The organism is Streptomyces sp. NPDC014894 (genome assembly GCF_043080985.1).
Lineage (GTDB): Bacteria > Actinomycetota > Actinomycetes > Streptomycetales > Streptomycetaceae > Streptomyces.
In genome coordinates, this window is sequence record NZ_JBIBWD010000004.1 from 1 (window position 1) to 50962 (window position 50962).

General features: G+C 71.4%; 38 protein-coding genes, 3 tRNA genes and 1 pseudogene. 29 read left to right on the plus strand and 13 right to left on the minus strand.

From position 1 onward, the window contains the following. Positions 1-129 precede the first annotated feature (129 nt). Both ACF089_RS10950 and ACF089_RS10955 read left to right on the plus strand, forming a co-directional pair. Positions 130-4953: a polymorphic toxin-type HINT domain-containing protein gene (locus ACF089_RS10950; RefSeq protein WP_392024810.1), complete on the plus strand. Its 4824-nt coding sequence runs from the start codon at positions 130-132 to the stop codon at positions 4951-4953. Beyond that, the gene (locus ACF089_RS10955) at positions 4950-5402 is read left to right on the plus strand and encodes an SUKH-3 domain-containing protein (protein WP_392024813.1); all 453 of its coding nucleotides are present in this window, start codon (positions 4950-4952) and stop codon (positions 5400-5402) included. Before ACF089_RS10950 ends, ACF089_RS10955 begins: the two co-directional genes overlap by 4 nt. Positions 5403-5482: 80 nt before the next feature. On the opposite strand, the gene ACF089_RS10960 is transcribed toward ACF089_RS10955, so the two are convergent. Together ACF089_RS10960 and ACF089_RS10965 are read right to left on the minus strand one after the other, a co-directional pair. Continuing rightward, positions 5483-6139 (minus strand): SDR family oxidoreductase, encoded by a 657-nt coding sequence (locus ACF089_RS10960; RefSeq protein WP_392024816.1) that lies wholly within the window; start codon positions 6137-6139, stop codon positions 5483-5485. Positions 6140-6460: 321 nt separating this feature from the next. Continuing rightward, positions 6461-7681, minus strand: a complete 1221-nt coding sequence (locus ACF089_RS10965) for an amidohydrolase family protein (RefSeq protein ID WP_392024818.1) — start codon at positions 7679-7681, stop codon at positions 6461-6463. Between the two features lie 360 nt (positions 7682-8041). Between ACF089_RS10965 and ACF089_RS10970 the strand changes: the two genes are divergently transcribed. The 8 genes from ACF089_RS10970 to ACF089_RS11005 all read left to right on the plus strand — a co-directional run bounded on the left by ACF089_RS10970 (position 8042) and on the right by ACF089_RS11005 (position 12876). Then, positions 8042-8114, plus strand: a tRNA-Thr gene (locus ACF089_RS10970). Between the two features lie 46 nt (positions 8115-8160). Beyond that, positions 8161-8233 (plus strand) — tRNA-Met (locus tag ACF089_RS10975). A 94-nt stretch (positions 8234-8327) separates the two neighbouring features. Next, the gene (gene rpmG, locus ACF089_RS10980; protein WP_003956487.1) at positions 8328-8492 is read left to right on the plus strand and encodes a 50S ribosomal protein L33; all 165 of its coding nucleotides are present in this window, start codon (positions 8328-8330) and stop codon (positions 8490-8492) included. A gap of 139 nt (positions 8493-8631) precedes the next feature. Continuing rightward, positions 8632-9084, plus strand: a complete 453-nt coding sequence (locus ACF089_RS10985; protein WP_392024822.1) for a MaoC family dehydratase N-terminal domain-containing protein — start codon at positions 8632-8634, stop codon at positions 9082-9084. Next, positions 9084-9512, plus strand: a complete 429-nt coding sequence (locus tag ACF089_RS10990; protein WP_392024825.1) for a MaoC family dehydratase — start codon at positions 9084-9086, stop codon at positions 9510-9512. Before ACF089_RS10985 ends, ACF089_RS10990 begins: the two co-directional genes overlap by 1 nt. Positions 9513-9623: 111 nt before the next feature. Continuing rightward, on the plus strand, positions 9624-10181 hold the full coding sequence (locus ACF089_RS10995; RefSeq protein WP_392024827.1) for a TetR/AcrR family transcriptional regulator: 558 nt from the start codon (positions 9624-9626) through the stop codon (positions 10179-10181). 202 nt (positions 10182-10383) lie between these two features. Next, positions 10384-11766 (plus strand): DHA2 family efflux MFS transporter permease subunit, encoded by a 1383-nt coding sequence (locus ACF089_RS11000; protein ID WP_392025692.1) that lies wholly within the window; start codon positions 10384-10386, stop codon positions 11764-11766. A 54-nt stretch (positions 11767-11820) separates the two neighbouring features. Beyond that, the gene (locus ACF089_RS11005) at positions 11821-12876 is read left to right on the plus strand and encodes a UDP-N-acetylmuramate dehydrogenase (RefSeq protein ID WP_392024830.1); all 1056 of its coding nucleotides are present in this window, start codon (positions 11821-11823) and stop codon (positions 12874-12876) included. Between the two features lie 40 nt (positions 12877-12916). Here the strand turns inward: ACF089_RS11005 and ACF089_RS11010 are convergent, their stop codons facing one another. Beyond that, positions 12917-13567 carry an NAD(P)-dependent oxidoreductase gene (locus ACF089_RS11010; RefSeq protein WP_392024833.1) on the minus strand — a complete coding sequence of 217 codons (651 nt, stop codon included), beginning with the start codon at positions 13565-13567 and terminating at the stop codon, positions 12917-12919. A gap of 98 nt (positions 13568-13665) precedes the next feature. On the opposite strand from ACF089_RS11010, the gene ACF089_RS11015 reads away from it, so the two are divergent. Continuing rightward, entirely contained in the window at positions 13666-14271 is a 606-nt protein-coding gene (locus ACF089_RS11015) for a TetR/AcrR family transcriptional regulator (RefSeq protein WP_392025694.1), read from the plus strand. Between the two features lie 134 nt (positions 14272-14405). Here the strand turns inward: ACF089_RS11015 and ACF089_RS11020 are convergent, their stop codons facing one another. Together ACF089_RS11020 and ACF089_RS11025 are read right to left on the minus strand one after the other, a co-directional pair. Beyond that, the gene (locus ACF089_RS11020; RefSeq protein WP_392024835.1) at positions 14406-15431 is read right to left on the minus strand and encodes an adenosine deaminase; all 1026 of its coding nucleotides are present in this window, start codon (positions 15429-15431) and stop codon (positions 14406-14408) included. Positions 15432-15561: 130 nt separating this feature from the next. Then, complete coding sequence (locus ACF089_RS11025; RefSeq protein ID WP_392024838.1) at positions 15562-16788, minus strand: pyridoxal phosphate-dependent aminotransferase; 1227 nt, start codon at positions 16786-16788, stop codon at positions 15562-15564. 296 nt (positions 16789-17084) lie between these two features. Here ACF089_RS11025 and ACF089_RS11030 point away from each other — a divergent pair. From ACF089_RS11030 to ACF089_RS11090, 13 genes are all read left to right on the plus strand, one after another. After that, positions 17085-17157: transfer RNA gene (locus ACF089_RS11030), tRNA-Trp, on the plus strand. Between the two features lie 108 nt (positions 17158-17265). After that, positions 17266-17544, plus strand: a complete 279-nt coding sequence (secE, locus tag ACF089_RS11035) for a preprotein translocase subunit SecE (RefSeq protein ID WP_392024840.1) — start codon at positions 17266-17268, stop codon at positions 17542-17544. 90 nt (positions 17545-17634) lie between these two features. Continuing rightward, entirely contained in the window at positions 17635-18585 is a 951-nt protein-coding gene (gene nusG, locus ACF089_RS11040; protein ID WP_392024843.1) for a transcription termination/antitermination protein NusG, read from the plus strand. A gap of 178 nt (positions 18586-18763) precedes the next feature. Then, positions 18764-19198: a 50S ribosomal protein L11 gene (gene rplK / locus ACF089_RS11045; protein WP_190121723.1), complete on the plus strand. Its 435-nt coding sequence runs from the start codon at positions 18764-18766 to the stop codon at positions 19196-19198. Between the two features lie 79 nt (positions 19199-19277). Further along, entirely contained in the window at positions 19278-20000 is a 723-nt protein-coding gene (gene rplA / locus ACF089_RS11050; protein WP_392024846.1) for a 50S ribosomal protein L1, read from the plus strand. 174 nt (positions 20001-20174) lie between these two features. Beyond that, on the plus strand, positions 20175-21332 hold the full coding sequence (locus ACF089_RS11055) for a hypothetical protein (RefSeq protein ID WP_392024849.1): 1158 nt from the start codon (positions 20175-20177) through the stop codon (positions 21330-21332). Between the two features lie 326 nt (positions 21333-21658). Then, positions 21659-22189, plus strand: coding sequence for a 50S ribosomal protein L10 (gene rplJ, locus ACF089_RS11060; protein WP_392024851.1), 531 nt, complete (start codon positions 21659-21661; stop codon positions 22187-22189). 112 nt (positions 22190-22301) lie between these two features. Beyond that, positions 22302-22685, plus strand: coding sequence for a 50S ribosomal protein L7/L12 (rplL, locus tag ACF089_RS11065; RefSeq protein WP_190121720.1), 384 nt, complete (start codon positions 22302-22304; stop codon positions 22683-22685). A 622-nt stretch (positions 22686-23307) separates the two neighbouring features. Further along, complete coding sequence (rpoB, locus tag ACF089_RS11070; RefSeq protein WP_392024855.1) at positions 23308-26790, plus strand: DNA-directed RNA polymerase subunit beta; 3483 nt, start codon at positions 23308-23310, stop codon at positions 26788-26790. A 97-nt stretch (positions 26791-26887) separates the two neighbouring features. Beyond that, complete coding sequence (locus ACF089_RS11075; protein WP_392024858.1) at positions 26888-30787, plus strand: DNA-directed RNA polymerase subunit beta'; 3900 nt, start codon at positions 26888-26890, stop codon at positions 30785-30787. Positions 30788-30957: 170 nt separating this feature from the next. Next, a complete protein-coding gene (locus ACF089_RS11080; protein WP_392024860.1) occupies positions 30958-31209 on the plus strand; it encodes a hypothetical protein in 252 nt (83 codons plus the stop codon). Between the two features lie 613 nt (positions 31210-31822). Then, positions 31823-32266 (plus strand): helix-turn-helix domain-containing protein, encoded by a 444-nt coding sequence (locus ACF089_RS11085; RefSeq protein WP_392024863.1) that lies wholly within the window; start codon positions 31823-31825, stop codon positions 32264-32266. A gap of 174 nt (positions 32267-32440) precedes the next feature. Beyond that, positions 32441-33049, plus strand: coding sequence for a hypothetical protein (locus ACF089_RS11090; protein ID WP_392024866.1), 609 nt, complete (start codon positions 32441-32443; stop codon positions 33047-33049). A gap of 27 nt (positions 33050-33076) precedes the next feature. Here ACF089_RS11090 and ACF089_RS11095 read toward each other — a convergent pair whose 3' ends face one another. From ACF089_RS11095 to ACF089_RS11120, 6 genes are all read right to left on the minus strand, one after another. Next, positions 33077-33874, minus strand: coding sequence for a M48 family metalloprotease (locus tag ACF089_RS11095; RefSeq protein WP_392024869.1), 798 nt, complete (start codon positions 33872-33874; stop codon positions 33077-33079). Between the two features lie 907 nt (positions 33875-34781). Continuing rightward, complete coding sequence (locus tag ACF089_RS11100; RefSeq protein ID WP_392024872.1) at positions 34782-35318, minus strand: Pycsar system effector family protein; 537 nt, start codon at positions 35316-35318, stop codon at positions 34782-34784. After that, positions 35315-37096 (minus strand): hypothetical protein, encoded by a 1782-nt coding sequence (locus tag ACF089_RS11105; protein WP_392024875.1) that lies wholly within the window; start codon positions 37094-37096, stop codon positions 35315-35317. Before ACF089_RS11105 ends, ACF089_RS11100 begins: the two co-directional genes overlap by 4 nt. Before the next feature lie 80 nt (positions 37097-37176). Continuing rightward, positions 37177-39450: a hypothetical protein gene (locus ACF089_RS11110; RefSeq protein WP_392025695.1), complete on the minus strand. Its 2274-nt coding sequence runs from the start codon at positions 39448-39450 to the stop codon at positions 37177-37179. Between the two features lie 29 nt (positions 39451-39479). Beyond that, positions 39480-40328, minus strand: coding sequence for a hypothetical protein (locus tag ACF089_RS11115; protein WP_392024878.1), 849 nt, complete (start codon positions 40326-40328; stop codon positions 39480-39482). 247 nt (positions 40329-40575) lie between these two features. Continuing rightward, positions 40576-41319: a Crp/Fnr family transcriptional regulator gene (locus ACF089_RS11120; protein ID WP_392024881.1), complete on the minus strand. Its 744-nt coding sequence runs from the start codon at positions 41317-41319 to the stop codon at positions 40576-40578. A gap of 415 nt (positions 41320-41734) precedes the next feature. Between ACF089_RS11120 and rpsL the strand changes: the two genes are divergently transcribed. The 4 genes from rpsL (at position 41735) to tuf (ending at position 46101) form a co-directional block, all read left to right on the plus strand. Then, positions 41735-42106 carry a 30S ribosomal protein S12 gene (gene rpsL, locus ACF089_RS11125; RefSeq protein WP_003948652.1) on the plus strand — a complete coding sequence of 124 codons (372 nt, stop codon included), beginning with the start codon at positions 41735-41737 and terminating at the stop codon, positions 42104-42106. A 2-nt stretch (positions 42107-42108) separates the two neighbouring features. Continuing rightward, positions 42109-42579, plus strand: a complete 471-nt coding sequence (gene rpsG, locus ACF089_RS11130; protein WP_190121713.1) for a 30S ribosomal protein S7 — start codon at positions 42109-42111, stop codon at positions 42577-42579. A 38-nt stretch (positions 42580-42617) separates the two neighbouring features. Continuing rightward, on the plus strand, positions 42618-44744 hold the full coding sequence (fusA, locus tag ACF089_RS11135; protein WP_392024884.1) for an elongation factor G: 2127 nt from the start codon (positions 42618-42620) through the stop codon (positions 44742-44744). A 163-nt stretch (positions 44745-44907) separates the two neighbouring features. Continuing rightward, complete coding sequence (gene tuf / locus ACF089_RS11140; RefSeq protein WP_392024887.1) at positions 44908-46101, plus strand: elongation factor Tu; 1194 nt, start codon at positions 44908-44910, stop codon at positions 46099-46101. Positions 46102-46267: 166 nt separating this feature from the next. On the opposite strand, the gene ACF089_RS11145 is transcribed toward tuf, so the two are convergent. Then, a complete protein-coding gene (locus tag ACF089_RS11145; protein WP_392025697.1) occupies positions 46268-48370 on the minus strand; it encodes a PIG-L family deacetylase in 2103 nt (700 codons plus the stop codon). A 420-nt stretch (positions 48371-48790) separates the two neighbouring features. On the opposite strand from ACF089_RS11145, the gene ACF089_RS11150 reads away from it, so the two are divergent. Then, a complete protein-coding gene (locus tag ACF089_RS11150) occupies positions 48791-49528 on the plus strand; it encodes a hypothetical protein (RefSeq protein WP_392024890.1) in 738 nt (245 codons plus the stop codon). A 240-nt stretch (positions 49529-49768) separates the two neighbouring features. Here ACF089_RS11150 and ACF089_RS11155 read toward each other — a convergent pair. Beyond that, positions 49769-50962: pseudogene (locus ACF089_RS11155) on the minus strand (hypothetical protein); the annotation flags it as partial.

Genomic DNA, 50962 nt, shown 5'->3' on the forward strand with positions numbered 1-50962 from the left:
GCGATCGACACGGAGACCGGTGGCCGGATCGGGGTGACGTATTCGCCTCGTGAGTGTTCGGTTCTGCCGCCGAGGAAGATGCCGGCGTCTCCCGAGTCGAACGCGATGCGGTGTTTCCCGCAGTTCTGGATGCCCAAGGGCGCTCTGAAGATGCAGGAGGACTGGTTCCACAAGTATCTCGTGACCGAGGTCAAGGAGATGGACCTGGTCTCGGACAGTCCGACGAAGGTCACGGGGTATGAGTTCATCGGTTCTCCCGCGTGGGCGTTCGATGATTCGGAGTTCGCGGAGAAGAAGTACCGGACGTGGTCGCAGTATCGGGGTTATGAGCGGGTGCGTACCCGTCTCGGCGCCGGTGACGATGTCAAACAGCTCTCCGAGCACCGTTATTTCCGTGGAATGCACGGTGACAAGCTGCCCACCGGCACCCGTACGTCCGTCATCGAGGATTCGCGTGGCGGAAAGTACGACGACCTGCCGCACTATCAGGGGCAGATGCGTGAGCAGATCACGTACGAGTCCGACGGCGGTGCGGTCGATTCGTCGACGCTGACGACGCCGTGGTCGGTGAAGACCGCCACCCGTACGCGTCCGGGGACCACGCCTCTTGAGGCGTGGATGACCCGTCCGGAGACGGTCTCGACCCGTGAGCGGGTCAAGGGCGACACCTGGCGGACCTCGACCGAGAAGACCACGTACGACCAGTACGGTCTGCCGACCGAGGTCGACGAGACCACCGTCAGCGGCAAGCGCATGTGCTCGACCACCGAGTACGCGCGCAACACCGCGGCGTATCTCTTGGAGTCCGAGTCCCGCCAGCTGACCGCCCTGGGCGCCTGCGGCACCAAGGGCGGCAAGGTCATCGAGGACACCCGGACCTACTTCGACAAGCTCGCTCTCGGCGCGGCGCCGACGAAGGGCCTGCCGACGAAGGTGGAGGAGCTGAACGCCAAGGGCGACGGCTACATCACCATCGACCGGACCGAGTACGACATCCACGGCCGCGACACCGCGACCTGGGACACCGCCGGCAAGAAGACGTCGGTCGACTATCTCCCGGCCACGATCGCGCGTCCGACGAAGCAGGTCTCCACGGACCCCCTGGGTCACACGGAGACGACGGAGTTCGACGACGCCCGGGGCATGCCGCGGGTCGAGACCGACGCCAACGGCAAGCGCGCCACGATGGAGTACGACCCGCTCGGCCGGCTCCTGAAGGTCTGGGAGATCGACCGGGATCCGGCGACGCAGACGCCGACGGCGACGTACGACTACACGGTCCGCCGTGACAACGAGACGATCGTCACCAGCCGCACGCTGAAGGACAACGGCGAGTACGCCGTCTCCTACGAGATCCTCGACGGCCTGCTGCGCGAGCGGCAGACCCAGGACGAGGCCATCGGCGCCGGCCGCATCGTCAGCGACACGTTCTACGACACGGCGGGCCGTGCGTGGAAGACGAACGACGGCTTCTACAACGATCTGGAGCCCAAGCCCGAACTGCTCCAGGTCGGCGACAACGAGGTGCCGTCGCAGAGCCGGACCATGTTCGACGGCATGGGCCAGCCCACCGCCGACGTCACCTACCACCGGGGCGTGGAGAAGCTCCGCACCACCACGGAGCGCGACGGCGACGTCTCGACCACGATCCCGCCCAAGGGCGACACGGTCACGGCGACCTTCGAGAACGCCGACGGCCAGATCGCGAAGCTCCGCGAGTACAGCAATGAGGCCCGCACCGAGTGGCGGGACACCCTCTACGAGTACGACGACCTGGAGAATCTGGTCAAGGTGACCGCTCCGGGCGGCGCGGTGACCACGTTCGAGTACGACGGCCGGGGCCGCCAGACGGCCACCGTCGACCCGGACAGCGGCAGGACCTCGTACACGTACGACGACACCGACAATGTCGTCTCCACGACCGACCAGCACGGAAACTCGCTGGTCACGACCTATGACGACGGCGGACGCCCGACCTCCCTCCGCGAGGGCAGCGCGACCGGCCCGAAGCGGATCGAGTGGACGTACGACAAGCTCGGCAAGGGCCTCCCGGTGGCGGCGATCCGCCATCACGAGGGGCGCGAGTACCGCGACGAGGTCACGGCCTACGACAACGCCTACCGCGTCAAGAGCACGAAGGTGGTCGTCCCGGCCGAGGAGAAGGGCCTGGGCGGCACCTACGAGAACGAGTACTCCTACACCCCCACGGGCAATCTGGCGTGGGCGAAGGTGCCCGGAGTGGGCGGTCTGACCACGGAGCGCGTGGTCTTCCGGTACAACTCCGACGAACTGCCGATCTCGATCTCCGGCGCGTCGACGTATCTGAACGACGTCAGCTACTCCGCCTTCGGCGAGATCATGCGCACCGAGGCGGGGCCCGCGACCAAGCGGGTCTACGGCACGTACATCTACGACGAGTTCACCCGCAGGCTCCAGCAGTCGACGTACGATCGCTCGCTGGCTCCGGGCCGGATCGCCGACACCCGCTACACGTACGACGAAGCGGGCAATGTCACCAAGATCTCGGACACCGCGGGCGCCGCGGTGGCGGGCGGCGGGCAGACCGACACGCAGTGCTTCGTCCACAACAAGCTGCGAGAGATGACGTCGGCCTGGACGGCGACGAAGGACGACTGCGCGGCCGGTCCCTCCAAGGACACGGTCGGCGGTCCGGACGCGTACTGGCAGAGCTACGAGTTCGACAAGGCCGGCAACCGCAGCAAGCTGGTCGAGCACGACATCACGGGCGACACCACGAAGAACGTCACCCGCGAGTACACGTACGGCAAGCCCGGTGTGGGCGGTCCGAACGCGCTGGCGCAGGTCAAGTCGACCGGCCCGGGCGGCGAGCGGCTGAACGCCTTCACCTACGACAAGACGGGCAACACCAAGACCCGTCAGCACCAGGGCACCACCCAGACGCTCGACTGGGACGTCGAGGGCCAGCTGCGATCGGTCTCGGAGCCCGTCGAGGGCGGCGGGACCAAGACCACCTCGTATCTGTACGGAGCCTCGGGCGACCGGCTGATCCGCACGGCCCCGGACGGCGCGAAGACGCTGTATCTGGGCGACGCGGAGCTGACCGTCAGCGCTGATCTGCTGACCCAGAAGGCCGAGCGCTTCTACACCCACCCCGACGGCTCGACCACGGTCCGGTCGACGGGCGGCGGCCGTCAGCTTCTGCTGGCGGACCACCACGGGACCTCGAACACCGTGGTCGACATGGTCGCCGCGGACATGGGCGTCACCCGGCGCAAGTCGATGCCGTTCGGCGAGGAGCGCGGCGCGGTGCCGACCACCTGGCCGGGCTCGCGCGGCTTCGTCGGCGGCACGGTCGACAAGGACACCGGCCTCACCAGGGTCGGAGCCCGGGACTACGACCCGGCCACGGGAAGGTTCATCTCGGTCGACCCGATGGTCGACTACGGCCAGCCGGCCACGATGAATCCGTACGCCTACAGCAACAACGCTCCGGCGACGTTCTCCGATCCGTCCGGGCTGTTCTTCCCCGTGCTGATCGGGTTCGCGGCGCGGATGGCGATCCAGGCGGCGATTCGTGCGGCGGCTCGTCGTGCGGCGCAGATCGCGGCCCGCAAGGCGGCGGAGGCGGCTGCCCGTCGCGCTGCGGCGCTGGCCAAGAAGCGTGCCATCGAGGCGGCGAAGCGCGCGGCGGCCAAGGCCAAGCGTGAAGCGGCCAAGAAGGCGGCGGCGGCCAAGCGCGCCGCCGCGAAGAAGGCCGCTCAGCGTGCGGCCGCCAAGCGGGCTGCCGCGAAGCGCGCGGCGGCGGCAGCGCGGGCGAAGGCCCAGCGGGCCGCGGCCCGGAAGGCGGCTGCCAAGAGAGCTGCCGCTCGCAAGGCTGCCGCGAGGCCGAAGCCCAAGCCGAAGCCCCGCGCCCAGCCCAAGCCCAAGCCGAAGCCCTCACAGGCCAAGCGACCCGCTCAGCGGGTGGTCAAGCAGGCGAAGAGCGAGGCCCGGGAGGCTGTTCAGCAGGAGGCCCAGGGCGCGACCTGCGAGATCAACAGCTTTGTGCCGGGGACCCTGGTCCTGATGGCCGACGGGTCGAAGAAGCCGATCGACAAGATCAAGATCGGCGACAAGGTCATCGCGACCGACCCGAAGACCGGCGAGACCACGAGCAGAACGGTCTCCGCCACGATCGTCGGCGGCGGCTACAAGGAACTCGTCAAGATCACTGTCCGTGACGGCGAGAGCGGCCCGGCCACCACGGCGCCGGCCGTCTCCGGCGGAGGCGACGGCGGCCACGGCTCCGGCCAGGCGCACGCCTCGGCCTCCGGCGAGCACCACGGCCCCGGATCCGGATCCGGCGGTTCGGTGACCGCCACCGAGGGACACCCCTTCTGGATCGAGGCCCTCGGCGAATGGGTCGACGCCGGCGAACTGGAACCCGGGCAGATGCTCCGGACCAGCTCCGGCACCTGGGTGCAGATCGAGACCGTCGAATCCTGGACCGCCCAGCAGGAGGTCCACAACCTCACCGTCGACGACGTCCACACCTACTTCGTCGAGACGGGTTCGGCAGCGGTCCTCGCCCACAACTGCGGTGAGGACGAGACCAAGGCGGAGCTGACTCAGCTCGGCAGGGCCCAGATCGAGAAGGTCAAGTCCGGCCTCGGCGAAGGGGACGAACTCCCCGGCGCCTTCAGCGTCGGACGCGACCGGACCACGGGCAAGGTGTATTACGGGGAGAGCGGACCGGCGACGGGCCACCACTCCGATGTGGAAGGGCTGCTCCCGGGCGAGTCCCAGCTCCCCAACGGCCGGCCGCCGGGCGTCTGCGCCGAGGCCCGTATGTGCACCAACGCACGTAAGGGCGGCGCACTGCTCGCTAATCTGGACATCATCACCCTGAACCCCAAGGGGAAGAAGTTCAAGATGTGCGGAAACTGCCAGACCTGGGTGCCCGGAGCGGTGAGGAATGTGCTGACAGGATGAGCGATTCAGCCGCCGACAAGCGCCTCGCCGAACTGCGGGAGACCTTTCCCGAAGCGCTCCGACTGGAGCTGGGCACGGCCTCGCTGGACGAGGTGTGCGAACGGTACGAGGCCTCCGGGCATCCCGTGGGGGAATCCCTGCGAGGATTTCTGGAGAAGTACCGGGAACTGACGGTCACCTGGCTGTTCCGGGGGACCGAGGTCAGTTTCCGGATCGATGTCGAGGAAGCGCTCGACGTCTATCCCGGGAATATCAAGATCTACTCGAAAAGGGTGGGCAGGCCGTTGATTCCGGTCGGCCTGGCCTTCGACACGGAGGAAGCGGTTCTGCTCGCGGAGGACGGCGACGTCTTCTTCGCGGGCGACGCCGGGATTCAGCGCGTGGGACAGGGATTCGCGCGTTCCGTGCGGTCCCTCATCGCCGATGACTGGGACAAGACCTTCTTCTGACGGATCGAGTGAGTGAAAGCGTGAGGGGCCGCCGGTCACGGCGGCCCCTCACGTCGTTCCACGGGCCGTCCGGCCCGCTCTCAGTTCCCCGCCACGTCCTTCACCGCGACCGCCACCGGCACCGATCCGCCGATCAGCTCCAGCGTGAGTCCGGCGGTGGCCGGGGTCTCCAGCAGCTCCGCCAGGACGGCGGCCACGTCGTCGCGCGGCACCGGGCCCCGGCCGGTGGAGGCCTTCAGCCGGACCAGGCCGGTGCCGGCGTCGTTCGTCAGTCCGCCCGGGCGCAGGACGGTCCAGTCGAGGCCGGAGCGGGAGCGGACGTCGTCGTCCGCCGCGCCCTTGGCCCGCAGATAGGCGTCGAAGACCTCGTCGCCCTCGTGCCGGGCGTCCGCGCCCATCGAGGAGACGACGAGATACCGCCGTACGCCCGCCCGCTCCGCCGCGTCGGCGAAGAGGACGGCGGCTCCCCGGTCCACCGTGTCCTTCCGGGCGACGCCGCTGCCGGGGCCCGCGCCCGCCGCGAAGACCGCGGCGTCCGCGCCCCGCAGGGCCTCGGCGACCTCGTCCACCGAGGCCGACTCCAGGTCCAGGACCACCGGTTCGGCTCCCGCGTCGCGCAGATCCTGACTCTGCCCGGGGTCGCGGACGACGCCCACGACGTGGTGTCCGCCCGCCGAGAGCAGCCGCTCCAGACGGAGTGCGATCTGACCGTGTCCTCCAGCGATGACAATGCGCATGCCCCCGACCGTACGTCCGATGGTCCGGCGACGCTTGGCGACGGCGCGCGACACGGCCGGATCCGGACGGGCGCGCTCCGGGGCGACGGGCCGCGCGCCAGGGCCCCGGGTCGGGCCCCACTCGCGCCCGCCGCGCGTCGCACGGTCCGCTCCGGGTCGTGCCCGCCCCGGCTCACACGGTCCGGTCGGGCTCGTGCCCTACGGCTCACGCTCCACGGCTCACGCTCCACGGCTCGCGCCCCGGCGGACCGGGCTTCGGCGACCGGGCTTCGGTCCGGCTCGTGCCCCCGGACTCCCGAGAGGCCGGGCCTAGCGATCGCCTCAGGGCCGCCCCTGCCTCGGCAGTTCGAGCGCCACCGCCACCGCCGAGTCGCAGTACTCCCGCACCGCGCTGGTCCGCGCGACCACCCGGCCCCGGTGGATGACGACCCTGCTGTACGCCAGCGACAGCACCCCCGCGATCCGCTCGCCGCGCACCGCCAGCAGCTCCGCCGGGAACCCGGCCTCCACCCGGACCTCCGGCAGCCCCATCGCCTCCCGGGCCGTCTCCGCCACCGCCCCGTACGCCTCCCTGGCCTCCAGACCGCTCTGGGACGCCAGCAGATACGCCGCCTCCAGCGGATCGCCGCGCCCCACCGGATTCGACACGTCCCGCAGCGCGCCGCCGCCCGCCGCGACCCGCACCCCGGCCGCGCGCAGCAGCCGGACGGGGGCGCCGCCCCGGTGCTCGGTCGCGCCGCAGCCGCCCTGGGGCAGACAGATCACGCTCACCCCGGCGGCCGCCAGCCGGTCCGCCGTCCGGGAGGCCACCTCGCGCGGCAGCCGGGCCAGCCCCGCGCAGGGGCCGACGGCCACCCCCGCCCGCAGCCCGCCCGCCATCGCCGCCAGCCGGGCCAGCCGGGCGGGATCATCACCGTGCGTGTGCAGATCGACGGGGCAGCCGTGCTCGGCCGCCACCTCCAGCACCGCCTGTACGTAGCCGGTGGGGTCGGGGTCGGCGTCCGGGCAGCCGCCCACCACCGCCGCGCCCATCTTCACCGCGTCCCGCAGCATCGCGAGGCCGTCCGCGCCGGCCACGCCGGTCAGCAGCCGGGGCACGGCCACCGCCGTCAGATCGGCGAGTCCGCGCAGCGAGCGCCGGGCCTGGAGGACGGCCTCCAGCGGGCCGAGGCCCTGGACGTCCCCGATCCGCACATGCGAGCGGAGCGCCGTCGCGCCGTGGCCGAGCTGGAGCAGCGCGGCCTCGGTGGCGCGCCGCTGGACGTCCTCGGGGGCGTACGAGACGGGGCCGGGGGAGTCCGCGGTGAGCGCGGTGTCGGCGTGGCCGTGCGGTTCCGCGGGCGCGGGCAGCAGCAGATGGCCGCTCAGATCGACCCGGGCGGAGTGCGCCGGGAGGCTGCCGGCCGTGCCGACGGCCTCGATGCGCCCGCCGCCGAGCCGTACGTCGACCGTGCGGCCGTCGGTGAGCCGGGCGCCGCACAGCAGCAGGGCGGTGGAGTCGGCGGTCGCGCCGTCGGGGGGCCGCGGCTGGCTGTCGGGCATCGCGCTCCTGCGGGGAGGTCCGGCTCGGGCCGCGTGGGACGGAGAGGAATATCACGCAGCGTGAGTCGAGCCTAGGGGCGCTGCGGGCGGGCTTCGAGGAGGAGCGGAATAGTCGTACCGGTGGGGTTGCGCGGGGCGCGAGGGGCGGGCGAGGCGTCCCGGGCGGCGGTCGCCGGGGGGCCTCTGCGGACGCGCGGGCGGGACCCCGGCGGACGCGCGGGCGGGGCCCCGGCGGACGCGCGGGCGGGGCCCCGGGCGGTGTCGCGCGGGCCCCGGGGGAGGGAGCGGCCGATGCCGGACAGGGGGCCACGAAACGGATTTGGGCGAACGGCGGGCGACCGTGTAATGTCTTCATCGCTCGCCCCAATAGCTCAGTCGGTAGAGCGTCTCCATGGTAAGGAGAAGGTCTACGGTTCGATTCCGTATTGGGGCTCTGATATCGGTGATCCTCGCCCTCGGGCGAGGGGATCCGGTATCGCAGCGGTGTAGCTCAGTCGGTAGAGCAAGCGGCTCATAATCGCTGTGTCACCGGTTCAAGTCCGGTCACCGCTACACATAGTAGCCGATTGCGGGGTCGGTCCTCGGATCGGCTACTCTTGTTGCGTTTGCGTCAATCCGTCCATCCGTCCGTCCAAGGAGCACTCACGTGGCTGCCACCGACGTCCGCCCGAAGATCACGCTGGCCTGCGTGGAGTGCAAGGAGCGGAACTACATCACCAAGAAGAACCGGCGTAACAACCCGGACCGACTGGAGATGAAGAAGCACTGCCCGCGCTGCAACTCTCACACGGCGCACCGCGAAACGCGCTGATCAGGCTCGTACACGAGGCCGTCCCCGACTTTTGGGGACGGCCTCGTGTCGTTTGTCCGGCGTCCCGGCGGCCGTCCGGGACGTCTGCCCGCCGGACCGTCGGCGGGCGAGGTCCATCTGTTCAGGAGGAAGCCACGCCATGGCGCTCGACCAGTCCTTCGTGGGGCGGACCTATCCGCCCACCGAGCCCTATGAGGTCGGCCGGGAGAAGATCCGTGAGTTCGCCGAGGCGGTGGGGGACGCCAACCCCGCGTACACCGACCCGGACGCGGCGAAGGAACTCGGCCACCCCGATGTGATCGCTCCGCCCACCTTCGCCTTCGCGATCACCTTCCGGGCCGCCGGCGAGGTCATCCGGGATCCGCGGCTGGGTCTGGACTACAGCCGGGTGGTGCACGGCGACCAGAAGTTCGCCTACACCCGTCCGGTCCGGGCCGGGGACCGGCTGAGCGTGGTCTCCACGATCGAGAGCATCAAGTCCCTGGCGGGCAATGACGTCGTGACCGTCCGCGGTGAGGTGCACGACGAGACCGGCGGGCATGTGGTGACCGCGTGGACCAAGCTGGTGGCGCGTGCCGCCGAGGGGGCGTGATGACGGCGAGGATCGCGTACGGGGACGTCGAGGTCGGCACCGAGCTGCCGGCCAGGACCTTCCCCGTGACCCGGGAGACCCTGGTGCGGTACGCCGGGGCGTCGGGCGACTTCAACCCCATCCACTGGAACGAGAAGTTCGCCGTCGAGGTCGGACTCCCGGATGTGATCGCGCACGGCATGTTCACCATGGCCGAGGCGATCCGCGTGGTGACGGACTGGGTCGGGGACCCGGGCGCGGTGGTCGAGTACGGCGTCCGCTTCACCCGGCCCGTGGTGGTGCCCAATGACGACAAGGGCGCGGTCATCGAGGTCAGCGGCAAGGTCGCGGCCCTGCTGGACGACGGTCTGGTGCGGGTCGATCTGCTCGCGACGAGCGACGGCGCCAAGGTGCTGGGCATGTCCCGGGCCGTGGTCCGGCTCGCCTGACCGGACCGCTGGACACACCGTCAGGGGCGCTCTCCCGCAGGGGGAGCGCCCCTGCGGCGTTCCCGCCCGCCGCCCTTGACTCGTTAGTGATCAGTCAATAACTTTCTCTCCATGGTCAGGATGAGTGCGGCGGAGCGCCGTGAGAGCGTCATCCGCGCGGCGATCGGCGAGTTCTCGCGCGGCGGCTACGAGGGGACCTCCACCGAGGCGATCGCCCGGCGGGTCGGCGTCTCGCAGCCGTATCTCTTCCGGCTGTTCAAGAACAAGAGGGAGCTGTTCCTCGCGGCGGCGGTGCGCTGTCTGGAGGAGACGCCCAGGGCGTTCGCGGACGCCCTGGACCGAAGGCCCGGCAGCTCGCCCCTGGAGGCCATGGCGGCGGCGTACGTCCGGCTGATCGAGGACCGCGAGCTGCTGCTGATGCAGATGCAGGTGTACGTCGCGGTCGCCTCGGCCGAGGCCGCGGGCGACCGCGAGTTCGGCGACGAGATCCGGGCCGCCTGGCTCGACATCTGGGACCGGGTGCACCTCGTGCTCGGCGCGGACGCCGAGGCCGTGACCCGGTTCATGGGGGCGGGCGCGCTGATCAACACGCTGGTGGCGCTCGGATTCCCGCAGGGGCACCGGGTGTGGTCGGGGCTCGAACTGGACGGCGGGGAGCCGGCCTCCTAGGAGGTGCGCGCCCGGGGGCCGAGCTTCCGGCTGCCCCGAGAAGTTAGTGATTGATAACTAATCCTAAGTAAGTGGGGGAGCCGTGGGGGAGACAGTGGACAGACCCGACGACGCGGGCCACGGCCACCGGTCCGACACCGCCCGCCGCTCCGACAGCGGCCACCGGTCCGACAGCGCCCGCCGCTCCGGCGCCGCCTGGACCCTGGCGATCACCGCCGCCGCGGGATTCATGGCGGCTCTCGACAATCTCGTCGTCACCAGCGCGCTGACCGCCATCCGGGAGGACCTCGGCGGCTCGCTCCCGGAGCTGGAGTGGACGGTGAGCGCGTACAGCCTCGCCTTCGCCGTCCTCCTGATGCCCGGCGCGGCCCTCGGCGACCGCTTCGGCCGCCGCAGGCTCTTCACCCTGGGCCTGGCGGTCTTCACCGCGGCCTCGGCCGCCGCCGCGCTCGCCCCCGGCGTCGAGGCGCTCATCGCCGCCCGGGCCGTCCAGGGCGCAGGCGCGGCGGTCATGACGCCGCTCGCCCTCCTCCTGCTCACGGCCGCGGTCCCCGCGGCCCGGCGCGGCGCGGTGCTCGGCGTCTACAGCGCCGTGACCGGCGTCGCCGTCGCCGGGGGACCGCTCATCGGCGGCGTTCTCACCGAACACATCTCCTGGCAGTGGATCTTCTGGCTGAATGTGCCGATCGGCGCGTCGCTGATCCCCCTGGCCCGGATCCGGCTGACGGAGTCGTACGCCCCCCGGGCCCCGTTCGACGTCCTCGGCGCGCTGCTCATCGGCGGCGGACTCCTCGGACTGGTGTACGCCCTGGTCAACGGGCACGCCGACGGCTGGACCAGCGTCCCGGTCCTGACCGCCGCCGCCGCCGGGGCGGCCCTTCTCGCGGCCTTCGTCCGCCACGGCCGCACCCACCCGCACCCGGTGCTCCCCATGCGGCTCTTCCGCGGGCGGGCCTTCGCCGGGATCAACGCGGCGAGCCTGCTGATGCACCTCGGGATGTTCGGCTCGATCTTCCTGCTCAGCCAGTACCTCCAGGGCGGCCTCGGCCTCTCGCCCACCGAGGCCGGGGTGCGGATGCTCCCCTGGACCGCCGCGCCCCTGCTCGTCGCGCCCTTCGCCGGACGGCTCGCCGACCGCGTCGGCGGCGGGCCGGTCGTGGCCGCCGGGCTCGGGCTCCAGGCGGCCGGACTCGCCCTCTTCGCGCTGGTCCTGGAGCCCGGCGTGCCGTACGCGGCGCTGCTGCCCGCGCTGATCGCCGGCGGCGTGGGCATGGGGCTGTTCTACGCCCCGGCGGCCAGTGTCCTGATGTCCTCCGTCGTGCCCGCCGAGCGGGGCGCCGCCTCCGGCGCGAACAACGCCCTGCGCGAGGTCGGCGGCGTCCTCGGCATCGCGGTCCTCGGCGCGGTCTTCGCCTCCCGGGGCGGTTTCGCCTCGCCGGAGGACTTCCGGGGCGGGGTCGCCGCCGCTCTGTGGACCGGCGCGGCCGCCGTCGCCCTCGGCTGCCTCGCCGCCCTGCTCGTCCCGGCCCGCCCGGCCCCGAAGCCCGTCCCGGCCGCGGCCGGGCGCGCCTCCGCCGCCGGCTGACCGCCCCGGCCCCGCCCCGGGCCGCCGCCGGGCGCGGACCGTACCCTGGTGCGCGTGCTGGAAATTCACGACGCTCCCCTCGCGCCCCTGACCACCTTCCGTCTCGGCGGTCCCGCGACCCGGCTGATCACCGCCGTGACCGACGACGAGGTCGTCGCCGCCGTGCGCGAGGCGGACGCCGCCGGCACCCCGCTGCTGATCATCGGGGGCGGCAGCAATCTGGTCATCGGCGACAAGGGCTTCGAGGGGACCGCCCTGCGCATCGCCACCCGGGGCTTCGCGCTCGACGGCGCCCGGCTGGAGCTGGCCGCGGGCGAGGTGTGGACGGACGCCGTCGCCCGCACCGTGGCCGCCGGGCTCGCGGGCGTCGAATGCCTGGCCGGGATCCCCGGCTCGGCCGGAGCCACCCCCATCCAGAACGTCGGCGCGTACGGCCAGGACGTCTCCGCCACGATCCGCGAGGTCGTCGCCTACGACCGCCGCGACGGCGTCACGGTCGCCCTCGACAACGAGGCGTGCGCCTTCTCCTATCGCCACAGCCGCTTCAAGCAGGACCCCGACCGCTATGTCGTCCTGCGCGTCCGCTTCGAACTGGAGGACGCGGCGGGCCTCTCCGCCCCGGTCCGGTACGCCGAGACCGCCCGGCTCCTCGGCGTCGGGCCGGGGGACCGCGCCGAGCTGTCCGCCGTGCACCGCGCCGTACTCGAACTGCGCGCCGGCAAGGGCATGGTCCTGGACCCCGCCGACCACGACACCTGGTCGGCCGGCTCGTTCTTCACCAATCCGGTCCTGGACGCGGGGGAGTACGAGACCTTCCTCGGCCGCGTCCGCGACCGGCTCGGCGACGAGGCCGCGCCCCCCGCCTACCCGGCCGGGGACGGCCGCACCAAGACCTCGGCCGCCTGGCTGATCGACCGGGCGGGCTTCGCCAAGGGATACGGCAGCGGCCCCGCGCGGATCTCCACCAAGCACACCCTCGCCCTCACCAACCGGGGCGAGGCGACCACCGAGGACCTGCTCGCCCTCGCCCGCGAGGTCGTGGCCGGGGTCCGGGACGCCTTCGGGGTCACCCTCGTCAATGAGCCGGTGACCGTCGGCGTCAGCCTCTGACGGACCGCCGCACGGCCGTCGGCGCCTCGCCGGCGCTCCGTCAGTACGCCACTCCCACGGCCTTCCGCACCGAGGCGGGATCGTCCACCAGCGCGAGCATCGCGTGGGCCACGTCGGCCCGGGCGATGGTCCGGGCGCTGCGCGGATTCCCGCCGATCTCCGTCCGGTAGACCCCGGTCGCGGGATCGTTCGTCAGCCGGGGCGGGCGCACCGACGTCCAGTCGGCCGAGGAGCGCTCCAGCTCCGCCTCCATGGTCCGCAGATCCGCGTACACCTTGCGGAAGACGACGCCGACCAGGACGGCCGCGGCGCGGTCGCCGAGCGGCTCGTCCGCCGGGGCGCGGCCCAGCGGCGCGGCGGAGACCACCAGCAGCCGGCGGGTCCCCCGGGCCGCCATGGCGCTCAGCACCGACCGGGTCAGCCGGGTGGTGATCCCGGCGTCCGACGACTTGCGCGCGCCGAGCCCGGAGAGCACCGCGTCCCGCCCGTCGACCGCCTCGTACAGCGACTCGCTCCGGGACGGGTCGGCCTCGACCACGCTGAGACTCCCCGCCCCCGGCCCCGCGACGGCCGGGGCCCTGAGGCGCGCGGCGTCCCGGACCACCGCCGTCACCTCGTGACCCGCCGCCAGGGCCTGCCGGACGATCTCCCCGCCGACGCCGCCGGTCGCACCGAACACCGTGATCCTCACGATCACGCACCTCCCATAGGTGAGTAAGTATTCACTCACCCCTAGAGTGGGTATTCGGACACCCGTACGTCAAGGCCGATCGAGGCCCGGCCGGAGGAATCATGCAGAAGCCCGCTCGCGCCCGTCTCCTGGACGCGGCCCACGATCTGATGCTCAGCCTCGGCCTGGCGCGCACCACCACCAAGGAGATCGCCCGGGCGGCCGGCTGCTCGGAGGCCGCGCTCTACAAGAGCTTCGCGAGCAAGGAGGAGCTGTTCATCGCCGTCCTGGACGAACGGCTGCCGAAACTCGGCCCCCTGCTGAGCGATCTCGCCGCCGGGGCCCGGCGGGGCAGCCTGGAGCAGAACCTCACGGAGGTCGCCCGCGAAGCCGCCCGCTTCTACGCCCAGACCGTCCCGATCGCCGCCTCGCTGTACGCCGATCCCCGGCTCAAGGCCCGCCACGAGGCGGCCATGCGCGCCCTCGGCACCGGCCCCCACCGGCCCATCCAGGGCCTGGACGCCTATCTCCGCGCCGAGCAGCGCGCGGGCCGGGTCGACCCCGGCGCGGACACCTACGCGACGGCCTCCCTGCTGCTCGGGGCCTGCACCCACCGCGCCTTCGCCTACGACGAGGCCGAGGGCGGGGTGGCCGCGCCGCCGCTGGACACGTTCGCCGAGGGGCTCGTCCGCACTCTGCTGGAGGGCATCACCCCCCGGATGTGAGCCGGCCGCCGCCGACGGGCCTCACTCCCGGCGGCGCTCCGGCCGTCCCGGCCGGCCGTCACTCCTCGGTCCTGAGCCGGTCGTCCCGGCCGGCCGTCACTCCTCGGTCCTGAGCCGGTCGTCCCGGCCGGTCGTCACTCCTCGGCGGCGAGCCAGTCGTCGATCCCCGCCAGCAGCCCGGCGCGGAGGTCCGCGGGCGCCGCCGACCCGCGCACCGACTGCCGCGCCAGCTCCGCCAGCTCGGCGTCCGTGAAGGCGTGGTGCCGCCGGGCGAACTCGTACTGGGCCGCCAGCCGCGATCCGAAGAGCAGCGGGTCGTCCGCGCCGAGCGCCATCGGCACCCCGGCCTCGAAGAGCGTCCGCAGGGGCACGTCCCCGGGCTTCTCGTACACCCCCAGCGCCACATTCGACGCCGGGCACACCTCGCAGGTCACCTGCCGCTCGGCCAGCTTCCGCAGCAGCCGGGGGTCCTCGGCCGCCCGTACGCCGTGCCCGATCCGGGTGGCGCGCAGATCGTCCAGACAGTCCCGTACGGACGCGGGCCCGGACAGCTCGCCGCCGTGCGGGGCCGCGAGCAGCCCGCCGTCGCGGGCGATGGCGAAGGCGCGGTCGAAGTCCCGCGCCATGCCCCGGCGCTCGTCGTTGGAGAGCCCGAAGCCGACGATGCCGCGGTCCGCGTACCGGACGGCGAGCCGGGCGAGGGTCCTGGCGTCCAGCGGATGCTTCATCCGATTCGCCGCCACCAGCAGCCGCATCCCGAGCCCGGTCTCCCGCGAGGCGCTCTCCACGGCGTCCAGGATGATCTCCAGCGCGGGGATCAGACCGCCGAGCATGGGCGCGTACGAGGTGGGGTCGACCTGGATCTCCAGCCAGCCGGAGCCGTCCCGGAGATCCTCCTCGGCGGCCTCCCGGACCAGCCGCCGGATGTCGTCGGGGGTGCGCAGACAGGAGCGGGCGATGTCGTAGAGCCGCTGGAAGCGGAACCAGCCCCGCTCGTCGGTGGCGCGCAGCCGGGGCGGCTCGCCGCCGGTCAGCGCGTCGGGGAGATGGACGCCGTACTTGTCGGCCAGCTCCAGCAGGGTGGTGGGCCGCATCGACCCGGTGAAGTGCAGATGCAGATGCGCTTTGGGAAGCCGGCTGACGTCTCGTACATGCTCCATCCCAAGATCCTGCCGTACGACCGGGCCCGGAGGTAACCCGATTCCCGGATCGGGTCCCGGCCCGAACACAGGAACGGCCCCGGCCGGGGGATTCCCGGCGGGGGCCGTTCGAGGCTTCGCGGCGAGCGGATCAGACGGTCGCCTCGGCCAGCAGCTTCTGGATCCGGGACACGCCCTCCACCAGGTCCTCGTCGCCCAGCGCGTAGGACAGCCGCAGATAGCCGGGGGTGCCGAAGGCCTCGCCCGGGACGACGGCGACCTCGACCTCCTCCAGGATCAGCGCGGCCAGCTCCACGGACGACTTCGGACGCCGGCCCCGGATCTCCTTGCCCAGGAGCGCCTTCACCGAGGGGTACACATAGAACGCGCCCTCCGGCTCGGGGCAGACCACGCCGTCGATCTCGCCGAGCATCCGGACGATCGTCCGGCGGCGGCGGTCGAACGCCTCCCGCATGGCGGCCACCGCGTCCAGGTTCCCGGAGACCGCGGCCAGCGCCGCGACCTGGGCGACGTTGGAGACATTGGAGGTGGCGTGCGACTGGAGGTTCGTCGCGGCCTTCACCACGTCCTTCGGGCCGACGATCCACCCGACGCGCCAGCCGGTCATCGCGTACGTCTTCGCGACCCCGTTGACCACGACGCACTTGTCGCGCAGCTCGGGGACGACGGCCGGGAGCGAGGTGAAGACGGCGTCGCCGTAGACCAGGTGCTCGTAGATCTCATCGGTGAGCACCCACAGGCCGTGCTCCAGGGCCCAGCGGCCGATCGCCTCGGTGTCCTCACGGCTGTAGACCGCGCCGGTCGGGTTGGACGGGGAGACGAAGAGCACCACCTTCGTACGCTCCGTGCGCGCCGCCTCCAGCTGCTCGACCGAGACCCGGTAGCCGGTCGTCTCGTCGGCGGTCACCTCGACCGGGACGCCGCCCGCGAGCCGGATCGACTCGGGGTAGGTGGTCCAGTAGGGAGCGGGGACGATCACCTCGTCGCCCGGGTCCAGGATCGCCGCGAACGCCTCGTAGATCGCCTGCTTCCCGCCGTTGGTGACGAGCACCTGGGCGGGGTCGACGGCGTAGCCGGAGTCGCGCAGGGTCTTCTCGGCGATGGCCTTCTTCAGCTCCGGGAGGCCGCCGGCCGGGGTGTAGCGGTGGTACTTCGGGTTGCGGCAGGCCTCGATCGCGGCCTCGACGATGTAGTCCGGCGTCGGGAAGTCGGGCTCACCCGCGCCGAAGCCGATCACCGGACGCCCGGCGGCCTTGAGGGCCTTGGCCTTGGCGTCGACGGCGAGGGTCGCGGACTCGGAGATCGCACCGACGCGGGCGGAGACCCGGCGCTCGGTCGGAGGGGTTGCAGCGCTCATACGGTCCATCGTCCCAGACGCCCCGGTCCGGCGGCACAGGTGTTTCGACTCCCGGACACCGGCCCGGACGGTACGCGGCCGGGCGGCCGGGGCCGGGGCCGTCCGGCCGCCCGGGCGGCGTCTCCCGGCAGGTCCGGACGGCCCCCCGGGGCGGGCCTTCCGCAGGCCCGGCGGGCGGCGGACAAGAACCGCTCGGGAGCCGTCTGTTCGACGCCGGGCCTGCGAGCACGTACACTCACCTGTCGTTGGCCCGCATCAACCACATCCTCGGATGCGGTAGGTTGGGGAAGCCACAAAGGGTCGTAGCTCAATTGGTAGAGCACTGGTCTCCAAAACCAGCGGTTGGGGGTTCAAGTCCCTCCGGCCCTGCTACACACACCTTCGCCAGGCGTGTGCGCATGTACGTAGATTCAAATGAACCGCCGTGCGGCTCCACCGGGCGCGGCACGGCCACGACCCGGAATCAGGTGAAAGAACGTGACGGACGCCGTGGGCTCCATCGACACGCCTGATGCCGAGGACGAGACGCCTCAGAAGTCTCGCAGGGGCGGCAAGCGCGGAAAGAAGGGCCCATTCGGGCGTCTCGCGCTCTTCTACCGGCAGATTGTCGCCGAGCTGCGCAAGGTCGTCTGGCCCACGCGCAACCAGCTGACGACCTACACCACCGTGGTGATTGTTTTCGTCGTCATCATGATCGGTCTGGTGACCGTGATGGACTATGGATTCCAGGAAGCCGTCAAGTACGTCTTCGGCTGATCCCGCGGAGGGTGTCGGCCTGAGGCGCATCTGCTCGGCGGCAGCCTTTCGCATGTTCCACCCATCTGTATCCAGAAAGAAGCAGCCACCGTGTCTGACCCGAACCTGAACGAGGCCGTTGAGCCCGGCGACGAGAGCTTCGAGTCCGCCGAGTCCGCCGAGGACGAGCTCGACATCGTTGAGGCGGCCGACGAAGACCAGGCGGAAGCTGCTGACGCCGAGGCCGGGGATCCGGCCGAGGAAGCCGCGCTGCACATCGACGACGACACCGAGGCCCTGATCGAGGTCGACGCCGAGGGTGTCGCCGAGGTCGTCGGTGACGCCTCCGACGAGTCCGACGAAGAGTCCGACGAGTCCGACGAGGACACTGAGTCCGACGATGACGAGGACGCCGCCGAGGAGGTCGTCGAGGCCGAGGCCCCGGTCGACCCGATCGCCGCGCTCCGCGACGAGCTGCGCACGCTGCCCGGCGAGTGGTACGTCATCCACACCTACGCCGGGTACGAGAAGCGCGTGAAGGCCAACCTGGAGCAGCGCGCCGTCTCGCTCAACGTCGAGGAGTTCATCTACCAGGCCGAAGTGCCCGAGGAAGAGATCGTCCAGATCAAGAACGGCGAGCGCAAGAACGTCCGCCAGAACAAGCTTCCCGGCTACGTCCTGGTCCGTATGGACCTCACCAACGAGTCCTGGGGCGTCGTGCGCAACACGCCCGGCGTCACCGGCTTCGTCGGCAACGCCTACGACCCGTACCCGCTGACCCTGGACGAGATCGTCAAGATGCTCGCCCCGGAGGCCGAGGAGAAGGCCGCCCGCGAGGCCGCCGAGGCCAAGGGCGAGCCCGCTCCGGCCCGCAAGGTCGAGGTCCAGGTGCTGGACTTCGAGGTCGGCGACTCGGTCACCGTCACCGACGGCCCCTTCGCCACCCTCCAGGCGACCATCAACGAGATCAACGCGGACTCGAAGAAGGTCAAGGGCCTGGTCGAGATCTTCGGCCGGGAGACCCCGGTCGAGCTGAGCTTCGACCAGATCCAGAAGAACTAGTTCCCGGCGGCATCCGCCGGAACGCGAAGAATCCGACCAGGTCAGAACGGCCCCTCACGGGCGTTCTGACCTGTCGGTTTTTAACCGGACACCCATACCCGTTATCGTTGTGCGGTATGCCTCCATCCGGATGACCGGGTGGAGTGCTGAAAACTCTCACTAGGACCCGGAGAGAGCAATGCCTCCCAAGAAGAAGAAGGTCACGGGGCTTATCAAGCTCCAGATCAATGCCGGCGCGGCCAACCCGGCCCCGCCGGTCGGCCCCGCGCTGGGTCAGCACGGCGTCAACATCATGGAGTTCTGCAAGGCCTACAACGCCGCGACCGAGTCGCAGCGTGGCATGGTCGTGCCGGTGGAGATCACGGTCTACGACGACCGTTCCTTCACCTTCGTCACGAAGACTCCGCCGGCCGCCAAGCTGATCCTCAAGGCCGCTGGTGTGGACAAGGGCTCCGGCGAGCCGCACAAGACGAAGGTCGCGAAGCTCACCCGCGACCAGGTCCGCGACATCGCCACCACCAAGATGCCCGACCTGAACGCCAACGACCTGGACGCCGCCGAGAAGATCATCGCCGGCACCGCCCGTTCCATGGGCATCACGGTCGAGGGCTGACAGTCCCCGTCTGACCTCTGTGGCAGGACCACGCGCTGGTCCGCACCACAACTCCACACCTGAACCACCAGGAGAAGCAGTGAAGCGCAGCAAGAATCTCCGCGCTGCGGACGCCAAGATCGACCGGGACCGCAACTACGCCCCGCTCGAGGCCGTCCGTCTCGCGAAGGAGACCGCCTCCACCAAGTTCGACGGCACCGTCGAGGTCGCCTTCCGTCTGGGCGTTGACCCGCGTAAGGCCGACCAGATGGTCCGTGGCACCGTGAACCTTCCGCACGGCACCGGTAAGACCGCCCGGGTCCTGGTCTTCGCGACCGGTGACCGTGCCGAGGCCGCGCGTGCCGCGGGCGCCGACATCGTCGGCGCCGACGAGCTGATCGACGAGGTGTCGAAGGGCCGTCTGGACTTCGACGCCGTCGTCGCCACCCCGGACCTCATGGGCAAGGTCGGCCGCCTCGGCCGCGTCCTCGGCCCGCGTGGTCTGATGCCGAACCCGAAGACCGGCACCGTCACCCCCGATGTCACCAAGGCTGTGACCGACATCAAGGGCGGCAAGATCGAGTTCCGCGTCGACAAGCACTCGAACCTGCACTTCATCATCGGCAAGGTCTCCTTCGACGAGACGAAGCTGGTCGAGAACTACGGCGCCGCGCTGGAGGAGATCCTCCGTCTGAAGCCGTCCGCCGCGAAGGGCCGCTACATCAAGAAGGCGACCCTCACCACGACGGTGGGCCCCGGCATCCCGCTGGACTCCAACCGCACCCGCAACCTGCTGGTCGAGGAGGACCCGGCCTCCGTCTGATCCTGACGGCGGCCGCTGGTCCCTCCGCCCGGCGGAGCGAACGCAGTGCCTTGTCCGGCCCCCGCGTCTCTCACGAGACCGCGGGGGCCGGATTTTTCTGTTCCCGGGCTGTCAGTGGCGTGGGATACCGTCCATCTGTTCGTAAAGGATGAAAAAAGAGCCAAGGGGCGGGTCATGAGCAAGACCGTGTGGAAGCGCGCCGGACTCCCGGCGGCGGCGATGGCCGTGGTCGTCGCGGTCGCGGGCTGCGGCACCGAGTCGGGCGCGCGGGAGCGCACGGTGACACAGGCCCTCACCGCGTCGTACAAGGAGACCGAGAAGGCCGGCACGGCCAAGGTCGCGCTGGAGATCGCGTTCAAGAACGGTCCGAAGGGCGACAACGGGACCGCGAAGATCTCCGGCGTCCAGGGCTGGGACCCCACCCTGATGGACCTCACCATGACCGGCGGCGGCGAGCTGTTCGGCGGCGGGGCCGGCGGCCCGGAGAAGATGACCATGAAGTGGGTCGACAAGACCCTCTACATGGACATGGGCGCCGAGGCGGCCAAGGGCATGGACGGCAAGCGCTGGATGAAGATGGACCTCGGCGCGATGGCCGAGATGTCCGGCGAGAGCGGTGACCAGGAGCTTCAGAAGCAGCTCACCGGCGGCCTGGACTCGATGAACCAGGACCCGGCCCAGCAGACGGCCCTCCTCCTGGAGTCGCCGAACATCGAGCGCGTCGGCGAGAAGAAGATCGACGGCGTCGCGACGCAGCACTACCGGGGCAGCCTCACGGTCGAGGAGATGCTCAAGGCCGACAAGACCACGGACCTCCTCGGCGAGAAGGAGCGCGAGGAGCTGCTCGACGGTATGAAGGCGTCCGGCGTCGAGAAGTACGACACCCAGCTGTGGATCAACGAGGACGATCTCCCGGTCCGGATCGAGGTCTCGCTGAAGACCGCCGCCGGAGACATGGACATGACCTCGACCTACTCCGACTACGGAGTGAAGGTTCAGGTCGAGGCCCCGCCCGCCGGCCAGACCGCGGATCTGATGGAGATGTTCAAGGACCTCGGGAAGGCCGTGGAGGAGTCCGCGCCCGGCGAGGAGCCCGCGACCGGGGACGGAGCCGGGGACGAGCCCGGAGCCGGGGACGAGCCCGCGACGGACGCGGGCGACACCCCGGTCAGCGCCGAGCTGGAGAAGGAGCTCAAGGAGCTGGAGAAGCTGGGCGTCGAGAAGGACCCGAGCATCGAGAAGGAGCTGAAGGAGCTGAAGCAGGCCGAGAAGGATCTGCAGAAGGCCGAGGCGGAGCTGAAGGAGCTGGAAGGCTCCACCGCCACCGGCTGACGCTCCTGAGCGCCCCTGACGCCGCCGGGGGCCGCGGGCAGCCCCAGGCCCCCGGCCCCGGTTGTGCGGATTTGCCTCGGCGCGATCCGCTCGCGTACTCTTCCGGAGAAGCCAAAGACCGCTGGTCGTTGCCGCGTGCTCGTAAGAGGGTGCGGCGGCCGAAGGATCCGCTGATGACGGACGACCCGCGTAGGTGACTGTGGATAGTTCCCGGACATTTTTCGGTTGAGCTGTGCCCCGTGCGCCTGCGCTCGGGGCGTTTTGTTTTTTGAGGTGTCTCCTTCGGGTCCGCGCGGTCCTCATCACCCGGAAGGAGGCCGACGCTCATGGCAAGGCCCGACAAGGCTGCCGCGGTGGCCGAGCTGACGGACCAGTTCCGCAGCTCGAACGCCGCCGTGCTGACCGAGTACCGGGGTCTCACCGTGGCTCAGCTCAAGGAGCTGCGCCGTTCGCTCGGTGAGAACGCCCAGTACGCCGTGGTGAAGAACACGCTGACCAAGATTGCGGCCAACGAGGCCGGGATCAACTCGCTCGACGACCTGTTCACCGGTCCGACGGCGGTTGCCTTCGTCACCGGTGACCCGGTGGTGTCGGCGAAGGGTCTTCGTGACTTCGCCAAGGACAACCCGAACCTGATCATCAAGGGCGGTGTCCTTGACGGCAAGGCGCTGTCCGCCGATGAGATCAAGAAGCTTGCGGACCTCGAGTCCCGCGAGGTTCTGCTCGCCAAGCTGGCGGGCGCCATGAAGGGCAAGCAGTCCCAGGCTGCCGCGCTCTTCCAGGCGCTTCCCTCGAAGTTCGTCCGCACCGCGGAGGCGCTTCGTGCCAAGCAGGCCGAGCAGGGCGGTGCCGAGTAATTCGGCTCGCGCATTGATCGGCGCCCCGTGAGGCGGCGCTGATCGCAGCGGGCCGTACGCCCGCCGACACATACACCCGGCACACGCCGAATTAGTGGAAGGATCGCCCATCATGGCGAAGCTCACCCAGGACGAGCTGCTTGCCCAGTTCGAGGACATGACCCTCATTGACCTCGCCGGCTTCGTGAAGGCGTTCGAGGAGAAGTTCGACGTCACCGCCGCCGCCCCGGTCGCCGTCGCCGCCGCCGGTGGCGCTGCCGCCGCCGCCGAGGCCGTCGAGGAGCAGGACGAGTTCGACGTCATCCTCACCGCCGCCGGTGACAAGAAGATCCAGGTCATCAAGGTCGTGCGCGAGCTGACCTCCCTGGGCCTCAAGGAGGCCAAGGACCTCGTGGACGGCGCCCCGAAGCCCGTCCTCGAGAAGGTCGCCAAGGACGCCGCCGAGAAGGCCGCCGAGTCCCTCAAGGGCGCCGGCGCCTCCGTCGAGGTCAAGTGACCTCCTGAGTCACCCTGTGACTCTCCGGGCCTCTCAGAGGCCCCCTGAGGGTCCCGAGAAGGGCTGAAAAGCATCCTTCCAGGGACCCCGGTGCGGCCGCTCAGGGCTCAACCGAAGGGCGATCACCCATCCGGGTGGTCGCCTTTCGGCGTTGAGCGAGGGCTGCGTTGCACTTCCCCGGGCGGGGAGTATGGTGATCATCGCCGTGCGCATCAGGCCCAGGTCAGCCCCTGGTCAGTGACGATCCCAGCAGCCGGTACGGGGCGGGGGGCCTTGACGAACCGCACGCAGCGCGCAATTCTCAGGACGCGTCGTCACAACGATCCGGATCCGAGGCATGGATCGACGGCCGAACGGGCAGTATCGAGGTGCGCCTCATGGCGCGGGGTAGCGCGGAGTTGAGAACAACGAGGGTCATCAGAACCCGCACTGGACATCAGTGTGCCAAGTGGCTACACTGACCCTTTGCGCTGCCTGTTAGCTGCCCCCTGCCCGTCACCAGGGGCATCCCCTCGCATCAGCACAGTGGATTGATCCATCCCTGACCTGGGATTTCTCTCCCTGTGCCTGGCTTGGGACCGGTACGCGCGTAGTGAGTCCGAGCCCTCGGAAGGACCCCCTCTTGGCCGCCTCGCGCAACGCCTCGACCGCGAATACGAACAACGGCGCCAGCACTGCCCCGCTGCGCATCTCCTTTGCAAAGATCAAGGAGCCTCTTGAGGTTCCGAACCTCCTCGCGCTCCAGACCGAGAGCTTCGACTGGCTGCTCGGCAATGCCGCGTGGAAGGCTCGGGTCGAGGCGGCTCTGGAGAGTGGACAGGACGTCCCCACCAAGTCCGGTCTGGAGGAGATCTTCGAGGAGATCTCCCCGATCGAGGACTTCAGCGGGTCGATGTCCCTGACCTTCCGGGACCACCGCTTCGAGCCTCCCAAGAACTCGATCGACGAGTGCAAGGAGCGCGACTTCACCTTCGCCGCGCCCCTCTTCGTCACGGCCGAGTTCACCAACAACGAGACCGGCGAGATCAAGTCCCAGACGGTCTTCATGGGCGACTTCCCGCTCATGACCAACAAGGGCACCTTCGTCATCAACGGCACCGAGCGTGTCGTCGTGTCGCAGCTGGTCCGCTCGCCGGGTGTCTACTTCGACTCCTCCATCGACAAGACGTCCGACAAGGACATCTACACGGCCAAGATCATCCCCTCCCGGGGCGCCTGGCTGGAGATGGAGATCGACAAGCGCGACATGGTCGGTGTCCGCATCGACCGCAAGCGCAAGCAGTCCGTCACCGTGCTGCTCAAGGCTCTCGGCTGGACCACCGAGCAGATCCTCGAGGAGTTCGGCGAGTACGAGTCGATGCGCGCCACCCTGGAGAAGGACCACACCCAGGGCCAGGACGACGCGCTGCTCGACATCTACCGCAAGCTCCGCCCGGGCGAGCCGCCGACCCGCGAGGCCGCTCAGACGCTGCTCGAGAACCTCTACTTCAACCCGAAGCGCTACGACCTCGCGAAGGTCGGCCGCTACAAGGTGAACAAGAAGCTCGGCGCCGATGAGCCGCTGGACGCCGGGGTGCTCACCACCGACGACGTCATCGCCACGATCAAGTACCTGGTCAAGCTGCACGCCGGCGAGACCGAGACGGTCGGCGAGTCCGGCACGCAGATCGTCGTCGAGACCGACGACATCGACCACTTCGGCAACCGCCGTCTGCGCAATGTCGGCGAGCTGATCCAGAACCAGGTCCGTACGGGTCTCGCCCGTATGGAGCGGGTCGTGCGCGAGCGCATGACCACCCAGGACGTCGAGGCGATCACGCCGCAGACCCTGATCAACATCCGGCCGGTCGTCGCCTCCATCAAGGAGTTCTTCGGCACCAGCCAGCTGTCGCAGTTCATGGACCAGAACAACCCGCTGTCGGGTCTCACCCACAAGCGCCGTCTGTCGGCGCTCGGCCCGGGTGGCCTCTCGCGTGAGCGGGCCGGCTTCGAGGTCCGTGACGTGCACCCCTCGCACTACGGCCGCATGTGCCCGATCGAGACGCCCGAAGGCCCGAACATCGGTCTGATCGGCTCGCTCGCCTCCTACGGCCGGGTCAACGCGTTCGGCTTCGTCGAGACCCCGTACCGCAAGGTCGTGGACGGCCAGGTCACCGACGACGTCGACTACCTGACCGCCGACGAGGAGGACCGCTTCGTCATCGCCCAGGCGAACGCGATCGTCTCCGACGAGATGCGCTTCACCGAGCCCCGCGTGCTGGTCCGCCGCCGCGGCGGCGAGGTCGACTACGTGCCGCCGGCCGAGGTCGACTACATGGACGTCTCGCCGCGCCAGATGGTGTCGGTCGCGACCGCCATGATCCCCTTCCTGGAGCACGACGACGCCAACCGCGCCCTGATGGGCGCGAACATGATGCGTCAGGCCGTTCCGCTGATCACGGCGGAGTCGCCGCTGGTCGGCACCGGCATGGAGTACCGCTGCGCGGTCGACGCCGGCGACGTCATCAAGGCGGAGAAGGACGGTGTGGTCCAGGAGGTCTCCGCGGACTACATCACCGTCGCCAACGACGACGGCACGTACACCACCTACCGGGTGGCCAAGTTCTCCCGTTCCAACCAGGGAACCTCGGTCAACCAGAAGGTCATCGTCTCCGAGGGCGACCGGGTCGTCGAGTCCCAGGTCCTCGCCGACGGCCCCGCCACCGAGCAGGGCGAGATGGCGCTCGGCAAGAACCTGCTCGTGGCGTTCATGCCCTGGGAGGGTCACAACTACGAGGACGCGATCATCCTGTCGCAGCGCCTCGTGCAGGACGACGTCCTCTCCTCGATCCACATCGAGGAGCACGAGGTCGACGCCCGTGACACCAAGCTCGGCCCCGAGGAGATCACCCGGGACATCCCGAACGTCTCCGAGGAGGTCCTCGCCGACCTCGACGAGCGCGGCATCATCCGCATCGGCGCCGAGGTCGTCGCCGGCGACATCCTGGTCGGCAAGGTCACGCCCAAGGGCGAGACCGAGCTGACCCCGGAGGAGCGCCTGCTCCGCGCGATCTTCGGCGAGAAGGCCCGTGAGGTCCGTGACACCTCGCTGAAGGTGCCCCACGGCGAGATCGGCAAGGTCATCGGCGTCCGCGTCTTCGACCGCGAGGAGGGCGACGAGCTGCCGCCCGGCGTGAACCAGCTGGTCCGCGTCTACGTCGCCCAGAAGCGCAAGATCACCGACGGTGACAAGCTCGCCGGCCGTCACGGCAACAAGGGCGTCATCTCCAAGATCCTGCCGATCGAGGACATGCCGTTCCTGGAGGACGGCACCCCGGTCGACATCATCCTCAACCCGCTCGGCGTCCCGTCCCGGATGAACCCGGGACAGGTCCTCGAGATCCACCTCGGCTGGCTCGCCAGCCAGGGCTGGAAGGTCGAGGGCAACGAGGAGTGGATGGAGCGGCTGAAGGCGATCGGGGCCGACGACGTCGCCCCCGGCACCAATGTCGCGACCCCGGTCTTCGACGGCGCCCGCGAGGACGAGATCTCCGGTCTCTTCGAGTCCACGATCCCCAACCGCGACGGCGACCGCATGGTCCTCCCGTCCGGCAAGGCGAGGATGTTCGACGGCCGCTCCGGCGAGCCGTTCCCGGACCCGATCTCCATCGGGTACATGTACATCCTCAAGCTCCACCACCTGGTCGACGACAAGCTCCACGCCCGTTCGACCGGCCCGTACTCGATGATCACCCAGCAGCCGCTGGGCGGTAAGGCCCAGTTCGGCGGCCAGCGATTCGGTGAGATGGAGGTGTGGGCGCTGGAGGCTTATGGCGCCGCGTACGCCCTCCAGGAGCTGCTGACCATCAAGTCCGACGACGTCACCGGCCGCGTGAAGGTCTACGAGGCCATCGTCAAGGGCGAGAACATCCCCGAGCCCGGCATCCCCGAGTCCTTCAAGGTGCTCATCAAGGAGATGCAGTCCCTGTGCCTCAACGTGGAGGTGCTGTCCTCGGACGGCATGTCCATCGAGATGCGCGACACCGACGAGGACGTCTTCCGCGCTGCGGAAGAGCTCGGCATCGACCTGTCCCGGCGCGAGCCGAGCAGCGTCGAAGAGGTCTGACGGGTCCGGCCGGGATCACCTCCAGGTGATCCCGGCCGCTGCCCCGGACCCCGTACAGACCACCTTGAGACACAACCCTGAGAGGGATTGACGCATAGTGCTCGACGTCAACTTCTTCGACGAGCTTCGGATCGGCCTGGCCACCGCTGACGACATTCGCCAGTGGTCCCACGGCGAGGTCAAGAAGCCCGAGACGATCAACTACCGCACGCTCAAGCCCGAGAAGGACGGACTCTTCTGCGAGAAGATCTTCGGCCCGACCCGGGACTGGGAGTGCTACTGCGGCAAGTACAAGCGTGTCCGCTTCAAGGGCATCATCTGTGAGCGCTGTGGCGTCGAAGTCACCCGCGCCAAGGTGCGCCGTGAGCGGATGGGCCACATTGAGCTGGCCGCCCCCGTCACCCACATCTGGTACTTCAAGGGCGTGCCGTCGCGCCTCGGATACCTGCTGGACCTCGCGCCGAAGGACCTCGAGAAGGTCATCTACTTCGCCGCGTACATGATCACGTTCGTCGACGAGGAGCGCCGCACCCGCGACCTGCCCTCGCTGGAGGCGCATGTCTCCGTCGAGCGCCAGCAGGTCGAGAACCGCCGCGACGCCGACCTCGAGGCCCGCGCCAAGAAGCTCGAGACCGACCTGGCCGAGCTGGAGGCCGAGGGCGCCAAGGCCGACGTCCGCCGCAAGGTGCGCGAAGGCGCCGAGCGCGAGATGAAGCAGCTGCGCGACCGCGCCCAGCGCGAGATCGACCGCCTCGACGAGGTGTGGAACCGCTTCAAGAACCTCAAGGTCCAGGACCTGGAGGGCGACGAGCTGCTCTACCGCGAGCTGCGCGACCGCTTCGGCACCTACTTCGACGGTTCGATGGGCGCCGCCGCGCTGCAGAAGCGCCTGGAGTCCTTCGACCTCGACGAGGAGGCCGAGCGCCTCCGCGAGATCATCCGTACCGGCAAGGGCCAGAAGAAGACCCGTGCGCTCAAGCGCCTCAAGGTCGTCTCCGCGTTCCTCCAGACCAGCAACAGCCCCAAGGGCATGGTGCTGGACTGCGTCCCGGTCATCCCGCCGGACCTGCGTCCGATGGTGCAGCTGGACGGCGGCCGCTTCGCGACCTCCGACCTGAACGACCTGTACCGCCGTGTGATCAACCGGAACAACCGCCTCAAGCGTCTTCTCGACCTCGGCGCCCCCGAGATCATCGTGAACAACGAGAAGCGGATGCTCCAGGAGGCCGTCGACGCGCTGTTCGACAACGGCCGCCGCGGCCGCCCGGTCACGGGCCCCGGCAACCGCCCGCTGAAGTCCCTGAGCGACATGCTCAAGGGCAAGCAGGGCCGTTTCCGTCAGAACCTCCTCGGCAAGCGAGTCGACTACTCGGCGCGTTCCGTCATCGTCGTCGGCCCGCAGCTGAAGCTGCACCAGTGCGGTCTGCCCAAGGCCATGGCGCTGGAGCTCTTCAAGCCGTTCGTGATGAAGCGCCTGGTCGACCTGAACCACGCGCAGAACATCAAGAGCGCCAAGCGGATGGTCGAGCGCGGCCGCACGGTCGTCTACGACGTCCTCGAAGAGGTCATCGCCGAGCACCCGGTGCTGCTGAACCGCGCGCCCACGCTGCACCGTCTCGGCATCCAGGCCTTCGAGCCCCAGCTGGTCGAGGGCAAGGCCATCCAGATCCACCCGCTCGTCTGCACCGCGTTCAACGCGGACTTCGACGGTGACCAGATGGCCGTCCACCTGCCGCTCTCCGCGGAGGCGCAGGCCGAGGCCCGCATCCTGATGCTGTCCTCGAACAACATCCTCAAGCCGGCCGACGGCCGTCCGGTCACCATGCCCACCCAGGACATGGTGCTCGGCCTCTTCTTCCTCACCACGGACGAGGAGGAGCGCGAGGTCAAGGGCGAGGGCCGGTCCTTCGGCTCCACCGCCGAGGCGATCATGGCGTTCGACGCCCGTGAGCTGTCCCTCCAGGCCAAGGTCGACATCCGCTTCCCGGTGGGCACCATCCCGCCGCGCGGCTGGACCCCGCCGGCCCGCGAAGAGGGCGAGCCGGAGTGGCAGCAGGGCGACAGCTTCCGCCTGCGCACCACCCTGGGCCGCGCGCTCTTCAACGAGCTGCTGCCCGAGGACTACCCCTTCGTCGACTACTCGGTCGGCAAGAAGCAGCTCTCGGAGATCGTCAACGACCTCGCCGAGCGCTACCCCAAGGTCATCGTGGCGGCGACGCTCGACAACCTGAAGGCGTCCGGCTTCTTCTGGGCCACTCGTTCCGGCGTCACCGTCGCCATCTCGGACGTTGTCGTCCCGGAGGCGAAGAAGGCCATCGTCGCTCTGTACGAGGCCAAGGACGAGAAGATCCAGAAGCAGTACGAGCGCGGCCTGATCACCAAGCAGGAGCGCACGAACGAGCTGATCGAGAACTGGACCCGCGCGACCAACGAGGTCGCCGAGGCGATGAACGCGAACTTCCCGAAGACCAACCCCATCTTCATGATGGTGGACTCGGGTGCTCGTGGAAACATGATGCAGATGCGTCAGATCGCCGGTATGCGTGGTCTGGTGTCCAACGCCAAGAACGAGACGATTCCCCGTCCCATCAAGGCGTCGTTCCGCGAGGGCCTGTCCGTGCTGGAGTACTTCATCTCCACCCACGGCGCCCGTAAGGGTCTGGCGGACACCGCCCTGCGTACCGCCGACTCGGGTTACCTCACCCGTCGTCTGGTGGACGTCTCGCAGGACGTCATCATCCGCGAGGAGGACTGCGGCACCGACCGCGGCCTCAAGCTGCGGATCGCCGAGAAGAGCGCCGAGGGCGTTCTGCGCAAGACGGACGACGTCGAGACCTCCGTGTACGCGCGGATGCTCGCCGAGGACGTCGTGGTGGACGGCAAGGTCATCGCCCCCGCCAATGTCGACCTCGGTGACGTGCTCATCGACGCGCTCGTCGCCGCGGGCGTCGAGGAGGTCAAGACCCGCTCGGTCCTGACCTGTGAGTCCGCGGTCGGCACCTGTGCGTACTGCTACGGCCGCTCGCTGGCCACCGGCAAGCTGGTCGACATCGGTGAGGCGGTCGGCATCATCGCCGCCCAGTCCATCGGTGAGCCCGGCACCCAGCTGACGATGCGTACCTTCCACACCGGTGGTGTGGCCGGTGACGACATCACCCAGGGTCTGCCGCGTGTCGTCGAGCTGTTCGAGGCGCGTACGCCCAAGGGTGTCGCCCCGATCTCGGAGGCGGCCGGCCGCGTCCGTATCGAGGAGACCGAGAAGACCAAGAAGATCGTCGTCACCCCCGACGACGGCAGCGACGAGACGGCCTTCCCGATCTCGAAGCGCGCCAAGGTCATGGTCCACGAGGGCGACCACGTCGAGGTGGGCCAGAAGCTCACCTACGGTGCGACCAACCCGCACGACGTGCTGCGCATCCTCGGCCAGCGGGCCGTCCAGGTCCACCTGGTCGGCGAAGTCCAGCGGGTCTACAACTCGCAGGGCGTGTCGATCCACGACAAGCACATCGAGATCATCATCCGGCAGATGCTGCGCCGTGTGACGATCATCGAGTCCGGCGACGCGGAGCTGCTGCCGGGCGAGCTGGTGGAGCGTTCGAAGTTCGAGACCGAGAACCGTCGTGTGGTCACCGAGGGCGGGCACCCCGCCTCCGGCCGTCCGCAGCTGATGGGTATCACCAAGGCCTCGCTCGCCACCGAGTCGTGGCTGTCGGCGGCGTCCTTCCAGGAGACCACCAGGGTCCTGACCGACGCGGCGATCAACGCCAAGTCGGACTCCCTGATCGGCCTCAAGGAGAACGTCATCATCGGTAAGCTCATCCCGGCCGGTACGGGTCTGTCCCGCTACCGCAACATCCGGGTGGAGCCCACCGAGGAGGCCAAGGCCGCGATGTACTCGGCCGTCGGCTACGACGACATCGACTACTCGCCGTTCGGCACCGGCTCCGGCCAGGCCGTTCCGCTGGAGGACTACGACTACGGTCCGTACAACCAGTAAGAGTGGTTTACGCCGAAGGGCGGTCACCCCGAAAGGGGCGGCCGCCCTTCGGCGTTTCCGCCCGGCCCCGGGCCCGCGTCGCGCGGCGGCCCGGGTTCGCGGTGGTGCGGCCGCCGGGGAGGGCGTTACCCTCAAGCTAATCGAACAAAGATTCGAAAGGTGGGGCGCACATGATCGGCAGTGCGCAGGAACGGCTGGCCGAGGTGGTCGCCGCCGCGGTGGAGGTCGCCGCCGAGGAAGGGGAGGCGGGGACCTACTCCGGCGCGGTCGCGCGCACCCTGACCTCCGTGGTGGGCAAGGTCGGCGCGCGGATCGCCGTGGACGCCGAGATCCGCGGATTCACCAGCGGCTGGCAGGAGGCGGTACGGGCCGACGGCGACGACGGGTCGCGGGCGCGACCCGGTGGGGAGGGCGGACGGTGAGACCGGGAGCGCGCAGACGGAGGAGGCGGTCACCCCGGGGCGGGGTGGCCGCCTCTTTCTCGTCGGGGCCGGCGCTCGAACCCGCTGGGGGCGCGGTCTCCGGGCCCGTCGGCGTAGGACGGATATCTGATGCGCGTGTTTCCCGTCCGCCCTCGCGCGGAGGGATCGAGACCCGCGATGCGCGGGCGCGCAACGTCGTCACCGCATGGGCGCGGCCATCGCGTCGAGACGGCCGGAGCCCGCTTCCCGGGGCGGCCCGCGCTCGGGGCCCGCGTACGCCGTGTGCGGCGCGCGGGGGATCGGGCGTCGTCCGCCGGGCCGGGCGCACCGGGCTCGCTCTCCGCAGGTCGGTACGGTCGCGACGCGTGCTCCCGCAGGGGCGGGCGCGGTGCGACGGCGGACGGGGATGCGGGCCGGGCGCGTACGGCCGCGGAGACTCCCGTACCCCGGCGGGAGGTGCTGGGGGCTCGCGCTCGCGTGTGTTGTTTGTGCGCTCGCAATGAGCTGTGCGCGTTTCTTCGCGGAATCAACACCGTGCGCGCGCGGAATCACGTGATTCTGTGCGCGCAAGCGCGATAGTCTGGGGTTCGTTTCGGAGGGAGGCGACCACCCCATGACCGCCAATGACCTGGATCAGTTCGCCGCCTGGATCGAAGAGCTGATCCGCCGCCGGGGCTTCGACATCGACAGCCCGCGCGGCGGCGGCAAGTCCCGGATCGCCGACGAGGCCGGAGTCCACCGGGCCGCCATCACCCGGCTGCTCCAGCGCCAGAGCATGCCCGATCTGGAGACCACCCGGCGTCTCGCCCATGTGCTGGAGGTGCCGGTGCGCGACATGCTCATCCGCTCCGGCCGGCTCACCGAGGAAGACCTCCCGCTTCCGGCGGAGACCGGGCCCGCCCCGGCCCCGGCCCCGGCGGGAGCCCGCCGGCTGACCCTGGAGGAGGCCGCCGCGGGACTGGGCGTCCCCGCCGACCAGCGGGAGCTGTTCATCAAGGTCGCGGGCCAGTTCCTGCCGCCCGCCCCGGCCCGCCGGGCCCCGCTCGCCAAGGACTGAGCGGGCGCGACGGCGCGCCCGCGTCCCGTTTTCCCCCACCAGTAAGCTGATCCAGCCCGCCCCCGCACCGACGCGGGCCTGTGCGCGCGCCCCGGCGGTCAGCGGCTTCGCCGGGGGCTGCCCTCCGCCGGGCGGGCGGGGTGGGCGTCGACGGGACGCGAACGAGAGATACGGATGGCCGAGGGCAACGCGACGGGACACGGCACACCAGCGGCACCACCGCCGCTGCCGGCCGTTCCCCCGGGCGATCTGCCGGGGCTGCTCGCCCTGCTCGGCCGGCTGCTGGAGAGCCACGCCCCCGCCGAGGTCGCCGTGCTGCTCCACGAGGAGATCGACCGTCGCGAGATCGCGGCGTACGCCGACGGCTGGGCCGACGCCGCCGCCGAGTACGGCCCGGCGCTGGAGGAGGCCCGGGCCGCCGCCCTCGCCCGGCCGCTCCGGCTCGTCGGCCGCACGCCCGGCCAGGCCGCCGTCATCCCCTTCCCCCGCGACGAGCAGGGGCTGCCGTACGAGGGGCGCGGCCGCGCCGAAGGGCCCGGCCAGGAGTCCGGCGAACCGCCCGCAGCGCCCGGGGGACAGGAGTCCCGCCGGGCCGCGGAGGCACGCGAGGAGCCCCGGCGGCCCCCGGCGGAGCCGCCGGACCCCGAGGCCCCGGCCCCCGCCCTCGTACCCAAGAACCGCAAGTCCAAGGTGCCCACGATCCCGAGGCTCCCCGGCGCCCGGCGCGCCCGGCGCGACACCTCCTCCGGCGCGGGCGAGCCGCCCGACGGGCACTCCCGCTAGCTCCCCGGGGGAGCCGCCGGCCGGCGCTCAGCGCCGCGACGGCGGCTGGAGGTACGGCTGGAGCCGGTGCAGCCGGGTGTGGTGGTCCGGGTGCGAGGAGAGCAGCTTGCTCAGCGCGCTGGGCTCCTGGAGCGGCATCCCGCCGTTGTACGCCCGCGCCACCATCGCCCGGTGCTGATCGGTCTGGTGCATCCGGTCGAGCACGGCGGCCAGCATCGGCGCGAAACCGAGCGCCGCCGCGTGCTGATCGGCCCGCAGCTCGGCCCGCCTGCTCACCGCCGCGAGGGCGTACGGCACGGCGAGGACGAGCAGCGGTAGCCCGTACAGCGTGCTGACCGTGGCGAAGGCGAAGGCCCCGAAGACCAGCAGCACGAAGCCGATGCCGAAGCAGGAGAAGATCCGGGACACCTTGTAGGCGACCCGGCCGAAGCCGCGCATCAGCCGCCAGGCGGTCCGGCCCGGCAGCGCGTACCAGTGGCCGAGCAGCGACGACCAGGCGTGGCCGCCGACATGGTGGCCCAGCTCATGGGCGAGCACGGCCGCCAGCTCGCCGTTCGGCAGATGATTCATCGCGAACCGGGTCACCCCGACGATATGGCCGGCCGCCGCGACCGCGTTCAGGTCGTCGCTGTCCTCCACCCACAGCTCGTAGTCACGCCCCTCCACACCCGCGCGCGCGGTGACCTCCCGCCACACGGGCTCCAGCCGGGCCCGCTCCTGCGGGGTCGGGTAGCGCAGCCCCAGCAGCCTGCGGGCGATCGCGCTCTCGGTCGGCCGGTGGAAGATGAACACCCCGCTGACCAGCCACGCCAGTATGAAGACCAACGCCAGATCGCCGAAGAGGAGCGAGACGAGGGCGACGACGAAGAGGCTGGCGAGGAAGTTGGGGACGTAGATCAGCAGATTCCCGACGGCGGTCGCGTCCGCGCCGCGCTGACGCGCGCTGAGATGTATCCGGCGCTGCTCGACGGAGATGTGGTGAGGGTGATCGGCGGGGCGCGCCTGGTGCGTCGGCCCGGAGCCCTGTCCCCCGACCGGGCCGGCCCCCGGCTCCGGGCCCGGGTGGGCCCGCGGCGGGGCGGGTGCGCCGGGGTACGGGGGCGCTTCGGCGGCCGGGCCGGGCGCCGGGTCCGTCGGGTGGGCCGGTCCGGGGTGGGCCCGCGGTGGCTGCGGGGCGCCGGGGTACGGGGGCGCTTGAGCCGTCTGCGCGTCCGGTGCCGGGGTCGTGGGTGTGGCGGGTGCGCCGGGGTACGGGGGCGGCTCGGCGGCCGGGCCGGGCGCCGGGTCCGTCGGGTGGGCCGGTCCGGAGTCCGTCGGTCGGGCCGGGCCCGGTGCCGGGCTCTCCGGGTGGGCCGGTGGCGGGCCCGACGGGTGGGTCGCTGCCGGACGGGGCTGTGCGGGGTCAGCCGGATGGGCCGGGCCGGGGCTCGTCGGGTACGCCGGGCCGGGGTACGGGGGCGGCTCGGCCGTCGGGCCGGGGGCGGGCGCAGGGCCCGTGGTCGGCGGCGGGGACGTCGGGGCGGCGGAAGCGCCCGGGTAGGCGGGCGGGTCCGCGGGGTGGGCCGGTACCGGCTCCGACGGGTGTGCGGGAGCGCCCGGGTACGGCGGGGCGGCCGGCTGGGGCGGGACCTGAACCGCCGGGTCGGTGGACGTCCGCGGGTCCTCGGGGCGGGTCGGCGGTTGGGCGGCCGGTGGATGGGTCATCGTGTCTTTCCTTCACGGGTGATGAACGTCAGCCGATGAGCAGGGACGCCGGGAGCAGCACGGTGCCGACGCAGAAGGCGATCAGCCCGGCGCGTATCCACTGGTGCTTGCGCGCGGCGATATGACTGGTCTCGGTGAGTGCCGCCGTGAGCCCGGCGGCCGGGGTCTGTTCCGTCGACGCGAGCGCCGCGGCCAGCTGTCCGGTTCTGGCCGCCTGCCGCACATCGCCGAAGTAGGTGAGCGGCTGTCCCGGCTGCCAGCGGGATCCGCCGTAGCGGGGGAGCACGGCGAGCAGCAGCGCGCTGAGGGCGAGGGCGAAGAAGCCGGCTCCGGTCCACCAGACGGCGGTGGCCGGTCCCGACAGCTCGCGGGGCGTCCAGTCCCGCCCGGCGAGGACTCCGCTGAACACGCCCGCCGTCATGCCGAGCGCCGCCACCAGGACGGACGCCTTGCTGTCGGCGCGGGCGATCTCGGTCCGCAGCTCGTTGAGGAGACGTTCCGCCGGGGTGGGTTCGAGAGGGGCGGGCCGGGGCGGGGCGGCCGGGGCCGGGTCGGTGGTGGTCATCCGGCCGTCTCCTCCCGGGCGCTGTCGGCGGCCGGGCCGGGCTCCGGGCCCTCGGCGCCGGGCTGCGGCTGTGACTGCGGCTGGGGCTGGGCCGCGACCGGGCCGGGCGTCGGCGAGCTGCCGTAGCCGGGCGGGGGCTGCCACCCGGGGATCGTGCCCGGACCCTGGGCGGGGGCCGCCTGCGGTCCGCCCGGGTGGGCGGAGGGCAGGACGTCACCCGGTGCGTACGAGGGCGGGGGCGGCGGCGCGCCGGGCGTCCCGTACGCCTCCCGTCCCGCGCCGGGCACTCCGTACGCCTCCCCGCCGGACGCGGCCCGCGCCGCCGTCCCCGCCGTCCCCGCCGTACCGGAATCCGTCCCCGCCCCGGCCCCGGACGCCGTACCGGACGCCGTACCGGACGCCGTACCGGACGCCGTACCGGAATCCGTCCCCGGCCCAGGGACGGCCCCAGGGACGGCCCCAGGGACAGGCGGGTGGCCGGGAGCGTGGGCGGGCCGGGCCGGAGCGGGGTCCCACTCCGGCCGCGCGGGCTCCGGCGCCGTCCGCCCCGGATGCGCGGACCCGGCCGCCGCGCCGGACCACGGGGCCTGCCCTGCGGGCCGGTCGGATTCGGCGGCGGGCTGCCCCGGCTCCGCGGGGCCCGGGACGGACTGGGGCGCGGGAGCGTCCGGAGCCCCCTCCGGAAGGGGCGGCGGCGCCTGCTCCACACCCGGGAGGCGCTGGTTGAGGATGTCGCTCATCGCCCGCAGCGCCAGCTTCTTGGGCTCCTCCAGCTCGTAGTTCTCCGCGCCGTCGCCGCTCAGCAGCTGCCGCACCAGATCCATCTGCGACTGGATCAGCCGCAGCTGGTCCTCCCGCATGTTGTTCATCACCAGCCGGGAGTCCTCCGGATGCCGCGCCAGATGCAGCGCCCACTGATGCACCCCGCCCTGCTGAAGATGCCACTGATAGAAGTCGATCTTCTCGGCCTCGATCTTCTGCAGCTCGATCTCCTGCCGGCCCCGCAGCATCGCCTGCTCATGCGCCCACCGCTGCTGCTGAAGGGCCAGCTCCTGCTGCGCCCGGCCGTACTCGGAGGCCCGGCCGAGCTGCAGCTCGTCCTGCTGCCGGGCCCGCCGGTCGAAGGCGACGTCGTACTCCATGCCCCGTTCGGCGACCCGGATCTGCTCGGTCGCGGAGTGGTCGATGGCCTGGAGCCGCAGCTGGTGATCGATGTTCTCCTGGTCCCGGCGCAGCCGTACGGTGCAGGTGACCCGGAGTCCGGCGGCCGCGCCCAGCGGGCCCGTCGCGGCGATCCTGCGCAGCATCGTCTCCTCCGCCTCGGCGCTCCGCGCGATGGCGAACTCCCGGGTCACCGGCCGGGCGGCGCGCTGGAGATCGCCCACCAGCAGGGCGGGCACATCGCGGTGACCGCTCTTCACGAACAGCGCGGGATCGGCCACCTGCCAGGACAGATCGACCTCGGCGGTGAACTCGAAGGCGTCGTTGTCGCTGGGCAGCCCCAGCTCGGCGCTGAAGGGGTGGACGCCCATGTCCACCTCGTACACCGAGGTGTAGCGCTTGGCCGCGACCTCCGAGCGCGAGGGCCGCAGCGGCGGCAGGAACGCGTCGTACGCGCCCTTCGGGCTGGTGAAGACCAGTGCGTGGTCGATACGGGTGAGCGCCCTGCGGGAGAACTCGAAGCGCGACAGCTGCCGCACGGTGAGCACCGGGTCGAACAGGGGGGTGTGCCGGTCTGCCGGTTGCTGCCACTCGGGCTGGCGGCGGAAGTCGGCCATGTCGCGATGTCTCCTCGGGAGCGGTCCCGGCCGGGACGGACGTACGGACGTTCGGTTGTGCGGGTGTGCGGAGGGACGGGTCAGTGGGGCCTCGGCAGAACGGTGAGCAGCCGGGCGGCGACCGGCGGCGGGTCCGCGCCGTCCGCGCCGGGCACGGTCCGCAGCAGATGGGCCAGCCGCTGGGCCTCCGGTACGCCGGTGACCAGCGCGGGCAGCAGTGCGGCCAGCGCCCATTCGGCGGCCTCGGAGCGGTCGGCGGTGAGCACCCATTCGCGCATCCGGTCCAGCGCGAGACGGGTGAAGTGCCGGTCGCCGAGCGCGGCCCGCCAGAGCGCGGCGATGTCGGCGGCGATCCGGGTGTGCTCGGGGGCCCGGGCGTACCGGGCGAGCAGCAGGGGCGTTCCGTACCGTTCGGCGTCCTCGGTGCGGCGGCACGCGCCGAGGAAGCCGCCGAGGGTGAGGTCGTGCACGGCCGCGTCGTCGTCGACGGTGCGCCGCAGCTCGGAGAGGATCTCCTCGTCCGCGTCGGACAGCAGCAGCAGGGCGACCGATTCGCCCAGCTCGCCGGCCATCAGCGGGTCGGGGTTCTGGCCGTCCGCCGCGCCGGCGTAGAGATTGCGGGCGGCTCCGCGCAGGGCGGCGAGCGTCTGCGCGGGGTGCTCGGGCCCGATCAGGGCGTAGGTCCGGACCGCGACCCAGCACAGGCCGAGGTCGCCGGAGTGGCACCACTGGTCGAGGATGCGCGGGACGTTGGGCGTGCCCAGGGTGTGGGTGAGGGCGAGCGCGTTCGCCGCGACCAGCTTCTGCCGGTAGCGGTCCGAGAGCGCCCAGGGCTCGATGATCAGCGCCATGGCGGAGGGCAGATCGGTGCGGGCGAGGATCGCCACGGTGGAGGCGGCCCGGGTGCGCACCAGCGGGCGGCCGTCGTCGGCGAGCTGCCGCAGCCAGCTGACCAGGGCGGGGCGGGCCGAGGGGTGTCCCGTCCACAGCTCGCCGAGCAGGATCAGCGCGGCCCGGTCGTCCTGGTAGGCGGCCTTGGACTGGCTGACCGGGCCCCACTCGGTGTGCTCGTCCTCCTCGTACCGCTCGGCGCGCGCGAGGTGCAGCCGTTTGCCGATATGGGTGCCGAAGACGGGGACGACGGGCGCGGCGGACGGGTTCTCGGTCTTCAGGAGGTACGCGTACAGCAGATCGCTCAGCTCGGCGGTCAGCGCGTACGGTCCGCCGTCGAAGGCGGCGAGGGCCACCAGGAAGGCCTTGTCGCGCAGGGGGATCGAGGTCTCGTCCTCCTCGAACCACTCCTGGACCTGGGCCTTGAGCACGGTCCCGGAGAAGCCCGCGACCTCCTCGGCGGTGGCCTCGCCGCGCGCGTGCCGGGCGAGCACCTCGGCGAAGGCGGCGACCTCGCGCGGCTGGTGGCGGAGGGCGAGGAAGGCGTCGGCGGCCGGGAGCGCCAGCATCCGGGCGGCGGTGTCGTCGTCGGCGAGCGCCCGCAGATGGGCGCCGAGCAGCTGGGCGGCCGGGGGCGGCCGCCACTCGGCGGCGGCGACGCCGTCCAGGGCGGCGGCGGGCCCCACGGTGATCACCAGATAGGCGTTCTCCTCGGTGAGCCGGTCGCGGGCGGCCAGCAGATGGGTCTCGCGCAGCGGCCGGTCCCGGCGGGTGACCAGGTCGCAGAGCAGATGTCCGCCGGCCGTCGGCGCCCCCGCTCCCGGCCCGCCCGCGTGCGCCCCCGGCTCGCCGGCGCGCGGGCCGTCGTCCTCGCCGGGGCGCGCGCCGCCGATCCGGGCGAGATCGGCGGGGGCGGTGTCCTTGGCCAGGGCGCGTACGGGGGTGACGCCGAGGCGGCGCAGCAGCATCAGGGCGGCGGTGCGCCGGCCGGAGAAGTCGGGGCCGGTCAGCACCAGGACGCGTTCGTCGCGGAGCCGTTCCAGCAGCCGGCCGAAGTGGTCGTCGTCGGCGGTGAAGAAGGCGGCCAGCCGGTCCAGCGTGGACCGGGGCACGACGCCGGAGGCCTGGGCCGACGCGGAGCCGCCGATCCGGTAGTGGATCTCGGTCTTGCCGCCCATGAAGACGTCTCCGGCGACCTGTCCGCCGGAGACGCCGTGCTGGTCGCCGCCGACGAGGCCGCCGCCGAACCGGGCGGAGCCGCCGACCCGCATGTTCCTGGGGCTGTGGCCCTGGAGGTCGCGCAGCGCCGACCAGGCGTCCTGCGGCTGATCGGGCCGGTCGCCGTCCTCGCCGCCGCCGTCCGCCTCGCCGTCGGAGCCGGTCTCCCGGGCGTCGTCGTCGCGGGCCTGGCCCCTGCCGCCGTCGGCCGGGGCCGGTCCGGCGCCCGGCGGGGGCCCGGCCATGGGGGCGTCGGCGTCGGTGTCGGCGCGGCTCACCGCCGGGCCTCCGGTCCGCCCGTGCCGCCGAGGTGCACGTCTCCGGTGACCTGTCCGCCGGAGACGCCGTGCTGGTCGCCGGTGACGAGGCTGCCGCCGAAGGAGGGCGAGCCGCCCTGGAAGGAGACGCTGACGCCGCCCCTGGGGGCGGCCGTCCCGACCTCCGGGGCCGGGCGGTCCCCCACGCCGCCCGGCGCCGGGGCCGCCCCCTGCTCACGGTGGTCCTGTGCGTCCTCCGGACGGTGCTCCGGACCGTTCCCGGGCCCCCGTGAGCCCGGGACCGGTCCGTACAGCCACGCGTTCAGCGGGCCGTTCTTGCTGCCGACCGTGACGGCGTGGAAGCGGTCCCGGGGGATGCCCGGGTGGTCGTGCCGCACGATCCCGCTGTGCACGCTCTGGGAGACGCAGAGGGCGAAGTCGTCGGTCCGTTCGCGCAGGGCGTCCCGCAGCAGCTGGGCGTCGAGCAGCCGGCAGGCGTGGTTGAGGTCGGAGCCGACCCAGCCGTTGTAGCCGTCCACGGCCACATAGCCGTCGGCCACGACCGTCCTCAGCCGGATCTGGGCCGATCGCGACGCCATCCGGTTCACCATGCGCAGCTGCACCGGGATCTCGGTGAGCACGGCGCGCAGCAGCGCGGTGGGGGAGGCGTTGGCGTCGATCAGCTCCATGACGGAGTCGCCCCGGTCCGCCCGGATCCGCAGGGTCTCGTCGATGCCCGCGGCCTCCAGGACCTGATCCGTGACGTCGTAGAGCATCCGGCGCAGATAGGCCTGCTCGACATCGTCCCGGTCGCTGTACTTCTCGATGTCCAGCAGCAGGATCACGCGGTGCACGGGCTCGCTCATGGTCGCCTTCCGGAGGGGGGTGTCGTCGCACGCAGCAGCGTCGCCGCCGGGGCGCGCGGGGCGTGAGGGCGGATGACGCACTCGAAGTGTGACCGTGTGCACAGAGTCGCTCCGCGGAGTCCTCCGGGTACGCGGTGTGAGGGGCGGGAGGCGCCCGGCCGGGCTCCCGGGGTCGGCGGACCCGGGAGCCCGGCGGCCCGGCGTACGGCGGACATTCGCGGCGTCCGCCGGGTGCGCCGGGTCGCCGTCAGGTCTCCCGGGGAGCGGGGAGCGCGTCGGGCCCCGGGCGCTCGGCGCGGGCGATCCTGCGCAGCACGTCCGGCCGCATGATCACCAGCGTCCGCCGTCCGGTCGCCACCGCGTCCCGGTCCCGCAACTCCCTGAGCAGCCGCTGCACCATCTCCCGGGACGCGCCGACCGAGCCGGCCAGCTCCTGCTTGCTCAGCGCCACGGACAGCTCGACGCCCTCCTCGGTGCGTCTGCCGTGGGTCCGCGCCAGATCGAGCAGCAGCGCGGCGAGCCGTTCCCGGACGCTCATCGACGCGAATTCCAGCCGCCGCCGGTCGGCCGCCCTGGTGCGGTCGGAGGTGAGTCCGAGCAGGGCGAAGGAGACGGCGGGGGAGCGGTTGAGGAACTCCGTGAAGCGCCCGCGCTCCACGGCGACGGTCCCCACCGGCTCCAGCGCGGTCACCGTCGCCGAGCGCGGCCGGCCGGTCAGCGCGGAGGACTCGCCGATGATGTCGCCGGGGCCGCGGAGCGCGAGGAGCGCCTCGTAGCCGTTGGCCGCCGAAGCGGTGACCTTGGTCCAGCCGCGCACGATGAAGAGCACGTGCGAGGAGGGTTCGTGCTGGTGGAGCACGACCGTGCGCGGTGCGAAGGCGAGTTCGTGCCCCAGGGCGAGCAGGGCCGAGCGGTCCTCCCTCTCCAGCCTGGCGAGAAAGGGAACCCGGTCGTCCAGGCCCCCGTCACTGAGTGAATACGCTGCCGTCATCCAGTCCCCCGATCGTCGTGCGGCGTCCGAAAAGGTACTGAAGGGGGGCGGTGAACGGGCTCGGAACGGCGTGATTGAGCCATGAAAGCCCTTTCACCCATAGGTGCGGACGCGCACACGGGGTCCGCGGGGGACCCTGATGGGGCAATGCGGGCGGAAAGTCCGGCGCGTCGCGGTGGACTCCATTTGTTTTGACCGCAGCCCATGCGGTAGGTACGCTCTGACCTTGTGCCTGGGGTGTGCCTGGGCTCCTGTGCGTGTCCTCAACCGCATGGCGAGCCCGATCAGCGGCCACCGCAATCTGCGCCTTTTCTCGCCTCGCGGCGAGGGTCTCGCAGTTTCGACACACCCGACCGCGTGGGTCGGTGGCGTTCCAGGTTAGTTTCACGAACGGCACACAGAAACCGGAGAAGTAGTGCCTACGATCCAGCAGCTGGTCCGGAAGGGCCGGCAGGACAAGGTCGAGAAGAACAAGACGCCCGCACTCGAGGGTTCCCCTCAGCGCCGCGGCGTCTGCACGCGTGTGTTCACGACCACCCCGAAGAAGCCGAACTCGGCCCTGCGCAAGGTCGCGCGTGTGCGTCTGACCTCTGGCATCGAGGTCACGGCCTACATCCCGGGTGAGGGACACAACCTGCAGGAGCACTCGATCGTGCTCGTGCGTGGTGGCCGTGTGAAGGACCTGCCGGGTGTTCGCTACAAGATCATCCGCGGCTCCCTTGACACCCAGGGCGTCAAGAACCGCAAGCAGGCCCGTAGCCGCTACGGCGCCAAGAAGGAGAAGTAAGAATGCCTCGTAAGGGCCCCGCCCCGAAGCGCCCGGTCATCATCGACCCGGTCTACAGCTCTCCTCTTGTCACCTCGCTGATCAACAAGCTTCTGCTTGACGGCAAGCGTTCCACCGCCGAGCGGATCGTCTACGGCGCCATGGAAGGCCTCCGCGAGAAGACCGGCGCCGACCCGGTCATCACGCTGAAGCGCGCGCTGGAGAACGTCAAGCCCTCGCTCGAGGTCAAGTCCCGCCGAGTCGGCGGTGCCACCTACCAGGTGCCGATCGAGGTCAAGCCCGGTCGTGCCGCCACCCTCTCGCTGCGCTGGATCGTGGGCTACTCCCGCGCCCGCCGCGAGAAGACCATGACCGAGCGCCTCATGAACGAACTGCTGGACGCCTCGAACGGCCTCGGCGCTTCGGTCAAGAAGCGTGAGGACACGCACAAGATGGCCGAGTCCAACAAGGCCTTCGCGCACTACCGCTGGTAGTCGCTACCCCCATCGAGACCGAGAGAAGACTGAGCCATATGGCCACCACTTCGCTTGACCTGGCCAAGGTCCGCAACATTGGGATCATGGCCCACATCGACGCGGGCAAGACGACGACCACCGAGCGCATCCTGTTTTACACCGGTGTGAGCTACAAGATCGGTGAGGTCCACGACGGCGCTGCCACGATGGACTGGATGGAGCAGGAGCAGGAGCGCGGCATCACGATCACGTCCGCCGCGACGACCTGTCACTGGCCGCTCGAGGACGTCGATCACACCATCAACATCATCGACACCCCGGGTCACGTCGACTTCACCGTCGAGGTGGAGCGTTCGCTCCGCGTCCTCGACGGCGCTGTCACCGTGTTCGACGGCGTCGCCGGCGTTGAGCCGCAGTCCGAGACCGTCTGGCGTCAGGCGGACCGCTACGGCGTTCCGCGTATCTGCTTCGTCAACAAGCTCGACCGTACGGGCGCCGAGTTCCACCGCTGCGTCGACATGATCAGCGACCGCCTGGGCGCGACGCCGATCGTGATGCAGCTGCCCATCGGCGCCGAGATGGACTTCAAGGGTGTCGTCGACCTCGTCACCATGAAGGCCTTCGTCTGGTCCGCCGAGGCGTCCAAGGGCGAGATGTACGACGTCGTCGACATCCCGGCCACCCACACCGAGGCTGCCGAGGAGTACCGCGGCAAGCTTCTGGAGACGGTCGCCGAGAACGACGAAGAGCTGATGGAGCTGTACCTGGAGGGCGTCGAGCCCACCGAGGAGCAGCTGTACGCGGCGATCCGTCGTATCACCATCGCCTCCGGCAAGTCCGAGGGCGTCACGGTCACCCCCGTCTTCTGCGGCACCGCGTTCAAGAACAAGGGCGTTCAGCCCCTGCTCGACGCGGTCGTGCGCTACCTCCCCTCCCCCCTGGACGTCGAGGCCATCGAGGGCCACGACGTCAAGGACCCGGAGGTCGTGGTCAAGCGCAAGCCGTCGGACGACGAGCCCCTGTCGGCCCTCGCGTTCAAGATCGCGAGCGACCCGCACCTGGGCAAGCTGACCTTCATCCGGATCTACTCCGGACGCCTGAACTCGGGCACCGCGGTCCTGAACTCCGTGAAGGGCCGCAAGGAGCGCATCGGCAAGATCTACCGTATGCACGCGAACAAGCGTGAGGAGATCGAGTCGGTGGGCGCGGGCGACATCGTCGCCGTCATGGGCCTCAAGCAGACCACCACCGGTGAGACGCTGAGCGACGAGAAGAACCCGGTCATCCTGGAGTCCATGGACTTCCCGGCGCCGGTCATTCAGGTCGCGATCGAGCCCAAGTCCAAGGGTGACCAGGAGAAGCTGGGTGTCGCCATCCAGCGTCTCGCGGAGGAGGACCCCTCCTTCCAGGTGCACACCAACGAGGAGACCGGCCAGACCATCATCGGTGGTATGGGCGAGCTTCACCTCGAGGTGCTGGTCGACCGGATGCGCCGTGAGTTCCGCGTCGAGGCGAACGTCGGCAAGCCGCAGGTCGCCTACCGCGAGACGATCCGCAAGGCCGTCGAGCGCGTGGACTACACCCACAAGAAGCAGACCGGTGGCACCGGTCAGTTCGCGAAGGTGCAGATCGCGATCGAGCCCATCGAGGGCGGCGACGCGTCGTACGAGTTCGTGAACAAGGTCACCGGTGGCCGCATCCCCAAGGAGTACATCCCCTCGGTGGACGCGGGCGCGCAGGAGGCCATGCAGTTCGGCATCCTGGCCGGCTACGAGATGACGGGCGTCCGTCTGACGCTCCTCGACGGTGGCTACCACGAGGTCGACTCGTCCGAGCTCGCCTTCAAGATCGCCGGTTCGCAGGCGTTCAAGGAGGCCGCGCGCAAGGCGAGCCCCGTGCTTCTTGAGCCGATGATGTCGGTCGAGGTGACCACGCCCGAGGACTACATGGGCGATGTCATCGGTGACATCAACTCCCGCCGTGGCCAGATCCAGGCCATGGAGGACCGGGCCGGCGCCAAGGTCGTCAAGGGCCTGGTGCCGCTCTCGGAGATGTTCGGCTACGTCGGAGACCTCCGCAGCAAGACCTCGGGTCGCGCAAGCTACTCGATGCAGTTCGACTCCTACGCCGAGGTTCCGCGGAACGTCGCCGAGGAGATCATCGCGAAGGCCAAGGGCGAGTAACTCACCCGAGTACACGCTTTAGGCTTGTCACCGGAGCCTGCCGAGGACATTCCGGCCGAATACCTACGTATACGGTTGGAGTGTCCCGGGCCCCGGCATTCCAGCAAAGATCACCTGGCGCCGATGAAGCAAGGCGTACAGAACCACTCCACAGGAGGACCCAGTGGCGAAGGCGAAGTTCGAGCGGACTAAGCCGCACGTCAACATCGGCACCATCGGTCACATCGACCACGGTAAGACGACCCTCACGGCCGCCATTACCAAGGTGCTGCACGACGCGTACCCGGACCTGAACGAGGCCTCGGCCTTTGACCAGATCGACAAGGCTCCCGAGGAGCGCCAGCGCGGTATCACGATCTCGATCGCGCACGTCGAGTACCAGACGGAGTCGCGTCACTACGCGCACGTCGACTGCCCGGGTCACGCCGACTACATCAAGAACATGATCACGGGTGCCGCGCAGATGGACGGCGCCATCCTCGTGGTCGCCGCCACCGACGGCCCGATGCCGCAGACCAAGGAGCACGTGCTCCTGGCCCGCCAGGTCGGCGTTCCGTACATCGTGGTCGCGCTGAACAAGGCCGACATGGTGGACGACGAGGAGATCCTGGAGCTCGTCGAGCTCGAGGTCCGTGAGCTCCTCTCCGAGTACGAGTTCCCGGGCGACGACCTGCCGGTCGTCAAGGTCTCGGCGCTCAAGGCGCTCGAGGGCGACAAGGAGTGGGGCCAGTCGGTCCTGAACCTGATGGCCGCCGTCGACGAGTCGATCCCGCAGCCCGAGCGCGACGTCGACAAGCCGTTCCTGATGCCGATCGAGGACGTCTTCACGATCACCGGTCGTGGCACCGTCGTCACCGGTCGTATCGAGCGTGGTGTCCTCAAGGTCAACGAGACCGTCGACATCGTCGGCATCAAGACCGAGAAGACCACCACCACGGTCACCGGCATCGAGATGTTCCGCAAGCTGCTCGACGAGGGCCAGGCCGGTGAGAACGTCGGTCTGCTCCTCCGTGGCATCAAGCGCGAGGACGTCGAGCGCGGCCAGGTCATCATCAAGCCCGGTTCGGTCACGCCGCACACCGAGTTCGAGGCCCAGGCCTACATCCTGTCGAAGGACGAGGGTGGCCGTCACACCCCCTTCTTCAACAACTACCGCCCGCAGTTCTACTTCCGTACCACGGACGTGACCGGCGTGGTGACCCTCCCCGAGGGCACCGAGATGGTCATGCCGGGTGACAACACCGTCATGACGGTGAACCTCATCCAGCCCGTCGCCATGGAAGAGGGCCTGAAGTTCGCCATCCGTGAGGGTGGCCGGACCGTCGGCGCCGGCCAGGTCACCAAGATCGTCAAGTAGTTCTGACGTTCTGACCCGGTAGCTCCGCACAGGGCACCAGGAAGAGGCCCCACACCGAGAGGTGTGGGGCCTCTTCCGCGTCTCCGGCGGAACGGCTTCCGGTGGGTCCGCCGTCCGGCGTCGCTGCTCGGCGCCGCCTTCCGCGGGGTCCGCGGCGCTTCGCGGATCAGATCTCGGGGGCCTGGCTCGCGGCGGCCGTCCGCGCCCCGGGCCGCCAGATCCAGGGCCGGGCGTCCGGGCCCAGACCCACGGCCGCCGGCCCCTGCCGGCTGTCCAGCAGCGCGGGGGACTCCAGCGCCGGCGCCCCCAGCGTCCGGGTGTGGGTCCGGCCCCCCGAGCGCAGCAGCAGCCGCCCGCGCGGATCCCGCGACAGCAGCGCCGGCCCCCGCCGGGTCGCGACGGCGCGGACCGGCCCGTACCCGTCCAGTCCGATCCGTCCCGCGCGCCCGCCCCCGCCCACCAGCGTCACGGCGGCGGTCGCGGGCGTGCGGTAGTACAGCCGTACGCCCCCCTCGCGGCCGGGCAGCGCGGCGACGGGCCCGCCGGGCTCGGGGCCGAGCCCCTCCGGCCGGAAGACCACATCCGCCCCGGGGGCGGGCTGGGCCCAGTGCCGTACGGTCCCGATCCCCGAGCCGAAGACATGGACCAGGCCGCCGGCGTCCACCACGGCCGACAGTCCGTCCTGGACCGCCTCCCCGCCCAGCGCCCGCCAGGGGCCCCAGCTCCCGCCCGCCTCCCGCACCCGTGTGCTGACCCGGCGGTCCGCGTCGCGCACGAAGAGATGGACCCGGCCGTCCGGCGCGGTCACCGCCACCGGGACGCCGATCCGCCGGCCCCGGTCCTCGGTGCTCTCCGGATGGCCGAGCCCGGTCCAGGCGAGGAACGCGCCGCCCGCCGTCCGCTGCTCCAGCAGCACGATCTCGCGCCGATTGGCCGCGCCCCGGCCGCCGAGCGCGGCGATCCGCAGCCCGAACAGCAGCTGCCGGCCGTCCCGGAGGACCGCCGAGCCCAGGGCGGGCGCGAGCGGGCCGCCGCCGAGGTCGTCCGGCGCGCCCCACCGGCCGCTGCCCGCCCCGGTCTCCCGCCAGCGCACCGCCCGCAGCCCCAGCACCCCGTACGCGACCAGCCGTCCGCCGGGCGCTTCGAAGACCGCGGGCCGGGGCCCGGGGTGGCGGTGGTGGGTGGACCGCACCCACCCCTTCTTGTTGGTGAGCGGGCGGTCGCCGCCGACGGCGTAGTCGCCGCAGCCCGCGGAGTTCCCGCACCGCCAGTCCGGGTCGCCGCCGTAGGGGACGAGATGTCCGGCCTTCTCCGCGAGGACGGCGGGCGGCAGATTCTTGGGCCAGTGCCGGTTGTAGTAGCCCCGGAAGGCGTTGGCCACGAAGCCGGGCACCTGCCCGCCGTTCTCGGTGGCCTCCGCGACCCAGCGCACCATCGCGGCCCAGCCGAAGCAGGCGGCGGCGGTGTGGTCGCCGTGGTCGGAGTAGCCGGGCTGCTCGCTGTCCTTGCGCCGGGTCCGCTCGTCGCTGATCTGGATGTCCGGGTCGGGGTCCAGGGTCTGGACGACGGTGGGCCGGTACTGCTCCATCAGCCCGACCAGCACGTCGAGCAGCCCGTCGTAGTCGTACTCGACGGGCTCGCGCAGCGGCGAGCCCTGGGCGGGTACCGTGCGCACACTCAGCGAGCGGTCGTTCCAGAGGCTGGGCAGCGCGGTCCAGTGGCGGCGGGTGTGCTCGGGGAGATTGAGGAAGATCAGCTCCACCCGGCGGCTGCCGCTGGTCAGCGTATTGATCTCGGCCTGACGGTCCCCGCGCAGCGAGGCGACGCCCTTGGTCCACGGGGTGAACATGTCGAGCCCGAGGAGATCGGCGTACGTCTGGCGCAGGCCCTGGTGGCGGGCGGCGGTGTACGCCTCGGTGTCGGGCCGGGGCTTCGGTCCGCCGGGGGCGCGATTCACCCCGGTGTGCTCGCCCGCGGTGATGTAGACGGAGACGAGGGGCACCCCGGCGTCCAGCATCCGCTGGGTGTCCGGGTTCATGAAGTACAGATCGTCGTCCGGGTGGGCGAGAATCTGCATCAGCTGGGCCCGCCCGGCGCTGGCGATGGGCATCCCCGGTGCGGGGTCGGCGGCCGGGACGGGCCGCCGGGGCTCGGGTACCGAGCAGCCCGCGACGGCGGTCGTCGCGCCCAGCGCGGTGAGGGCGGCGATCACGCTCCGGCGGCGGGGCCCGGCCTCGCGCCGGGGCTCCGGTATTCGGGCAGCCGCCATCGCGGCGTCGCCGGGTCCGTTGTTCACTTGTGCGCTGCTCCGTCCGCTTCCCCCGCAGCGGCCGGGCGGCGCCCTCTCGTCTGCGTCTGTGGTCTCTCTGCGTCTGTGGGTGCGAACGGGTTGGTCAGGCCCGTTCGCGCTCAGCTAGACGGATTATCGTAACGATGGGTTGCCTGGGGCCGGGCCCTGCTCCCGTACCACGCGGTGATGGCGCGGCGCGTGGGGCGGGAGGGCTGCCGTGGGGCGGGCCGTTTCCCGGGCGCGGCGAGTCCCGGTCACGTTCCGTGCACGCGAGGAATGTCCTCGGGGGAATGCTCTGTCGCGAGGGGCGGACCACTGCGATGATTTTGATTTCGGCGAACAGGGGAATCGTTTCTGCGGCCCTGTCGCGTGCTCGACCATGAAACAGGGGGAACTGTCATGGCTCTTCACCGCTCCCGCGCTCGGTCCCGCTTCCGCGCTCGGTCCCGCTCTGGTGCGCCGCGCCGGGGACTGGCCGCCCTGGGGGCGCTCGCCGCCCTCGCGCTGCTGCCGCTGACCGGCTGCGGGTCGGGGGAGACCGTGATCGAGACGGACGCCGGGCCGGAGGCGGAGGCGGCGATCGAGGCGGCGGTCGAGGCGGAGGAGGCCGGGGCGGAGGCCGTCGACGGCGAGGACGTCGAGGGGGAGGAGGGTGCGGACGAGTCCGTCGGGGAGCCCCTGCCCGAGCTGGACGCGGACGCGGACGGGGGCGAGGTCGTGCTGCGGCAGGACGAGACGCGCGGCCACGCGGAGCTTCCGTACGGCGGGGGGAGCAAGGGCCGCACGCTGATCGTCGCCGTCAACTGCCAGGGCGCCGGAACGGTCCGGGTCACCCTGAGCCCCACCGGCACGACCTTCCCCCTGGAGTGCCTCGACACGGAGGTGAGCGCCGTCGAGAACCGGATGACCACCTCCGAGTCCCACCGCGCCGGGACCGTCTCCGTACGGGCCGACTCCTCCGTCCGCTGGTCCCTGGCCGTCGCCCGCGACGAGGGTGCGGAGGCCGGACCGCCGGGGTCCGCGAAGGTCGTGACCCCGGCGCGCGGGGGCGACCGAGGCCCGGCCGCCGGGGACCGCCGCGCCAAGGCCCCGTCGTCCAAGGAGGCCGGCGGGCGCTCGGGCCGGGGCGGGCGCTGAGGGGCGCGGGCGACGTCGGAGGCGGTCGGGGAAGGCGGCCGGGGGAGTCCCGGCCCGGGCGGCGGTCTTGTGGCGGGGCCCGGTCTTGTGGCCGGCTCGGTCTTGTGGCGGGGCTCCGGGGGCCGCGGGGCCCGGTCTTGCGGTGCGGATCCGGCGGCCTGGGCTCGGGTGGCGGGCTCCGGTGGCCGGGCCCGGTCACGCGGCGGGGCTCCGGCGGCCGCGGGGCTCGGTCCGGTGGTCTCAGCGCAGCTCCGGCGGCAGCTCGCCGCGGGCGGCCGGGGCGAGCGCCGCCCCCGGGAGTCCGCGCAGCACGCTGTCGCCGATCTCCGCCAGCCGGACCGCGTCCGGGGGCGTCGCGCCCAGCCCGATCGCGTACCGGACCGGGTCGCCGGGGAGCGCCCGCGGCCAGGCGTACGCGTCCGGCGACCCGGCCTCCGCGAGCGCGGTCAGCAGCGCGCGCATCCGGCCCCGGAGCCGGCCCTCGGTCTCCTCGGCGGGGTCCGCGGCGGGGTCCGCGGCGGCTGGGGCGCCCGCCGGGGTGCTCCCGGGGGCGATCGTCACCACCGCCCAGGCCGTGTGATCCGCCCCGAGCGAGGGCGCGGCCCACAGCTCCGGCCGGGGCCCGGCGGCCGCCTCCGTGATCTCCCACCCCCGGTACAGCTCACGGAGCACCAGCTCCCGCCCGCCCGTGCTCAGCTGCCCGGTGCACGTGCGTACCGGCTCGCTCGGCGTCAGCACCTCCCCGCCCGCCCAGTCCCACACCGCCCACCGCGCGAAGAAGTCCGACAGCGGCACCTCGTCCCGGCCGCCCTCCGGGGGCCTCGGGCTCTTCGCCACCGTGCGGGCCGCCAGCACCGTCCAGCCGATCCCCGGCACCCCGCCGAAGGGGGCCGAGTCCAGACCGCGCGCCCGGGCCCAGGTCTTCACCTCGCGGGCGAGCGCGGTGAACGCCTCCCGCCGCCCGTCCGCCAGCCGCAGTACCGCGTCCGCGTCGCTCACCGCGCTCAGCGCGATCGCGGCGGCCTCGCCCAGCTCGGCCCGCCGCTCCACGGCCGCGCCCGGCGGCACCTCGCCCGTCGCGACCACCACCAGGTCGACGGCCAGCCCCGCCACCCGGAACCGCAGCCCGGGCGCCCGGGCCCCGATCACCTCCCGTACGGCGGCGGCCTCCGGCAGCGCGTCCACGATCCGCGCCCGGACCGAGGCCGGATCCACCGCGCCGCCCGGCAGCGCGGCCACCAGATCCAGATCCGCCCCGGGCGCGGCGCACCCCGTCCGCCGCGACCCGGCGAGATGGACCACGCCTTCGGGGAGGGCCCCGGAGACCGTCGCGCGGACCCGCCGCACCAGCGCCTCGACACCCTCCGGATCCCCGGTCCCGGCGGCCCTCACGCCCTCCGCCCCGGCGTCCTGCCCGCCCGCCCGCGCGCCCAC

What these genes read in the sequence shown, in the direction of transcription:
- ACF089_RS11085 (WP_392024863.1), top strand. Translation starts at nt 31,823, where the DNA reads ATGACCGCCAATGACCTGGATCAGTTCGCCGCCTGGATCGAAGAGCTG.
- ACF089_RS11090 (WP_392024866.1), top strand. Translation starts at nt 32,441, where the DNA reads ATGGCCGAGGGCAACGCGACGGGACACGGCACACCAGCGGCACCACCG.
- ACF089_RS11105 (WP_392024875.1), bottom strand. Translation starts at nt 37,096, where the DNA reads ATGGCCGACTTCCGCCGCCAGCCCGAGTGGCAGCAACCGGCAGACCGG.
- rplL (WP_190121720.1), top strand. Translation starts at nt 22,302, where the DNA reads ATGGCGAAGCTCACCCAGGACGAGCTGCTTGCCCAGTTCGAGGACATG.
- ACF089_RS10955 (WP_392024813.1), top strand. Translation starts at nt 4,950, where the DNA reads ATGAGCGATTCAGCCGCCGACAAGCGCCTCGCCGAACTGCGGGAGACC.
- rpsG (WP_190121713.1), top strand. Translation starts at nt 42,109, where the DNA reads ATGCCTCGTAAGGGCCCCGCCCCGAAGCGCCCGGTCATCATCGACCCG.
- rplJ (WP_392024851.1), top strand. Translation starts at nt 21,659, where the DNA reads ATGGCAAGGCCCGACAAGGCTGCCGCGGTGGCCGAGCTGACGGACCAG.
- ACF089_RS11055 (WP_392024849.1), top strand. Translation starts at nt 20,175, where the DNA reads ATGAGCAAGACCGTGTGGAAGCGCGCCGGACTCCCGGCGGCGGCGATG.
- ACF089_RS11110 (WP_392025695.1), bottom strand. Translation starts at nt 39,450, where the DNA reads ATGGCCGGGCCCCCGCCGGGCGCCGGACCGGCCCCGGCCGACGGCGGC.
- ACF089_RS10990 (WP_392024825.1), top strand. Translation starts at nt 9,084, where the DNA reads ATGACGGCGAGGATCGCGTACGGGGACGTCGAGGTCGGCACCGAGCTG.
- ACF089_RS11145 (WP_392025697.1), bottom strand. Translation starts at nt 48,370, where the DNA reads ATGGCGGCTGCCCGAATACCGGAGCCCCGGCGCGAGGCCGGGCCCCGC.
- ACF089_RS10960 (WP_392024816.1), bottom strand. Translation starts at nt 6,139, where the DNA reads ATGCGCATTGTCATCGCTGGAGGACACGGTCAGATCGCACTCCGTCTG.
- ACF089_RS11115 (WP_392024878.1), bottom strand. Translation starts at nt 40,328, where the DNA reads ATGAGCGAGCCCGTGCACCGCGTGATCCTGCTGCTGGACATCGAGAAG.
- ACF089_RS11080 (WP_392024860.1), top strand. Translation starts at nt 30,958, where the DNA reads ATGATCGGCAGTGCGCAGGAACGGCTGGCCGAGGTGGTCGCCGCCGCG.
- rplK (WP_190121723.1), top strand. Translation starts at nt 18,764, where the DNA reads ATGCCTCCCAAGAAGAAGAAGGTCACGGGGCTTATCAAGCTCCAGATC.
- ACF089_RS11100 (WP_392024872.1), bottom strand. Translation starts at nt 35,318, where the DNA reads ATGACCACCACCGACCCGGCCCCGGCCGCCCCGCCCCGGCCCGCCCCT.
- ACF089_RS10995 (WP_392024827.1), top strand. Translation starts at nt 9,624, where the DNA reads ATGGTCAGGATGAGTGCGGCGGAGCGCCGTGAGAGCGTCATCCGCGCG.
- ACF089_RS11120 (WP_392024881.1), bottom strand. Translation starts at nt 41,319, where the DNA reads ATGACGGCAGCGTATTCACTCAGTGACGGGGGCCTGGACGACCGGGTT.
- ACF089_RS11025 (WP_392024838.1), bottom strand. Translation starts at nt 16,788, where the DNA reads ATGAGCGCTGCAACCCCTCCGACCGAGCGCCGGGTCTCCGCCCGCGTC.
- fusA (WP_392024884.1), top strand. Translation starts at nt 42,618, where the DNA reads ATGGCCACCACTTCGCTTGACCTGGCCAAGGTCCGCAACATTGGGATC.
- ACF089_RS10950 (WP_392024810.1), top strand. Translation starts at nt 130, where the DNA reads ATGCCCAAGGGCGCTCTGAAGATGCAGGAGGACTGGTTCCACAAGTAT.
- ACF089_RS10985 (WP_392024822.1), top strand. Translation starts at nt 8,632, where the DNA reads ATGGCGCTCGACCAGTCCTTCGTGGGGCGGACCTATCCGCCCACCGAG.
- ACF089_RS11150 (WP_392024890.1), top strand. Translation starts at nt 48,791, where the DNA reads ATGGCTCTTCACCGCTCCCGCGCTCGGTCCCGCTTCCGCGCTCGGTCC.
- ACF089_RS10965 (WP_392024818.1), bottom strand. Translation starts at nt 7,681, where the DNA reads ATGCCCGACAGCCAGCCGCGGCCCCCCGACGGCGCGACCGCCGACTCC.
- ACF089_RS11020 (WP_392024835.1), bottom strand. Translation starts at nt 15,431, where the DNA reads ATGGAGCATGTACGAGACGTCAGCCGGCTTCCCAAAGCGCATCTGCAT.